Here is a 50739-nt window from a genome sequence, read left to right on the forward strand (position 1 = left end):
CCTCCCGCCCGAGCGGGTCGACGAGGTCGCCATCGCCGCCACCACCCAGACCGGGGACCAGGGCCTCACCATCGGGCGGTCCGCCGCCGTGCTGGCCGGGCTGCCGAAAAGCGTCCCCGGCTACGCCATCGACCGCATGTGCGCGGGCGCGATGACCGCCGTGACCACGTCCGGCGCCGGGATCTCGTTCGGCTCCTACGACGTCGTCATCGCGGGCGGCGTCGAGCACATGGGGCGGCACCCGATGGGCGAGGGCGTCGACCCGAACCCCCGGTTCCTCGCCGACCGGCTCGTCGACCCGTCCGCCCTCGTCATGGGCTCGACCGCCGAGAACCTGCACGACCGGTTCCCCGGCATCACCAAGGGCCGCGCGGACGCCTACGCCGTCCGCAGCCAGGAGAAGGTCGCCGCCGCCTACGCCGCCGGCAAGATCCAGCCCGACCTCGCACCGACCGCGATCCGGTCCGGGGAGAACGGTTGGGGGCTCGCGACCGAGGACGAGCCACCGCGTCCCGGCACGACGCTGGACGACCTGGCCGAGCTGAAGACCCCGTTCCGCGTGCACGGCAACGTCACGCCGGGAAATGCCGCCGGGCTCAACGACGGCGCCACCGCCTGCCTCCTGGCCGCCGAGGACGTGGCCCGCGACCTGGGCCTCACCCCGAGGATGCGGCTCGTCGACTTCGCCTTCGCCGGGGTGGAGCCGGAGGTGATGGGCGTCGGGCCCGTCCCGGCCACCGAGAAGCTCCTGGCCCGCAACGCGCTGACCATGGACGACATCGGGCTCATCGAGATCAACGAGGCGTTCGCGGTGCAGGTGCTGGCGTTCCTGGAGCACTTCAAGATCGCCGACGATGACGCGCGGGTGAACCCGTGGGGCGGCGCGATCGCCCTCGGCCACCCGCTCGCCTCGTCCGGCGTCCGGCTGATGAACCAGCTCTCCCGCCTGTTCGAGGAGCGTACGGACGTCCGGTACGGACTGACCACGATGTGCGTGGGCATGGGCATGGGCGGAACCGTCCTCTGGGAGAACGCCGACTGGGAGGGGCCGAAGTGAGCAACCTCGCTGAACTCTTCGAGGACGAGGTCGTCACGCACGCGTACGTCAGGGACGTGACACTCCCGCACGGTGCGGGCACCCTCGCCCTCATCACGCTCGACAACGGACACGACCATACGAAACCCAATACATTCGGCCCGAACGGCCTTTCCGACCTGAACGCCGCCCTCGACGCGATCGCCGGGCGCGGCGACATCGTGGCCGTCGGCGTCACCGGCAAGCCGTTCATCTTCGCCGTCGGCGCCGACCTCAACGGCGTCCCGCTGATCGGGAGCCGCGCGGACGCGCACGCCATCGCCAGGCTCGGACACGACGTGTTCCGGCGGCTCGGCGAGCTGGACGTCCCGTCGTTCGCCTACTACAACGGCGCGGCGATGGGCGGCGGCGTCGAGATCGGGCTGCACTGCACGTACCGGACGATCTCGTCCGGGGTCCCGGCGCTCGCGCTGCCCGAGACGTTCCTCGGGCTGGTGCCCGGCTGGGGCGGGACGTACCTGCTGCCGAACCTGATCGGCGCGGAGAAGGCGCTCAAGGTCGTCATCGACAACCCGCTCGCGCAGAACCGCACGCTGAAGGGCCCGCAGGCGTACGAGCTGGGCATCGCCGACGCGATCTTCGACTCGGCCGACTTCCCGGAGGAGTCGCTCTCCTGGACGGCCCGCGTCCTGAACGGCGACATCGTCGTCCGGCGGTCCGAGGTCGACAAGGGCAAGGCGTGGGACGACGCCGTCGCCTTGGCGCGCTGGAACGTCGACGGCAAGCTTCACGGTGCCGCGCCGTCCTACACCCGCGCGCTCGATCTGATCGCCGCGGCCAAGGACCGCACCCGCGACGAGGGCTTCGAGGCAGAAGACGAAGCACTGGCCGACCTCATCATGAGCGACGAGCTGCGCGCCGGCCTGTACGCGTTCGACCTCACCCAGAAGCGCGCGAAGAGGCCCGCCGGAGCGCCCGACACGTCCCTGGCCCGCAAGATCACCAAGGTCGGCGTCGTCGGCGCCGGGCTGATGGCCTCGCAGCTCGCGCTGCTGTTCGCGCGCCGCCTGGAGGTACCGGTCGTGCTGACCGATCTCGACCAGGAGCGCCTGGACAAGGGCGTCGGCCACGCGCACGGCGAGATCGACAAGCTGCTCGGCAAGGGACGGGTCTCCCCCGACAAGGCCAACCGGCTCAAGTCCCTGATCACCGGCTCGCTCGGCAAGGACGCGTTCGCCGACGCCGACTTCGTCATCGAGGCCGTCTTCGAGGAGATGTCGGTCAAGAAGAAGGTGTTCGCCGAGGTCGAGGAGTACGTCTCGGCCGAGTGCGTCCTCGCGACCAACACCTCGTCGCTGTCGGTCAGCGAGATGGCGTCCGGGCTGATGCACCCCGAGCGGGTGGTCGGCTTCCACTTCTTCAACCCTGTCGCGGTGCTGCCGCTGCTGGAGATCGTCCGGGGCGAGCGGACCGACGACGCGACGCTGGCCACCGCGTTCGCGGCGGGCAGGCAGCTGAAGAAGTCGTGCGTGCTGGTGAAGGACGCCCCCGCGTTCGTCGTCAACCGCGTCCTGCTGCGGCTGCTCGCCGAGATCGTCGAGACGGTGGACGAGGGCACGCCGATCGAGGCGGCCGAGCGTTCCGCCGCGCCGCTGGGCCTGCCGATGCCGCCGTTCGTGCTGATGGGCCTCGTCGGGCCGGCGATCGCGCTGCACGTGAACGAGACCCTGCACGAGGCGTTCCCGGACCGGTTCCCGCTGTCGGACAACCTGGCGAAGCTGGTCGCGTCCGGCAAGTCCGGTGTGTACCTGCCCGACTTCTCCCTCGACCCGGGAGTGGCGGAGATCTTCGCCGGCGGGACGGATCCGTCCACCGAGGAGCAGGTCCTCGACCGGGCGCTCGGCGCGCTCGCCGACGAGATCCGCATCATGCTGGACGAGGGCGTCGTCGCGGCCCCGCAGGACATCGACCTGTGCATGATCCTCGGTGCCGGGTGGCCGTTCCACCTCGGCGGCATCACCCCGTACCTCGACCGGTCGGGCGTGGCCGAAAGGGTCACCGGCCGCCGCTTCCTGGAGCCGGGGGTCGCCTCCCTGCCGGCCTGACCCACCTCGCTTTCCCCGGGAAAAGAGGTGTTTCGGACCGATGTCCGGGACGCCTCTTCCCGGTGTTCTCGCACTTCACGGATGCGGACGCGGTCCAACGGCCATAAGTCGTTCACATATGGGCATACGGATGGCAGCCGAGTTGATCACCGGGAGGCGAAAGGGCGCCGAGGATGAACCTGCTGCGCACGAAGTCGGTCGAGCAGTCGATCCGCGACACGGAGGAACCCGGGCACCGGCTCCGGAGGGCGCTGTCGGCGCTCGACCTGACCGTGTTCGGGGTCGGCGTCATCGTCGGCACCGGCATCTTCGTGCTGACCGGCCAGGTCGCCCGGGACAACGCGGGACCCGCGGTCGCGCTGTCGTTCATCTTCGCCGCCGTGGTGTGCGGGCTGGCGGCACTGTGCTACGCCGAGTTCGCCTCCACCGTCCCGGTCGCCGGGTCGGCCTACACCTTCTCCTACGCGACGCTCGGCGAGTTCCCGGCGTGGATCATCGGCTGGGACCTCATCCTGGAGATGGCGCTCGGCGCGGCGGTCGTCGCGGTCGGCTGGTCCGGGTACTTCGCCTCGCTGCTGGACGGCGTCGGCATCACGCTGCCGACCGAGATCGCCGGCCCGCCGGGCGAGGGCGGGACGGTCAACGTCCCGGCGATCGTGCTCGTGCTGCTGGTGACCGCGCTGCTCGTGTTCGGCATCAAGATCTCCTCACGGGTCAACGCCGTGGTCGTGGCGATCAAGGTGTCGGTGGTGCTGCTGGTGATCGTCGCGGGGCTGTTCTTCGTCAAGGGCACGAACTACGACCCGTTCATCCCGCCCTCGCAGTCGACCCCGGAGGTCGGCGGCCTGGACGCGCCGCTGATGCAGGTGCTGTTCGGCGTCACGCCGGTCGCCTTCGGCTGGCTCGGCATCTTCTCCGCCGTCGCGATCGTGTTCTTCGCCTACATCGGGTTCGACATCGTCGCCACCGCGTCCGAGGAGGCCCGGAACCCGCAGCGGGACCTGCCGATCGGCCTCATCGGCTCCCTCGTCATCACCGCCATCCTGTACGCGGCGGTGTCGACCGTGGTCGTCGGCATGCAGCACTACACGGAGCTGAGCACCGGCGCGCCCCTCGCGGACGCGTTCGAACACGCTGGGCATCCCGCGTTCGCCACCATCATCGACGTCGGCGCCGTCGTCGGCCTCATCACGGTCGTGATGATCCTGCTGCTCGGGATGAGCCGCATCTTCTTCGCGCTGAGCCGGGACGGCCTCATGCCCGCCTGGCTCTCGGCCGTCCACCCGCGCTTCCGGACCCCGTACCGCTCGACGATCATCATGGGCGTCATCGTCGCCGTCCTCGCCGGGTTCATCCCGCTGGCCGAACTCGCCACGCTGGTCAACATCGGCACGCTGTTCGCGTTCGTCGTCGTCTCGGCCGCCGTGGTGGTCCTGCGCCGCAAGCGCCCGGACCTGCCGCGCGCGTTCCGCACGCCGCTGGTCCCGCTCGTCCCCGTCCTGTCCGTGCTCGCCTGCCTGTTCGTGATGATCAACCTGCCGGTGGAGACCTGGATCCGGTTCCTGGTGTGGATGGCCATCGGCGTCGTCGTGTACGCCGCGTACGGGTACCGGAACAGCCGCCTGCAGCGCGCCGGCGAGCCGTCCGGCAAGCAGTGACCGCGCGAGGCGCCGATGCGGGCGGCGGCCGCCCGCACCGCCCCGAGGCCTCGGCCCTGACGGCTCGTGATGGGGGTCACTGTGTCCTTTTGCTCGCCGGGTGGGCACAATGGCCCGCATGGCTTCTCCAGCACTTGTCGCGGTGATCGGCTCCGGACCAGCGGGAATCTACGCCGCCGAGGCCCTCGTCAAGCAGACCGACGGCAACGTCCGGGTGGACGTGTTCGACCGGCTGCCGACGCCGTACGGGCTGGTTCGCTACGGAGTCGCGCCCGACCACAAGTCGATCAAGGCGATCGCCAAATACCTGCAGAAGGTACTGGAGAATCCCGCCGTCCGGTTCTTCGGCTGCGTCGAGCTGGGACGTGACGTCAGCCGCGCCGACCTGCTGGACTGCTACGACGCCGTCATCTACTCCACCGGCGCGATGGTCGACCGGCAGATGCGCATTCCCGGCGAGGAGCTGCCCGGCAGCATCGCCGCGACCGACTTCGTCAACTGGTACTGCGGGCATCCCGACGCCGCCGACCACACCTTCGACCTGTCGGTCGAGGAGGTCGCGGTGATCGGCGTGGGGAACGTGGCCGTCGACGTCGTCCGGATCCTCGCCAAAACCGCGGAGGAGCTGCGCGAGACCGACGTCCCCGAGCAGGTCATCGAGGCGCTGTCGGCCAGCCGCGTCAAGCGCGTCCACATGATCGGGCGGCGCGGCCCGGCGCAGGCGAAGTTCACCACCAAGGAGGCCCGCGAGCTGGGCGAACTGCCGAGCGCGAGCATCAGCGTTAGCCCCGAGGACATGGCCCTCGACCCCGCGAGCGCCGAGCTGGCCGAAAGCGACCGCAAGGTCGGCGGCAACATCAAGGCGCTGAACGCCTGGACCGGCGAGCCGGCCGCCGGGCGTCCCCGCCACATCGACGTGCGGTTCTGGCGCGCCCCCGCCGAGATCATCGGCACCGGCCGCGTCGAGGGCCTGAAGCTGGAGAAGACCCGGCTGGACGAGACGGGCCGCGTCACCGGGACCGGCGAGTTCGAGACGCTCCCCGTCGGCCTGGTCATGCGGTCCGTGGGGTACCAGAGCGTCCCCCTGGAGGGCGTCCCGTTCGACGAGCGCTCCTACACCGTGCCGAACGAGGGCGGCCGCATCACCGGCCCGGACGGCGACCCCGTGCCCCGCGAGTACGTCGCCGGCTGGATCAAGCGCGGCCCGTCCGGTGTCGTCGGGACCAACAAGTCCGACGCCGCCGAGACCGTCCGCAACCTCCTGGAGGACCTCGAAGGGTCGGAGACCGACCCCAAGCGCACCATCGAGGAGCTGCTGGAGTCGCGCGGCCTCCCCGTCGTCACCTACGAGGACTGGCTCAAGCTGGACGCCGCCGAGATCGCCCTCGCCGAGTCCCTCGACCGCGGCGAGCGCGTCAAGCTCGCCCGCTGGGAAGCGATGACGTCCGCCTGCCGCGGCCGGGAGTAACACCCTCCGCGCGAAGAACCCGGCCGCAAGGTAGTGACGGACATGTGACCCGGACGCTACGGTGCCGCGTGTGACCGGCGGTCCAGAACTGTACGGGTTCCCCCCACCCGAGTCGGTCCCCGACCTCAGGTGGCTGGGCCCCGACTACGTGTCCGTACTCGTGTACGACCTGACCCAGGGACTCCTGCGCCAGGACCCGCGCACGTCCGTGATGGGCGTGCGGTGCGAAGGCGAGCCGCGGCTCGACCCCTCGGTCGACCCGTCCGGGGTCATCCGCGCGCATGACGCCTGCTTCCCCCTCCAGGTCTTCGTCCAGGACGGCGCCGGACGCCCCTGGCGGCTGCGCGGGCGATGGACGTACTCGGGCCGCGGTCTCGGCACCGCCGCCGCGTCCATCACCCACTTCTGGCAACTGCTGTCGGCCGAAGGGGTCTAGTCCCGGTGGTCCAGTCCCGGTGGTCTGGTCCTGGTCGTCTAGTCCTGGTCCGACGTCTCCCGGTCGGATGCCTCGTGGGTCTCCGGTGAGGTGATTCGGGCGATGTACTCGGTGATGTCGCGGGCGAGGGCCTGGGGCGTCAGGCCGATGTCGGTGAGGATCTCGGCGCGGGCGGCGTGGTCGAGGAACTCCTGCGGGATGCCGAACGTGCGCACCGGGGCGTCGACCTCGGCGTCGCGCAGCAGGCGGGCGACGGCGTCGCCGACGGCACCGGTGCGGCCGTTGTCCTCGGCGACGGCGACGAGCGCGTGCTCGCGGGCGAGGTCCGGCAGCGCCGGGTCGAGCGGCTTGACCCACCTCGGGTCGAGGACGGTGACGCCGATGCCCTGCGCGGCGATCAGCTCGGCCGCCTCGACCGCGGGCGGCGCCATCGACCCGGCCGCGACCAGCAGGACGCGGGTGCCGTTGGAGCCGTCGTGGCGGGCCAGGACGTCCATCTCGCCGACCTTGCCGACGGCCTCGATGTCGGCGGCGGCGGGCCCCTTCGGGTAGCGGATCGCGGTCGGGCCGTCGTCGACGGCCACGCACTCGCGCAGCAGCTCCCGGAGCCGGGCGCCGTCGCGCGGGACGGCGACGCGCATGCCCGGCACGAGCTGCAGGATCGACATGTCCCACATGCCGTTGTGGCTGGCGCCGTCGTCACCGGTCACGCCGGAGCGGTCCAACGCGAACGTCACGGGCTGGCGGTGCAGCGCCACGTCCATCAGGACCTGGTCGAACGCGCGGTTGAGGAACGTCGCGTACACGGCCACGACCGGGTGCAGGCCGCCCATCGCGAGCCCGGTGGCGGAGGTGACGGCGTGCTGCTCGGCGATGCCGACGTCGAAGATGCGTTCGGGGAACTCCTCGGCGAACGGGGCGAGCCCGGTCGGGTGCAGCATCGCGGCGGTGATGCCGACCACGTCGCCGCGGTCCCGCCCGATCTCGACCATCTCCTCGCCGAAGATCTTCGTCCAGGCGGGGCCGCCCTTCTTGCGGACGAAGGCGCCGGTGGCGGGGTCGAACGCGCCGCCGCCGTGCATGCAGTCCTCGTCGTCGTTCTCCGCCGGGGCGTAGCCGCGTCCCTTGGTGGTGATGCAGTGCACGATGACCGGCTGGCCGAACCCGCGGGCCCGGCGCAGGGCGCGCTCGACGGCGTCCTCGTCGTGCCCGTCGATGGGGCCGACGTACTTCATGCCGAGGTCCTCGAACATGGCCTGCGGCTGCAGGACGTCCTTCAGGCCCTTCTTGATGCCGTGCAGGGCCTCGTAGGCGACGCTCCCGACCACCGGGGCGCGCGGCACCGTCTTCTTGATCAGGTCGAGCGCGTGCTCGTAGCCCTGGGTGACGCGCAGGTTCGCGAGGTGGGACGCCAGGCCGCCGATCGTCGGCGAGTAGGAGCGGCCGTTGTCGTTGACCACGATGATGACGGGACGGTCGGCGCCGCCCGCGATGTTGTTGAGCGCCTCCCAGCACATCCCGCCGGTGAGCGCGCCGTCGCCGACGACGGCCACCACCGCGCGGTCGGTCTCGCCGCGGATCTGGAACGCCTTGGCGAACCCGTCGGCGTACGACAGGGCCGTGGAGGCGTGCGAGTTCTCGATGACGTCGTGCTCGGACTCGGCGCGGCTCGGGTAGCCGGACAGGCCGCCGCGCTTGCGCAGCAGCTCGAAGTCGTGCCGTCCGGTCAGCATCTTGTGGACGTAGGCCTGGTGCCCCGTGTCGAACAGGATCTTGTCGTGCGGCGAGTCGAAGACCCGGTGCAGCGCGATCGTCAGCTCGACCGCGCCGAGGTTGGGCCCCAGATGCCCGCCGGTTCTGGAGACCGCCTGGACGAGGAACTCGCGGATCTCCTCCGCGAGCCGAGACAGTTGAGCGGCGTCCAGTCGCTTGAGGTCTTCGGGACCTGTGATCGACTCCAGCAAGCTCACTCGTTTCAACTCCTCCGTCGGGGATCGGGTCTCCCCTGGCTCGGGCCGTTCCGAGTTTAATCCCGGTTGGCCCGCGACGCGCCGCAGGCCACCTGCCTCACGGGTGTGAAAAGACTGACCCCCGGTGAAACGGCTGCCCGTACGGCCGGTGATGGGGTAGGAACAGTGCATGGTCGTCGAAGAGATCGTGCTGCTCAACGCGGAAGACGAGGCCGTCGGGACCGCGCCCAAGAGCACCAGCCACCACAGTGACACGCCATACCACCTGGCTTTTTCATGTTATGTGGTGAATACGGAGGGTCGCGTTCTGATCACCCAGCGCGCCCTGGACAAGCGGACGTTCCCCGGCGTCTGGACGGGGAGCTGCTGCGGCCACCCCGGTCCGGGCGAGGGACTGCGCGACGCCGTCCTGCGGCGCCTGCGGGACGAGCTGGGCATACCAGACGCGTCGCTCACCTCCGTCCTGCCCGGGTTCCAGTACCGGGCCGTCGCCGAGGACGGGACCGTCGAGAACGAGCGCTGCCCCGTCGTGCGCGCCACCGTCCCCGCGGACGGCTCCGTGCACCCCAACCCGGACGAGGTGGAACGCGCGCAGTGGTGGACGTGGGACCGCTGCCTGGAGCTGGCCGGCGAGCCCGAGTCGTCGCCGTGGTACCGGCTCCAGCTCGCCGAGCTCGCACCGCTGGGCGCCCCGCTGGACTGGCCCGACGCAGGCCGGGGAGACCTGCCGCCCGCGCTCGGCTGGTGACCGCGCGGGCGGCGTCCGCCGTCCGTCCCGTTCGTCCCCGATGACGCAGCATCACCGCTTGATCACTTTTCCGTCCCCGGTGTTGACCGGTGCGCGTTCCGAACGGACGCTTGCTTTTCCCGGGGCAATCGAAGGGACGGACGATGCGAGTACGTACTCCAAGGCGCCGCCTGACGGTGTTCGCGGCCGTTGCGATGACCGGAGCACTGGCCATTTCGGGCTGCGGCGCGAACGAGGACGAGGGCTCGAACAACGACAAGTCCGAAGTCGAGGTCTTCTCCTGGTGGACCGGTCCAGGAGAGGCCGACGGGCTGAAGGCGATGCAGGCCGACTTCGAGAAGAAGAATCCCGGCACGAAGTTCACCAACGCGGCGATCGCCGGCGGGTCCGGCACGCAGGCCAAGGCGGTACTCGCGAGCCGGCTGCAGAACAAGAAGCCGCCGGACTCGTTCCAGGGCCACGCGGGCGCCGAACTGCTCGACTACATCAAGGCCGGGCAGATCGAGCCGCTGGACGACTTCTTCAAGCAGAACAACCTGAACTCGGTCTACCCGAAGCAGCTCCTCGACCAGATCACCTACAAGGGGCACATCTACTCGGTCCCGGTGAACATCCACCGGTCGAACGTGCTCTGGTACAACCCCGAGATCCTTGAGGACGCCGGGGTCGACGGCCCGCCCAAGTCGATCGCCGAGTTCATCACCGCGCTCAAGGCCGTCGAGGACGAGACCGGCAAGGTCCCGCTGTCGCTCGGCGCGCAGTGGACGGCCGACCACCTGCTGGAGAACGTCCTGCTGGGCAGCCTCGGCACCGACGCCTACAACGCGCTGTGGGAGCCGGGCGCGGACTGGGGCGGCGCTGCCGTCACCAAGGCGTTGAACGAATTCGCCCAGATCATGGAGTACACGACGATGGAGGCCGCGTCCACCGACTGGCAGGGCGCCGCGAAGGCCGTCGTGGACGACAAGGCCGCGTTCAACATCATGGGCGACTGGGCGTACGGCTACTTCACCGGCGAGGCGCCCAACGGACTCGGCAAGAAGCTCGACACCGACTTCAAGTACGCGCCGGCCCCCGGCACCGAGGGCACCTACATGTGGCTGTCGGACAGCTTCACCCTGCCCAAGGGCGCGCCGCACCGCGGCGGGGCGATCGCATGGCTGAAGGAGGTGTCCAGCAAGGAGGGGCAGGACCTGTTCAACCCCAAGAAGGGCTCCATCCCCGCCCGCACGGACGCCGACAAGAGCCTCTACACCGGCTACCTGCAGTACGCGTTCGAACGCTGGAACAGCCCTGACATCAAGCTCGCGGGTTCGTTCTGGCACGGCGTGACCGCCAACAACAAGTGGCACACCGACATCGACACCGCGGTGGGCCTGTTCCTGCAGAGCAAGGACGTGGGCAAGCTCCAGCAGGCGCTGGTGACCGCGGCCCAGAACAGCGGACAGTGAGGCTTCGCCGTATCCGGAAGTGGCTGCCGGGGCTGCTGCTGGTCTCGCCGTCCATCGTCGCGATCGGCGTGTTCGTCTACGGGCTCATCTTCTGGAACACGCGGGTCGCGCTGAGCGGCAAGCACGACGAGGTCTCCGAGTACGGGTTCGACGGTGGAAAGAACTTCGTCGACCTGTGGTCCCAGCCGAGCTGGCCGGGCGCCGTACGCAACGCGCTGGTGTTCACCGTCGTGTTCGTCATCGGCGCCCTGCTGCTCGGCGCGTTCCTCGCGTTCCTGATGGACAAGGGCGTCCGCGGTGAGGCGTCCTTCCGGATGATCTACCTGTTCCCCATGGCGGTGTCGTTCATCGCCACGGGCGTGGTGTGGCGCTGGCTGATGAACCCGGCGCCGCCGGAGCGCGCGGTCGGCCTCAACCAGCTGTTCGACAAGCTCCATCTCGGGGCGCTGGCGAACGACTGGTGGCAGAACCCGGACTGGGGCATGGCGGCGATGGCGCTGCCCGCGATCTGGCAGATGTCCGGATACGTCATGGCGTTGTATCTGGCCGGGTTCCGCAGCGTCCCCGAGGACCTGCGCGAGGCGGCACGCGTGGACGGCGCGTCCGAGTGGAAGGTGTACCGGTACGTGGTGTTCCCGCAGCTCCGCCCGGTGACGCTGTCCGCGCTGATCATCCTCGGGCACATCTCGCTGAAGGTGTTCGACCTGATCATGGCGATCGCGGGCAAGCAGATCATCACCTACGTCCCGGCCATCGCCACCTACGTCGAGATCTTCGACCGGCACGATCCCGCCAACGGCGCCACCATCGCCACGTACATGCTGGTCGCGGTGGCCGTCCTGGTGATCCCGTACCTGGTCTGGTCGGTCCGTTCGGAGCGGGACCGATGACGGCCGTCAAGGCACCGGCGGCGCGCGGCACCTCCGGCGCCGGGCAGATCGTGAAGCTGGCCGTCCTGCTGGCGTTCGTCCTGCTGTTCCTCATCCCCGTGTACGTGCTGGTCGTCACCAGCTTCAAGCCGCTGGACGAGGCCGACCCGAGCAGCGCGTGGAGCCTGCCGGACCAGTGGAGCACGTCCGGCTGGAGCGCCGCGTGGAACGAACTGAAGGGCGGGCTGGCCAACAGCGTCAAGATCGCCGTCACCGGCTCGATCATCTCGGCGGTGCTCGGCTCGCTGAACGGCTACGTGCTGTCCAAATGGCGGTTCCCCGGCGCGGACGTCGTGTTCACCCTGTTCCTGTTCGGCATGTTCATCCCGTACCAGGCGGTGATGATCCCGCTGGCCGGGGTGCTGACGGACATCGAGCTGTCCGGGACGATCCGCGGCCTCATCCTCGCGCACGTCGTGTACGGCATCCCGATCTGCACGCTGATCTTCCGTAACTACTACGTGACGATCCCGGACGAGCTGATCGAGGCGTCCCGCGTCGACGGCGCCGGGATGCTGCGCACGTACTGGTCCGTCGTCCTGCCCGTCTCGGGCCCGGCGTTCGCCGTGACGATCATCTGGCAGTTCACCTCGATGTGGAACGACTTCCTGTTCGCGGTGTTCCTCGGCGCCCCCGACAGCTGGCCCGTCACGGTGATGCTGAACAACACCGCCGGGTCGGGCGCGGTCGCCGTCCAGTACAACCAGCAGATGGCCTCGGCGCTCCTGGCGTCCCTGCCGACACTCCTCGTCTACCTCCTGCTCGGACGCTTCTTCATGCGGGGCCTCATGGCGGGCGCCCTGAAGGGCTGACCGGAACGGGCTCAATCACACGGACACGTCAACCTGACGGCACCCTCAAGCGTCACATGGGTGATCAAAGGAGATCCGCATGGGAATCGGACGGCCGGGCGATGGTCCCATGCCGGACCACGACGCGCTCACCCCGCTTGTTGGCATATCCACCGAGATGCGCCTAGCCTCTCGGTCATCGTCATGCGGCACACCGGCTTTCCGCCGGGGCCCCGGCGATCCCGGAACGACGGAGACGGGGGAAGAACCGGAGGTGACCGCGTGCAGGCGATGAGTGTTCAGCAGCCCTGGGCGTTCACGATCGCGCGCGGCGGCAAGACCGTCTCCAACCAGGACATGCCGACCGCCTACCGCGGCCCGCTCCTCATCCACGCCTCCATGCGCGTCGACCTGAAGGCGTGCGACTCCCCGCTCGTCCAGGCCGCCGGCTGGGACCCGCGCGACCCCCTCGCCACCATCGGCGCCGTCATCGCCGTCGCCGAACTCGCCCACGTCTGCTCCGCGGGCGACGGCTCCTGCGACTGCGGCCCCTGGGCGAACCCGGGCTCACACCACTGGCACCTCACAGACGTGCAGGCACTCCCCCGCCCCATCGTGGCCGTCGGCCACCCCGGCCTCTGGCAGCCGAAGACCTCCCTGACCAGCGCGGTAACCACCATGTTCACCACAACCGCCGCCCTCAACAACGCCACCTGAGAGTAAACGGGTCACTACGCTGAGCCTCTGAATCCGGTCGGGGAACGGGGGCAGCAGTGAGAGTCGTCCATGATCACGGTGGTTTCGGGCGGTACACGATGGAGGACCTGCATGCCCTGGAGGCAGAGGGCAGCGGCTTCGAACTCGAGGACGGCTGGCTGATCGAGTTGCGGAACAGCGCGCTGCACAACGTGGTTGCAGGGCGGATCCGGAAAGTGGTCAGCGAAGCCGGGGCCGATTCCAAGGTCTTCGTCAACGGTGGCGGGGCGTGGGAGATCAGCACACCGGCGGGCATTCGCAAACCCGATGTGTTCGTCATACCCGGCGAGGTCCTGCAGGCCGGGATCGTCGACCGGTTTCCGGCGGGCATTTCCGGACGGGACGTTCTCCTGATGGCAGAGGTCATCTCGCCTTGTACCAACAGCGAACGCACGGACCGGGTGACCAAGCTCAAGGAGTACGCGGCTCTCGGCATCCCGCAGTACTGGATGGTCGAGTTCAGTCCTCGCCCGAAGGTGCAGGTCCACATCCTGGACAACGAGGCGCGTGCGTATCGCCCGGACCGTACGGTCCACGGCGGGGAAACGCTGGAGGTCGTCATCCCGGCGGACAAGCGGTTCACCGTGCGGTTCGACCCGAAGATCCTTACGGAACGCCCCGAGCGCCTTACCGATCTCTGAGGGTGTCGGCGGCCTCACGGAGGCGGGTGAACTCGGCGACCATGCGGTCGAGGCTCCAGCTCGCGTTGAGGCCGCTCGGGTTCGGGAGGACCCATACGCGTGCCCGGCCGAACGTGTCGTCCTGTGCGCCTATCTGGGCGCGGGGGCGGCCGAACGCCGTGCGGTAGGCGGTGACGCCGGCGACGGCGAGGTAGGACGGACGGTGCCGTTCGACGAGGGCGGCGAGGCGGCGGCCGCCTTCGCGGAGTTCTTCGGCGGTCAGTTCGTCGGCGCGGGCGGTGGTGCGGTGGGCCAGGTTGGTGATGCCGAGGCCGTAGGAGGGCAGGAGGTCCTGCTCGGACGGGTCCAGCAGGCGGTCGGTGAAGCCGGAGCGGTGCAGGGCGGGCCAGAAGCGGTTGCCGGGGCGCGCGAAGTGGCGGCCGGTCGCTCCCGAGTAGAGGCCGGGATTGATGCCGCTGAACAGGACGCGGAGCGTCCCGCCGTCCTCGGGCAGGACGTCGGGGATGACGCGGTCGCGGGCGGCCTCCAGTTCGGCCTTGGTCGGGCGCATCAGATCAGGTTACGGACGATGAGCACCACCGCGGACGTTCCGACGACGATGAGCAACGCCAGGCGGAGGCGGCCCGCGTCCAGGTAGCGGCGTAGCGGGCCGGCGGCGAGGAACCCGGCGAAGACGAACGGGAGGAGGACCAGGCCCGCGGTGACCTGCCGGGCGGGGAGCTGCCCGGCGAGGGCGAGGATGGCGAGGGACAGCAGCGCGCCGACGATGAAGAAGACCGCCAGGGTGGCGCGGACGCGGGGGCCGCTCTCCCGCTGGTAGAGCAGCGCGATCGGCGGGCCGCCGATGCCGGACGCGGTGCCGGTGGTGCCGGAGACGAGCCCGGCGGCGGCGAGCGTCCGCCGGTTCCGGGGCACCTCGCGCGCCCAGGTCGTCGCGGCGAGCGCGGCGAGGACGACGAAGCCGATCACGATGCTGAGCGCGCGGGCCGGGACGGCGGCCACCAGCCAGACGCCGAGCGGCGTCCCGGCGAGGCGGCCGCCGAACGCCCAGCCGAGGCCCCGGAAGTCGACGTGCCTGTACTCCTGGGCGAGGGTCGCGAGGGGCAGGACGAGCGCCATGACCAGGATCGACCCCGGCATCAGCGACGGGAAGAGCATCGTCACGATCGGGGTCGCGACGAGCCCCACGCCGAGGCCGACGCTGCCCTGCACGATCGCACCGATCAGCGCGGCCAGGCCGCCGAACAGCAGAAACTCGAAATGCGGCACGCCAGGACGCTACATCCCGACATCTCCGGTCTGTGGCAGTGCCATCAGGCGGACGCCTCGGTGAGCCGTTCGAGCTGCGCACCGGACAGGTTCGTCCGGGTGACCTCGATGAGCGGCGGGAGCTGGTCGAGGGTCCGGGCGCTGGCGATGGGCGCGGCGACGGTCGGCTGCGCGGCGAGCCAGGCCAGCGCCACGGTCGCGACCGCGACGCCCTGCTCCTCGGCGACGATGTCGAGCGCGGCGAGGACGTTGCGGCCGCGTTCGGTCTCCAGATGCCGCGCCGCCTTCCCCGCCCGCACGCTGTCGACGTCCGACCCGGGACGGTACTTGCCGGTCAGGAAGCCCGACGCGAGGGCGTAGTAGGGCAGGGCGGCGAGCCCGTGCCGTTCGGCGATGTCGCGGCGCGGCCCCTCGTAGGTGTCGCGCGAGACCAGGTTGTAGTGCGGCTGGATCGCCACGTAGCGGGCCGTGCCCTCGCGCTCGCTGAACTCCAGGGACGCCTCGAGCCGGTCGAGTTCGATGTTGGACACCGCGATCTGCCGGACCTTCCCGGCGGTCACCAGCTCGTCCATGGCCGTCATGATCTCTCCGACCGGGACGGAGGGGTCGTCGAAGTGGGTGTAGTAAAGGTCGATGCGGTCGGTGCGGAGCCGCCGGAGCGAGTCGTCCGCGGCGGCCTTGATGTTGCCCGGGGCCAGACCCGTGCGCTCGGGGTGCTTGCCGACCTTGGTCGCGATGACGATGTCGTCGCGGTTGCCGCGCGCCTCCGTCCACTCACCGATGATCGTCTCGGACTCGCCGCCGCGGTTGCCCGGCGCGGCCGCCATGTACGAGTCGGAGGTGTCGATGAAGTTGCCGCCGGCTCCGGCGTAGGCGTCCAGGATCTCGAACGAGCGCTCCTTGCCCGCGGTCCAGCCGAACACGTTGCCGCCCAGGCAGAGCGGGAAAACGTCCAGGTCACCGATCTTGTTCATATGAGCCTTCTTGTCGTGGTCGCGGTTACCAGGTGATCATTACCCAATGCTGACCGCATGTCTCACCTTCGCCGCCATGGCGGCGCTGCTGACGATCACGCCCGGTGTGGACACGATGCTCGTCCTGCGCAGCACCGTGGCCGGCGGGCGCCGGACCGGCGTGCTTGCCTCGGCAGGCGTGATCACCGGCCTGATGTGCTGGGCGCTGACGAGCGCTGTGGGGCTGACCGCGCTGCTGGCCGCGTCCCGGATCGCGTTCGACGCGCTGCGCATCGCGGGCGCCTGCTACCTGCTGTGGCTCGGCGGCCGGGCCCTGTGGAACGCCCGCCGCAGGTCGCAGGACATCTCCGAATCCGCGGAGACGCAGACGTCCAGCGTCGCCGCCTTCCGCACCGGCCTCACCTCGAACCTGCTCAACCCCAAGGTCGGCGTCTTCTACATGAGCCTGCTGCCGCAGTTCATCCCGGACGGCGCCTCGGTGTTCTGGACGAGCATGCTGTTCGCCGCCATCCACGCCGCCGAGGGCCTGCTGTGGCTGGCGCTCGTCGTCGGCGCCGCCACGGCCGCACGCCGCGCCCTGACGCGTCCCGCCGTCAAACGCCGCCTCCAGCAGCTCACCGGCGTGGCGTTCATAGGCTTCGGCCTCCGCCTGGCCATCGACCACTGATCGAACGCACCTCCATCAGGAGGCGGCCGGAGACTGTTCCCTGAGAAGGCGGACGGCCCGCCCTGTGGCGTCAGGATCGGCGACGGCGAGCTCTTCGAGCAGGCCGTGCAGACGCTTGATCGCCCCGTCGGGAGTCCGGACGTCATGGTCGAGCAACTCGAACACCTCGCTACGAAGTTCGGGGAGGGAATGCGGATCCAGATCGTTTCCACGGATGGGACGCATCTGGGGAACACACACCCGTTCACGATCGCCACGCTGGAGGACATGCAGCAGGTGGCGTACGTCGAGACCCTGGCACGTGGTTTCACGATGGCCGTTACTTGCGGATGAGGTTGCGGAGGACGTACTGGAGGATGCCGCCGTTGCGGTAGTAGCGGGACCGAACTTTTGCCCCTCCGTCCTGGAATGACGGGCACCACCCCGCGCGGCCGCGATACGGGGTGCTCCACGGCGGGCGCAGCGGCGTTGACTACAAGCCCCCTCACATGGCGGCTCGTGCGCCCTACTCACAGGCCAAGCTGCGGCCTGGTCACTCCGATTACCTCCAGCAGTCCCTCAAGCCCCTTGAAGTCGCCGGGATTGGTTGTGTACAGCGGAAGATCATTCGCCTGCGCAATCGCTGCGATCATCAGATCTTGAACCCCCCCCCGGGGCTTCCGTCCGATCGCAAGGACCCCCGCGACCACGCGGGCATAGCTGCGGGCCGCATCGTCATCAAACGGCAACGGGTCCCAAATGGCCTCGGCCTTGGTCAGCATGGCGATCCGCTCCGCTCGTTCCACCGGGTCGTCAGTGAAGTGGGGCGCCTGCGCAAGCTCGGCAATCGTGATCGCGCTGACCAACATCCTCTCGGGAAGCTCCTCCGCATCGAGGTGCCGGGAAGGATCACGATGTTCGTATCAACGAGCCCTTCCGGGTGTTGCGAGCCGGTCACCCGCGCGCTCGCTTGTAGGGGTCGTCGGGCTCGGTGTCGAAGCCGTCGTCGATATCTGCTCGGAACCTTTCCGGGTCCAGTGGCCGCAAACCCTTGAACTCCGCCATGAACTCCGACGTTGGAACCGCTCGTCTGCGGCGTCTTGTTGCTGGCCGCCCTGCGGACGAAACGCTCAGCAGAAGATCACCTGAAGGCAGCTTCGAGGCCAGATCATCCAACATGGCACGGACCTGGAGCGCCTGCCCCCTCGCCTCATGAGATTGCGACCGAGGCTTCACCTGAATAGCGAAACGTTCCCCGGACCAATCCAGCACCACGAGGTCAACACCATGATCGTGCTCACCTGCAACGGCCAGGCGGCCGGCATCGATCAGCTGCCTCAATGAGGTGGCGACCCACTCTGTGAAGACTTCAGCCCCGTGCACGCTTGCCAGAACCGTCTCTGCGTCCGACCTCGTACCGAGCCTGTCGGCGACAGCGTCGAGTTCCTCGCGTTTGACGGTGACGGTGACGGTGACGTCGTCGTCGGCAGGCATGCGCCCTCCACAGTGGTGTCTGTCGGTGTCCAGTCTAGGTGACAGGCAGGTGACCCACCTGCTCGTTGGAGCGGCGTGAGCAGGGAAAGCGAGAGTGCCCCGCCCCTTTGGGGACGAGGCACTCTCGGCGACCGACTCGGACTACTTGCGGATCAGGTTGCGGAGGACGTACTGGAGGATTCCGCCGTTGCGGTAGTAGTCCGCCTCGCCCGGGGTGTCGATGCGGACGGTGGCGGTGAACTCCTTGCCGTCCGCCTTCACCGTGACCTCGTCGGGGACGCCGCCCTGGTTCATGGCGGTGACGCCGGTGATGTCGAACGTCTCGGTGCCGGTGAGGCCGAGGGACTCGGCGGAGTCGCCGTCCTTGAACTGCAGCGGCAGCACGCCGAGACCGATCAGGTTCGAGCGGTGGATGCGCTCGTAGGACTCGGCGATGACCGCGCGGACGCCGAGGAGCGCGGTGCCCTTGGCGGCCCAGTCGCGGGACGAGCCGGAACCGTACTCCTTGCCGGCGATGACCACGAGCGGGGTGCCCTGCTCGATGTAGTTCCGCGAGGCGTCGTAGATGAACGACTGCGGCGCCCCCTGCTGGGTGAAGTCGCGGGTGTAGCCGCCCTCGACGTCGTCCAGGAGCTGGTTGCGGAGCCGGATGTTGGCGAACGTCCCGCGGATCATGACCTCGTGGTTGCCGCGGCGCGAGCCGTAGGAGTTGAAGTCCTTGATCGCGACGCCGTTGTCCTGGAGGTACTGGGCGGCGGGCGTGCCGACCTTGATCGCCCCGGCCGGGGAGATGTGGTCGGTGGTGACCGAGTCGCCCAGCTTCGCCAGGACGCGGGCGCCGTGGACGTCGGTGACCGGCTCCGGCTCGGCGCCCATGCCGTCGAAGTACGGGGCCTTGCGCACGTAGGTGGAGTCGGGGTCCCACTCGAACAGGTCGCCGGTCGGGATGTCGAGGCCGGTCCAGCGCTCGTCGCCCTTGAACACGTCGGCGTAGCTCTGCGTGAACATGTCCTGGCCGATGGACGACTCGACGATGGAGGCCACCTCGTCCGGCTCGGGCCAGATGTCGCGCAGGTAGACCGGGCCGTCGGTGCCCTCGGCGATGGGGTCGTTGAGGATGTCGATGTCCATCGTCCCGGCGAGTGCGTAGGCGATGACCAGCGGCGGTGACGCCAGGTAGTTCATCTTCACGTCGGGGCTGATGCGGCCCTCGAAGTTGCGGTTGCCGGACAGCACCGCGGTGACCGCGAGGTCGTTGTCGTTGACGGCCTTGGAGATCTCCGGCTGCAGCGGCCCGGTGTTGCCGATGCAGGTGGTGCAGCCGTAGCCGACCAGGTTGAAGCCGATCTTGTCGAGGTACGGGGTGAGGCCGGCGCGCTCGTAGTAGTCGGTGACGACCTGCGACCCGGGCGCGAGGGAGGTCTTGACCCACGGCTTGCGGGTGAGGCCCTTCTCCACGGCGTTCCTGGCCAGCAGCGCCGCGCCGATCATCACGTACGGGTTGGACGTGTTGGTGCAGGAGGTGATGGCGGCCACGGCGACGTGCCCGTGGTCGAGCTCGAAGCTCGTCCCGTCGTCGAGGGTGACCGGGACGCGGTGGTGCGGGCGGCCGGAGCCGTTGGCGTCGACGTGCCGGGGCTTGTCGCCCTCGGTCTCCTGGTGGATCGCCGGGCTGTCGGAGGCCGGGAAGCTCTCGTTGGACGCCTCGTCCAGCGCGCCTAGGACGCTTTCGACGTAGTTCTGCACGTCCCGCCGCCAGGTCGTCTTGGCGTTGGACAGGGAGATGCGGTCCTGCGGGCGCTTCGGGCCGGCCAGCGACGGGACGACCGCCGAGAGGTCGAGCTCCAGGTACTCGGAGAACTCGGGCTCGACGGACGGGTCGAGCCACATGCCCTGCGCCTTGGCGTACGCCTCGACGAGCGCGATCTGCTCCTCGTCGCGCCCGGTCAGCCGCAGGTACTTCAGCGTCTCGCCGTCGACCGGGAAGATCGCGCAGGTCGAGCCGAACTCGGGGCTCATGTTGCCGATCGTGGCGCGGTTGGCCAGCGGCAGCGCCTGCACGCCCTCGCCGTAGAACTCGACGAACTTGCCGACGACGCCGTGCTCGCGCAGCATCTCGGTGATGGTCAGCACCAGGTCGGTCGCCGTGGTGCCGGCGGGCAGCTCACCGGTCAGCTTGAAGCCGACGACGCGCGGGATGAGCATCGAGATCGGCTGGCCGAGCATCGCGGCCTCGGCCTCGATGCCGCCCACGCCCCAGCCGAGGACGCCGATGCCGTTCTGCATGGTGGTGTGCGAGTCGGTGCCGACGCACGTGTCGGGGTAGGCGGCGCCGTTGCGGTCGAACACCACGCGCGCCAGGTGCTCGATGTTGACCTGGTGGACGATGCCGGTGCCGGGCGGGACGACCTTGAACTCGTCGAACGCGGTCTGCCCCCAGCGCAGGAACTGGTAGCGCTCCCGGTTTCGCTCGTACTCCCGCTCCACGTTGCGCTCGAACGCCTGCGCGGTGCCAAAGTAATCGACGATGACGGAGTGGTCGATGACCATCTCGGCCGGGGCGAGGGGGTTGATGTTGCTCGCGTCCCCGCCCAGTTCACGGACGGCCTCGCGCATCGTGGCGAGGTCCACCACGCACGGCACGCCGGTGAAGTCCTGCATGATCACGCGGGCCGGGGTGAACTGGATCTCCTTGCTCGGCTCGGCCTTCGAGTCCCAGCCCGCCAGCGCGCGGATGTGGTCGGCCGTGACGTTCGCGCCGTCCTCGGTGCGCAGCAGGTTCTCCAGGAGCACCTTCAGGCTGTACGGAAGACGGGCCGAGCCCTCGACGGCGTCCAGCCGGTAGATGTCATACGACTTGTCGCCTACTTGCAGCTTGTCACGGCTGCCGAAGCTGTTCGCGGACACGGACTCCTCCTCCGTCACCACCGCGCGTCCGGTCCGGGACATGAGCGCGGCGCTTTCGTCTTCGATCTTCAGTGTGCCCGCCGCCGTGGCCGGCGCGCGGCGCGCGGCGCGGCGCGGCGGGTGCTCGCCTACTCGATCCTGCCTTAGTCGGGCTTCTGACCGGGAATCAGGCTCCCCTAACTTCGGCGGCTTTTCTCTTGACGTCAAGCTATCTCCAATTTATCTCGATATCAAGCTACTTGCACCCCGTACGGCCGCCGACCACCGTCCGACCACCCGCCTTGCCGAATGATCATCTATTGCCTACTATTTTGGTCTTATTAGTCACTTGGTAGGAAAGGTGTGGTTCAAGTGAGCGGTATCAGCCGGAGAGGCGCCGTCGCGGCAGCCGCCGCCGCGGCGGCGGCGCCCGCCCTGGGCGGGGCGAGCGCGCAGGCGCGGGAGCGCGCGTTCACGTCCGTCCCGGACGGCCGGGGCGACCGGAGGGACCGGCCGAACGTGCTGGTCATCCTGGGGGACGACCTGGGCTGGGCCGACCTCGGCTGCTTCGGTTCAACGCACATCCGCACGCCGAGCCTGGACCGGCTGGCGTCCGGCGGGGTGCGGTTCACCGACGGGTACTCGGCGGCGGCCGTGTGCTCGCCGACCAGGTTCGGGCTCTACACCGGCCGCTACCCCGGACGCCTCCGCGGCGGCCTCGAGGAGCCGATCGGCACGCCCGCCGAGCAGATCGGCATCCCGCCCGAGCACCCCACGCTCGCCTCTCTCCTCAAGGGCGCGGGCTACGAGACCGCGATGTTCGGCAAGTGGCACTGCGGCTTCCTGCCGTGGTTCAGCCCGCTGAAGTCGGGCTGGGACACCTTCTTCGGCAACATGTCGGGCGCCGTCGACTACTACTCCAAGCTCAGCTCTCGCGGGCTCGACCTGTACGAGGGCGAGGTGCCCACTGAGTCGCTCGGGTACTACACCGAGACGATCGCCGACCGCGCCGCCGCGTTCGTCCGGGACCGGCACGACGGGCCGTGGCTGCTGAACCTCAACTTCACCGCCCCGCACTGGCCGTGGGAGGCGCCGGGCGACCGGGCGGTCAGCAAGGAGATCACCGCCCGGATCGAAGCGGGCGACCGGCGGGCCCTGCGGCACGACGACGGCGGGTCACTCGACACCTACCGCCGGATGGTCGAGGCGCTCGACACCGGGATCGGCCGGGTGCTGAAGGCGCTGCGCGACACCGGTCAGGAACGCGGCACGCTCGTGCTGTTCGCCAGCGACAACGGCGGCGAGCGCTGGTCGTACACGTGGCCGCTGACCGGGGCGAAGGCGAGCCTGAACGAGGGCGGCATCCGGGTGCCCACCATCCTGCGCTGGCCCGCGCGCATCCGGCCCCGCCAGGTCAGCGGGGTGCCGGTCAGCACCCAGGACTGGACCGCCACCATCTTCGGCGCCGCCCGGGTGGAGCCCGCTGCGAGCCACCCGCTGGACGGCCGCAGCCTCGCCCCGTACCTGCTGGACGGCGCCCGGCCCCCGGGCCACGACCTCTTCTGGCGGACGCGGAGTTCGCGGGCGCTGCGCAGGGGGCGGTGGAAGTACCTGCGCGCGTCCGGCAGCGACGCCCTGTACGACCTGCGGTCCGATCCCCGCGAGCAGGCGAACCTCGCCGCACGCAACCCCGGCGTCCTCAAGGACCTGGCGGCGCGCTGGGAGGAGATCGACGCGGATCTCCTCCCGTACCCGTCCCCCTGAGGGCTCAGGCATCGGCCCGCATGTGCTTGCGCGCCCATGCGTCGAAGGACGTGAGCGGAATGCCGAGTGCCCTCGCGTACTCCGGGCGTCCCGGCTGGGGGGCGACGTTCAGCCACTCGTGCCCGGCGCCCATCGCCGGCATCCCGGCGGCGAAGGCCTCCTCCTCGGTCATGTCCGGCGCGGGCAGATGCCTGCCCAGAACCCGGGAGAGGACCTCGGCGATCTCCGTCATCGACAGGTGCTCACTCGCCAGTTCCAGCTCGACCCCGTCGAATCGTCCGGGCTCGGCGACCGCCGCGGCGGCCGCGGCGCCGATGTCGTCCACCGCGACGAGGGACAGCCGGGTCCCAGGGTTCAGGACGCTCACAAGGCCGCCGTGGAGGCCGCGCGGGAACAGGAACGCCATGGACGGCAGGAAGTTCTCCATGAAGAAGCCCGGCTTGAGAAGCGTCCAGTGGGCGAACCCGGCCGTGCGGACCCGGTCCTGGATCGCGCTCTTGGCGCTCAGGGTCGGCTCCATGGAGGCCCAGCGCCCTTCGGCCCAGCCGGGGGTCTGCGTGTGCTGGCCGGCGCCGGTGACGGACGTGTGCACGAACTGCGGCACTCCGGCGGCCTTCGCCCCCTCGATGAGGTTGACGCCCTGGGCCACCTCCCCGTCGAAATCGAAGCCATCGGCGGTCCCGGCGGGCATCTGCACGGAGAAGACGGCACGGGCGCCCTCGGCGGCCCGGACGACGGAATCGCGGTCGTTAAGGTCGCCGCCGACGAGTTCGGCTCCGAGCGCCTCGACGGCCCCGGCCCGCTCCCCGGCCGGATCGCGGACCAGGGCCCGGACGGGCACGCCCGCCGCGAGCAGGGCGCGCGCGGTGGCGCCGCCCTGCCTGCCGGTGGCACCGGTGACCAGAACGGGCGCGAAGGCTGTGGACATGCTGCTCCTCCGATAGTCGTTCACACTAAGTGGCGGGGGCCGCCACTTACGCTCGGGTACGATACGGCGGGCCCCGCCATTTAGCCAAATCCATGAGCCAAGTCCGGAGGAGACGCCATGCCCGAGCGCCAGCGCGCCGACGCCCGGCGCAACTACGCGCGGATTCTCGCCGTGGCCGAGGAGGAGGTCGCCGCCCACGGCGCCGCGGCCTCCCTGGAGCAGATCGCCCGCACCGCCGGGGTCGGCTCGGCGACCGTGCGCCGGCATTTCCCCTCGCGCCGCGCGCTGCTCGAAGCGGTTTCCCGGGAGCGCATCGAGGCCCTGTGCGTTCGCGCCCGCGACCTGACCGGCCGGGGCGACGGCCGCGACGCGCTCCTGGAATGGCTGGACGACGTCGTCGCCTACTGCGTTTCCGTCCGGGGACTGGCCGCCGCGCTGGCCTACGACGGCGAGGAGACCGAGCCGGTGCAGGAGAACGGCTGCTCGGCGGCACTGGAGGAGGCGGCCGCCCCGCTGCTGCACCATGCCGTGCGGGACGGCGCGATGGCGGCGGACGTCACCGTCACGGACCTGATCACGCTGATCGTCGGCATCGTCCTGGCCACGGAGCACCATCCCGACCCCGCCGCCCGAGCGGACCGGCTGTTCCGGCTGGCCGTGGCGGGGCTCAGCCCGCGGCCTCCCCGGTCACCGAGCCCAGAGGATTGACGAGTGCTTCCCTGGTCGTTAAGGCGGTCTTAGGAGAGTCGAAGCTAATGTCCTGACACCAATCAAGGCCGCCTCGGATTTCGGCGGCCGAACCGTCAGGACAATGGAGGACGGCCTGTATGCGCAGGACCATCGCCTACCCACTCGCCATTCTCGCCGCCACCGGCGGAACAGTGTTCACCGCCGGGTCCGCCGCTGCGCACGGCTACATTTCATCGCCGCCGAGCCGGCAGGCTCTGTGCGCCGCGGGTGCCGTGCCCGACTGCGGTCCCATTCAATTCGAACCGCAAAGCGTCGAAGGCCCGAAGGGGCAGAAGAACTGCCATGGAGGCCTCAGCCAGTTCGCGGTGCTGTCCGACGAGAGCCGCAACTGGCCGGCGAAGTCGGTCGGCAGCACGGTGACGTTCAGCTGGACCCTCACCGCACGCCACCGCACCAGCACCTGGGAGTACTTCGTCGGCGGCACGCGCGTGGCCGTCTTCGACGACGGCAACCAGATCCCGGACTCGGTCGTGACGCACCAGGTCGACCTCGGCGACTTCCCCGGCAGGCAGAAGGTCCTCGCGGTGTGGAACATCGGCGACACCCCGATGGCGTTCTACAACTGCGTCGACCTGAACGTCGGCGGCGGCTCCGGGACGCAGCCGCCGGACTCGGCCTCCCCCGAGCCCACGGCGGAGCCCACGTCCGGCCCGACGGCCACGCCGTCCGCACCCGAGCCGACGCGGCCCGAGCCGACCGGCGCCCCGGCCGACGGTGAAGCCTGGAAGGCGGGCGCCACGTACGCGATCGGCGACGAGGTCACCTACAACGGCACCCGGTACCGCTGCCGCCAGGCCCACACGACGATCCGCAGCTGGGAGCCCGAGTTCACCCCGGCCCTGTGGCTCCCGCTGTGAGCACCCGCGCCCGCCGCCGCGCCGTGCTGCCGGCCGTGCTCCTCGTTCCCCTGCTGCTGACGGCGTGCGGCGGCGGCCACGAAGGGCACGGGTCGTCCGAGCCGGTGGGCGCCGCCTCGGACGCGCCGGCCTCGGCCGGGTACAACGACCACGACGTGATGTTCCTGCAGATGATGATCGCGCACCACAAGCAGGGCGTGGAGATGGCCCGGGTGGCCGCCGAGCGCGCCCAGGGCACCAAGGTGCGCAATCTCGCCGCGGCCGTCGCTGCGACGCAGTCCGAAGAGGTCAAGACGATGAGCTCCTGGCTCCGCACGTGGTCGAAGCCCCTCACGAGCGATCATCCGGCGGGCGCGCACGCCGCCCATGGCGGCATGCCGGCCACCGGCGCCAAGGAGATCAGGACCCTGAAGCAGACCACCGGCGCGGGATTCGAACCGGCGTTCCTCAACCTGTTCGTCGGGCATCAGCACGGCGCGGTGGAGATGGCCGACACGGAACTGAGCAAGGGCGGCAACGCCGACGCCAAGGCGTTCGCCAAGCGCGTCAAGGAGTCCCGGACCGACCAGATCCGGCAGATGCTCGGCCTGCTCAACGGCTGAGGCCGGACGGGCTTTCCGGGGACTTCCCACCGCCGGGCGGAACGGGCACGACGGCCCCGCTCCGCCCGGCGAAACCCATGCCCGGCGATCCGGTCATGGCGCCGCGACCGCCTTGTCGAAGCCATCGGCGAACCTTTCGAACCGCTCTTTAGGTCCGCACTTAATGGGATATTGTCCGACCGTGGCTACCGTGTTGCTGGTGGAAGACGACGACCATGTCCGGCAGGCGTTTCTGCGGGAACTCCGGGATTTGGGACATGCGGTGCGCAGCGCCGGCCGGGCCCTGGACGCGCTGCGGGACGCGGCCGCGCACGCACCCGACGTCGTCGTCCTTGACCTGGGGCTGCCCGACCTCGACGGCGGTGAGGCACTGAAGATGCTGCGCGCGGTCTCGGACGTCCCGGTGATCGTGGCGACGGCCCGGGACGGCGAACCGGAGATCATCCGGCTGCTGGAATCGGGGGCCGACGATTATCTGGTCAAGCCTTTCTCCGCCGGTCATCTGCATGCCCGGATCGAGGCGGTGCTCCGGCGGACGCGGACGGAACACCGGCAGAAATCCCTGGTGGTCGGAGAATTGAATATCGACCCCGACCGGCGGCAGGCGAGACTGGGCGAGGCCGTCCTTCAGCTGTCGCGCCTGGAATTCGACATGCTGGCTTTCCTGGCGCGCAACGCCGGGCGGGTGGTGACGCGGCGCGAACTGCTGAGCGAGGTGTGGCGGCAGCCCTACGGAGACGACCAGACCATCGACGTCCACCTGTCCTGGCTGCGCCGCAAGATGGGGGAACGCGCCGCGACGCCGCGCTATCTGCACACCGTGCGCGGCGTCGGCGTCATGCTGGCGGCGCCCGACTGACCGGCGGATCTGCCGACGTGTCCGGCCCGGAGGGCAGGGCGTGGCGCACCACACCGCCACGCCGACAGGTGCCCCCCTGCACCGCGGCCGGGCGTCTCACTTCTTGGGGACGTAGAGGCGGATGTCGTCGATCTTCGCCGAGCCCTCGTAGTAGTTGAGGTGCGGGTCGCCGATGATGAAGGAGTCGGGGTAGGCCGAGCCCGCGGGCCAGGTGTGCTCGGTGGTGTAGGTCCCGGCCGGGCCCTTGTGCGTGATCTGCTGGTCGAACCGGCCGTCGTACTCACCGGGGGTCTGGTTGTAGTGCCAGAGCGGCCGGCCGTCCTCGACGAAGGCGTGGTGGTACCGGAGTGTGGCCTGCCCGATGTGGCGGAACGGGCCGCTCATCTCGACGGTGTAGCCGGTGGCGCCGCGTTCGACCGCGAACCGGTAGGACGCCTGCGGCATCAGCTCCGGCTGGAGCTCGGCGCTGGTGAGCAGGTCCCGGTACTTGCCGTCGGGGCCGAACGTCCCGTCGCCCGAGTAGTTTCCGCAGGCGGTCTTGTAGTAGTACTCGGTGCCCACGTTGTTGTTGCGGGTGATCTTGTCGCCGCGCGGGAAGATCGCGTTGACCCCGTTGAACGTCCCCTCCGGCGCCCCGTAGATCTCGCCGGTCTTCGGATTGCAGACACCGTTGTTCTGGGACCAGCGGGCGTTGCTGAAGTACCCGTCCATGATGACCTTGCGCCGGTAGTGGATGCCCGGGTTGCTGTGCGGCGCCGGGGTGGCGTAGTCGAGGATCGTCATGTAGTAGAAGCCGTTCTCCTGGCGGACGTCGCCGTACTCGCAGCGCGTCTTGCCAGGCAGCGCGCCCTGGAATGTCCAGGGATAGCCGGTCTTGCACGGTTCCTGCGTGTAGCCGTTGTACTTGCCGTCGTATTCGAAACTGCCGTCGCGCTTGCCGCCGAAGTCGATCCCGCGCAGCGTCATCTCCACCCGGTAGCGCGGGGGCAGCGGCCTGGTGGGCCGGATCAGCACCCCGGCGTCCCAGCTCGGCTCGGACAGCTGCGCGACCTTCTCCCCGCCCGGCAGCCGCGCGGTCGACAGGCCCGGCTGGGAGTCGGGACGGCCGTCCTTGTCCTTGTCGACGGCGGCGATCTCAGCGGTCAGCCAGCCCCGCTTCCCGAACTCCACGCGCTTGCGGAACACGTTCAGTGAGTTGAGCCCCTCCTCGAAGGCGGGCCCGCTGATGTTCTTCCACACCTCGCCGTCGTCGTCGAACTGGTCGACGTGCCACGGGCTGCCGGCTCCCTGCGGATCCAGACGCCATGGAGCGTCGTCCACGGTCAGCGGCCGGCTGAACCCCTCCTGCGCCACCAGGACCCAGCCCTCGCGCGGCACAGGCGACGACTGCGCGACCGCGACGGCCTGCGCCGCTGGGGAGGCGCTCACCGCGGCCACCGCCGCGACCGCCACCGGAACCTTCCAACGTCCGTTCACGACGTTCCCTCCCGTTTCTGAACGGCATGGCGACGGATCGGCCGCCGATTCACCGAGCCACGCTCCGTAAATTGGTAAGGACCAATTAGTGGCTCCCGTGGGGAGCGCCGGGCTTCCGTACCAGTAGACGACGCCTGCACCGCCCCCAGGCGGACGGGACGTGCCGCCGATTGGTATGTGCGCGAGCCCTCGTCGCGCCCTCCATCCGGAAGAACTTCGCGAGCGAATCGAACGCTGAACGCCTCTCGCCTGCCCGTTCTCATGGTGGGCAACAGTAATTGAGTCCTGATCAACTGGTCAATACCACTTGCCCCCGCATCGGCTCAGTACTCGTAGACCTGGATGAGCGGCGGGTGGCCGTTCCATTTCGCGAACACGGCCGAGCCGTGGACGTCATCGGTCAGGTCGACGCGCAGCCATTTGGACTGCTTCCACACCTTGGCCTGGAAGCCGTCGTCGGGCGTGGCGGACACCAGCCGCGCCGCGTCGCCGGACAGGGCGAGCACCACGCGTCCGGACTTGACCGTGTACGTGCGCACCTTCTCACCGGGCTTCCGCGACGCCTCGGGGGCCGCCGGCCGCTCGCCCTCGGGCGTGGGGGTGGGCGCGGCGTCGGCCCCGGAGCGGCCCGGGGACGCGGACGGCGACGCGGAGGGAGAGGCTTCAGCGGACGACCCGGCGGAGGGGCCGGCAGGCGGCCGGCCTTGCAGGACGGGGACCTCCGCCGCCACGTCGGGCGTTCCCAGGGCGGTCCCGCGGACCGCGCCGCCCACGCCGGTCCAGCTGATCGCGATGCCGGCGGCCGTGGTGGCGACCCACACCGCCGTGAAACCGATTCGAGCTCGCATGGGCCTCATTCCTGTCATAGGGCATATCTTTCGCTTCTCACACGGTCAGTCCGTGGCCGGGCCAGACGGGAGGGTGTGCGGGATGAGAACGGCACTGGCGCGCATCGCGACGGCGGTGACGGCGATGGTGGCGCTGTCGTTCGTCGTCCCGCTGGGGCTGCTGAACGGCCAGATGGCGCACGACCGGGCGCTGAACGCGGCCGAACGGCAGGCGGCCTCGCTGGTCCCGGTGCTGTCGGTGACCGCCGACCCTGCCGCGCTGAACGACGCGGTCGGCTCGGTTCCCGCCGGGACGGCGGGACGGCTCGCGCTCCACCTGCCCACCGGCGAGGTGCTCGGGTCCCCCCACGCCCCGCCCGGGGACCTGGACGCGGCACGGCGGCTGCGGCGCACCTCCACCGTCGGGGCGCCGGGCGGGAAGGTGCTGCTGCGCCCGGTGCTGCTGGAGGCCGCCGAACCGGCGGTCATCGAGGTGTTCGTGCCGCAGGGCGAGCTGAGCCGGGGCGTCGCGAGGTCCTGGGCGATCCTCGCCCTGGTCGCGCTCGCGCTGGTGCTGGTGTCGGTGGCGATGGCCGACCGGCTGGCCAAGCGGATGGTGGGGGCCACCGACCGGCTCGTCCGCGCGGTCACCCACGTCGCCAAAGGCGACCTCGCGGCGCGCGTCGATCCGCAGGGACCGGCGGAGCTGCGCGCGGCGGGCGAGGCGTTCAACGACATGGCCGACCGGCTGGCCCGGCTGCTGGCGGCCGAACGGGAGGCCGGCGCCGACCTGTCGCACCGGCTGCGGACCCCGCTGACGGCCCTGCGGGTCGACCTCGACGGGCTCGCCGCCAACCCCGGCGACCCGGCCCGCCTGGCGCAGAGCCGCAGCGCGCTGGAACGGCTGGAGACGGCGGTGGACGACATCATCGCCACCGCGCGGCGGCCCGCCGGACCGTCCGGCGGGAAGGCGACCCGGCCGGCGGCGGGCTGCGACGCGGCCGAGGTGACCCGCCGGCGGCTGGAGTTCTGGTCGGCGCTCGCCGAGGACCAGGACCGCGGCTGGGATCTGGTGGGCGCCGGCGAGCCGGCGCCGGTCCCGGTCGCCGAGGCCGACCTGGCCGCCGCGCTGGACGCGCTGATGGGCAACATCTTCCGGCACACGCCGCACGGCACCGCCTTCCGTCTCACCGTCCATCGCGGCCGCAACTCCACCGGCCTGCTGTTCGGCGACGCCGGTCCCGGCATCGCCGACGTCGAGGCGGCGCTGCGGCGCGGCGCCAGCGGCGCCGGGTCCACGGGGCTGGGCCTGGACATCGCCCGGCGCCTGGCCGAGTCCACCGGCGGTTCGCTGCGCGCGGGCGACTCCCCGCTGGGCGGCGCCCAGATCGAGATGTGGCTGCGCACCGCTCCCAAGCCGGCCTCGCGGCGGACGGCCCGCCGCGGGGGACGCCGGGCCGGGCGCCGCTGACCGGTCGCCGGCCATCGGTCATCACGACACACTAATCTCGTCCGCCGCCCGGAGAGGTCCACCGGGACACCGCGTTCGCCCGCTTATCCGAGGCTTAAGGGAACGCTGAAAGGACGTTAAGAGGCCCGGCCCGGCGTCGCCGCCCACCTGGAGGAACACCTCGGGTGGGCCATCCAGTAAGTACCCCTTGTACCGTTCCCTCCTGTGACGAGCGATAAGGCCGTTCCGCTGGGGCGGCGGGTCTGGACGATGCTGATCGTGCTCGGTTTCGTCGGGCAGCTCGCCTGGACGGTCGAGAACATGTACCTCAACGTGTTCGTCCACGAGGAGATCAGCGGGAACCCCGACGTGATCGCGGCGATGGTCGCGGCGAGCGCGGCCGCGGCCACGGTGGCGACGCTGACGATCGGGGCGCTGTCGGACCGGCTGGGACGCCGCCGCGCCTTCATCGCCGGCGGATACGTCGTCTGGGGGCTGTGCACGGCGGCGTTCGGGCTGGTCAGCGTCGATTCCATGGCGGCGGTCGCGCCCGTGGCCGACGCCGTCGCGGTCGCCGTGATCACCATCATCCTGCTCGACTGCGTGATGTCGTTCCTCGGCTCGGGCGCGAACGACGCGGCGTTCCAGGCGTGGACGACGGACGTGACGCGGACGCGGAACCGCGGGCGGGTCGAGGCGGTGCTGGCGATCATGCCGCTGATGTCGATGCTGGTGGTGTTCGGCGGCTTCGACTGGCTGACGCGGGACGGCCGGTGGTCGCTGTTCTTCCTCGTCATCGGGCTGATCATCGCGGCGGCCGGGGTCGTGGCGTGGTTGTTCGTCCAGGACCAGCCGGTGAAGCGGCAGAGCGAGGGATACCTGAACGCCCTCGTGCACGGCCTGCGTCCCAGCGCCATGCGGGCCAACCCCGGTCTGTACTTCGCGCTGTCCGCGTGGTGCGTGTGGGGCATCTCCACGCAGGTCTTCCTGCCGTACCTGATCATCTACCTGGAGCGGTACCTCGACATCGCCGGCTACGCGCTGGTGCTGGCGGTCGTGCTGACCGGCGCGTCCGCCGTCAGCGTCGCGTTCGGGCGGGTCATCGACCGGGTCGGGAAGGTACGGTTCCTCGCACCGGCGATCGCGGTGTACGGGGCAGGGCTGCTGCTGATGCCGCTCGCCCGCGACATGATCGCGGTGATGGGCGCCGGGCTGGTGCTGATGTCGGGGTTCATGCTCGTGCTGGCCCCCGTCGGCGCGCTCGTCCGGGACTACACGCCGCCCGGGCGGGCCGGGCACGTCCAGGGACTGCGGATGGTGTTCGCCATCCTCATCCCTATGATCATCGGACCGTATCTCGGTGCCGCGGTCATCAAGGGGGCCGACGAGCGCTACGAGGACCTGGGCGTCCTCAAGCACGTGCCGACCCCGGCGATCTTCCTGGCCGCGGCGGCGGTGCTGGTGCTGATCGTCCCGCCGGTGCTCGCGCTGCGGCGGGACGCGGCCAAGAAGGAGAGGGAGGCCGTCGCATGACGCTGCTGACGCGGTGGGGCTCCGCGCTCGACCCGGACGCGGTGCTTCCCGAGTACCCGCGGCCACAACTCGTCCGCGCCGGCCACCTCAACCTGAACGGACGCTGGGAGTACGCGTTCGCAGGCCAGGACGGGCGGGAGCCGGCGGAGTACGACGGCCAGATCATCGTGCCGTTCTCGCCCGAGTCGCCGCTGTCGGGCGTCGGGCGGCAGCTCCTCCCGGACGAGACGCTCTGGTACCGGCGCACCGTCGGCATCCCGGACGGGTTCCGTCCCGAAGGGCACCGCGTCCTGCTGCATTTCGGCGCGGTCGACCAGACCTGCCGGGTTCTCGTCAACGACAGCGAGGTGGGCCGCCACGAGGGCGGCTACCTGCCGTTCTGCTTCGACATCACCGACGCCCTGCGGGACGGGTCCGGCGTGCTCGTCGTCGAGGTGCGCGACCCGTCCGACACCGGCGACCGCGGGTGGGGGAAGCAGAAGCTCAAGCGCGGCGGCATCTGGTACACCGCGCAGTCCGGCATCTGGCAGACGGTGTGGATCGAGTGCGTGCCGGAGATCCACGTCGAGCGGCTGACGCTCGTCCCACACCTGGACGAGTCATCGGTCGAAGTGACGGTCCACGCCGATGCGGACCGGCAGGCCCGCATCGAGGTCCACGCGGGCGGCGAGGTCGTCGCCCGCGCCGGCGCGATCCCGAACGAGGCGGTCCGGATCCCGATACCGGACGTCCGCCCGTGGAGCCCCGAAGACCCCTTCCTCTACGACATCACGGTCCGGCTCGGCGACGACCGCGTCGACGGCTACGTCGGCATGCGGTCGTTCGGCGTCGGCCCCGACGAGCACGGCGTGCCGCGGCTGCTGCTCAACGGCCGCCCGTACTTCCACGCCGGGATCCTCGACCAGGGCTACTGGCCGGACGGCATGTACACCCCGCCGTCCGACGAGGCGATGGTGCACGACATCGCCACGATGAAGCGGCTCGGCTTCACCATGCTGCGCAAGCACATCAAGGTGGAGCCGCTGCGCTGGTACCACCACTGCGACCGCCTCGGCATCCTCGTTTGGCAGGACATGGTCAACGGCGGTGGCCCGTACCGCCCGGAGGTCATCACCGCACCGGCCGTCTCGCCGCTGCGGCTGAGCGACGGCAGGCACGCCCGGTTCGGCCGCGACGACGCCGGCGGCCGCCAACGGTTCCGCGAGGAGACGCGGGAGACCGTCGAGCATCTCCGCAACGTCGTGAGCATCGCCGTCTGGGTGCCGTTCAACGAAGGCTGGGGCCAGTTCGACGCGGCCGAGATCGCCGCCGAGGTCAAGGCGCTCGACCCCACCCGGACCGTGGACCACGCGAGCGGCTGGCACGACCAGGGCGCGGGCGACCTGCGCAGCCTGCACGTCTACTTCCGGCGTTTCCGCGTGCCCCGCCGGACCGACCCGCGCGTGCTCGTCCTGTCCGAATACGGCGGATACAACCTGCGGACGGACGGCCACGCCTTCAACGACAAGGACTTCGGCTACAAGCGCTACGACTCCCCCGAACGCCTCGGGGCCGCGTTCACCCGGCTGCACGCGCAGCAGATCGTCCCGGCGATCCCGCGAGGTCTCAGCGCGACCGTCTACACCCAGCTCTCCGACGTCGAGGACGAGCTGAACGGCCTGCTCACCTACGACCGCGAGGTGTGCAAGCTCCCCGTGGACCTGGTGCGCTCGGTCAACGCCCGGCTCCGCCTCACCAGCGCTGGCGGGCCTCCTCCGCCCACCCGGTGAGGCCGTCGACGTCGATCCACGTCCCGTCGTCGGCCTGCACGCGCCCGCTGAAGTGCCCGAAGCACTGGTGGGTGTCGGTGCCGACGATGCCCAGCTCGGTGCGCGCGACCTTCTCGTGGAACGGGCGGAACTCGACCTCGACCCGGCTGCCGCTGATCGTCCAGGGACGCATCCAGTCGGTACGGTCGTAGTTCCAGTCGAGCTCTTCGCCGATCTTGTGCAGGCGCCCGTCGACGAACACCGCGTTCTCCGTCATGCCGGTGCCGTCCGTCCACTTGCCGCCGAACTGCAGCGCCAGCCCCGGCCCGCTCGCCGCCGCCCAGTTCCACGTCATCCGGTACGGCCATTTGCCGCGCCCGTGGTCAAGGACCGCGAACGCGCCCTCCCCGATCTCGTGCTCGCCGGACGGGAGCCGCAGCGACCCGGTCACCGGCCGCCCGACGTCCTTCAGCGTGTACTGGAACCGCCGGCGCCCCCACGGGATCACCACTCCCAGCGACTCGTGACCGTCCGGCAGCGAGATCTCGGCGTCGAGACCGAAGCCCACGCCGGGCGCGAGGGCCCGCAGCCGGGACCCGCCGGGACGCTGCCGCACGCCGACCGCCACTCCCCCGCCGCGCACTGACGCCTCCCCCGCACCGCTGCGGTCGGGGAAGACGGCGCCCCGCGCGAGCGGCACGACCGCGTCCTTGGCGACCTCCTCGCCGGTCTCGCGATCCAGCACCCACACGCCGTGCACCCCGGCGTAGTCCAGCGACGAGGCCACGAGCCCGATGATGTGCCGGGGCGTGACGATGCCCCAGTACTCCCAGCGCTTGGCCCGCCCCCAGCCGCGCAGGTTGGCCCGGTGCAGCGGCCGCCGCGTCCAGCCCACCGCCTCCGGGTTCAGCCGCCCGTTCGGCAGGCACAGATCCACGGCCTCGGTGATCTCACGCTCATGGGTCGGCATCCCCCGATGCTAACGACCCGCGGCAAAGTGGACGCCGTCGCCCGCGACTGGCGGCCGCCCTCTCGACGTGGCGTTCCGGCTTCTCCCCCGCGTGCCCTGAGGCTCAGCCGAGGTCGGGGGCCCAGGAGCCGTGGAAGCCCAGGGGGACGCGGACCGGGAGGTGGACGGTGGCGACGGGTTCGCCGGTGAAGTCCTGCGAAGCGATGATGACCAGGTCGGTGGCCTGCCGGGCGGGATCGAACGCCAGGGTCATCAGGTAGCCGTCGTCCTCGGCGGAGTCGGGCGCGGACGGGATGAAGACGGCCTCCCCGACACCGGCGCCGGCCGGGAACAGCCGCGTCTCGGCCGATCCGCGCTCGTAGTCGTGCTTCATCAGGCCCCCGCCGCCCTCGTTCCCGACGACGTTCTCGGCCACGTTCTCGGCCACGGTGTAGCCGTACCGGTGGCGGCGCGTGACGAGCCGCTCGTCCATGCGCGGGAACTCCTGGGCACGGTCGTCGATGGTCTCCTGGACGGCCTTCCCCGCGGCGGGGTCGATCGTCCAGCGGTCCAGCGCCGGAGGCGGGTTGCCCTCCAGCTTGCCGCCGTGCATGAAGCTCGGGAAGCGGACCAGGTCCACGACCACGCGGTCACCGTCGTCGTAGGCGTTGAGGGTGTGGAAGACCCAGCAGGGCGGGATGTCGATCCAGCGCACGTCGTCGGCGCCGCCGGCACGCGGCATCACGCCGACGCGTGCGGGATGGGCGTCGTTCCACGTGTACGGGAGGCCCGCCCCGGCTTCGGCCATCTCCATGGAGAACGTGATGGGCAGGTCGTAGATGACGACGTACTTCTCCGTGAGCGCGAAGTCGTGGACCATCGGGCCGTCCGGCACCGGGATCTCCACCGAGCGGACGATCTCGCCGGCCGCGCTCCGGACCGTGTACTCCAGGTGCTCCCAGCCGAAGAAGTACCCGATGGCGTGCAGTTCGCCCGTGGCGGGATCCTCCTTGGGGTGGGCCGTGTAGCCGCCCTTGAGGGTTCCGCCGAAGTCGCATGGGCCCAGCGTGTTCAGTTCGTGGTCGAGCCGGTACGGCCTGGCCCCGGCCTCGACGAGCGCGAGGGTGTCTCCGGCGTGCTGGATCACGTGGGTGTTGGGGGCGAAGTCGAAGTCCTCGACCACGGGACCGGCGGGCCATCGCTCGCCGAGATTCTCCGCCACCTTCTGCGAGCGGACCCAGCGGTTGCGGTACCACTCCGCGCGGCCGTCGCGGAGGCGGATGCCGTGCACCATGCCGTCGCCGAGGAACCAGTGGTAGGACGAATCGTCTCCGATCTCGAGCGGGTTCGGCCCGATGCGCAGGTAGCGGCCGCGCAGCCCGGACGGGATCCGCCCGGTGACGGGCAGGTCATGGACGGTGACCTCCTCGGTGACGGGCGCGAGAAGCCCTTCCAGGTACGGGTTGGCCATGGTGACCTCACTTCCGGGGGGTGACGAAGAAGCCGGACGATATGCCCAGCATGAGGGTGTCGAGGATCGCGTCCGCGTCGGGCAGGTGGCCGTTGAGTTCGAGGCTGACGAATCCGTGGACGCTCGCCCAGAACGACACGGCGACGTGCCGCGGGTCGGCGTCGGTGAGCAGGCCCGCGGCGGCGCAGGCGGCCACCGCGTCCTCCAGGATCGTGTAGGCGGACAGCGCGGTGAGCAGGGCCTTCTCGCCTGGCTGGAACCCGGGGACCGGCTCGCCGAACATCAGCCCGTAGTAGTTGCGTTCGGCGAGCGCGTTGTCCCGGTAGGCGAGCCCGAGTTCGCGGAGGTGGACGCGTGGGTCGGGGTCGTGGGGGACGGCGGCGAGGCACCTGCGGAACCGCTGGAAGCCCTCGATGTAGAGGGCCTCGGTGAGCCCGGCCTTGCCGCCGAACATGCGGTACAGGACGGTGGTGGAGCAGCCGACTTCGGCGGCGATCCGGCGCAGCGCGAGCGCCTGCGGGCCCTCGGCGGCCAGGAGGCGGCTGGCGGCGTCCAGCAGCGTGGTGCGGATCGCCTCGTCGCCCTGCCGCTGCGCCAGCTCGAACGCGCTCGGAGCCGCGGTGCCGGTTGTGGCGTTGCCCGCCATCGACCCTCCCTGCAGTAACGGCGTTTTCTAGACGTAACATTGTTATCGCACGTCGGCGGGGTCAAGGTCAACCCTCGGGGCGACTCCGGCTCGGGAACGGTCCGGGTCCGGCACGCCGCGTTTCAAGAAGTCCATACCTTGGCCAGAGTTTCTCTAGTGCCGGTCCGGTCGATCCCATGAAGGTGATCATTGAATCGCCCTGGAGCGCCGACGAGCACGACCGCGCGCTGGACCGGCTCGCCGCGCGGGAGAACTTCCCCGTCGCGGCGCGGCTGCTGCCCGTCCGGCACCGCACCGGGCTGCGGGCCGTCTACGGCTTCGCGCGCCTCGTCGACGACATCGGCGACGAAGCGCCGCGGGAGCAGCGCGCCAAGCTCCTCGGCCTCGTGGACGACGACCTGGACCGCGTGTTCACCGGACGGACCCCGAACCTGCCGCAGTTACGGAGGCTGGCCGGGACCGTGCACGCCCACCGGCTCCCGGAGGAGCCGTTCCGCGACCTGGTCAGGGCTAACCGGCAGGACCAGGCCGTCCACCGGTACGAGACGTTCGCGGACGTCACCGAGTACTGCGCCCTGTCGGCCGCGCCCGTAGGGCGCATCGTCCTCCACCTGTTCCGCGTCCACCGGCCCGCGCTGGTGGCGGCGTCCGACGACGTCTGCACCGCGCTGCAGCTCATCGAGCACTGCCAGGACGCCGGGGAGGACTACCGGAACGGGCGGGTCTACCTGCCCGGCGAGGATCTGCGGCGGTTCGGCTGCGGCGAGGACGACCTGGCCCGGCCGGTGACGCCGACACGGCTGCGGGGCGTCCTGGCGCTGGAGGCCGGCCGCGCCGCCGAACTGCTGGAACGTGGGGCCGCGCCGCTGATGGCGGGCCTGACCGGATGGGCGCGGTTCGCCGTGGCGGGCTACGTGGCCGGGGGGCGCGAGGCGCTGTCGGCCCTGGCGCGCGGCCGCTACGACGTACTCGCGCGCCCGCTGCGACCGCGGCGGGCCGGGGTCCTGGCCCGATGGGTGCACGCGGCCGGAAAGTGGGGAGCGAAGTGATGACGGTTTCGGAGACCTGCGAGCGTTCCGAACGGGTTTGTGAGGCGTACCGGCACTGCGAGCGGGTGGTGCGCGAGGAGGCCCGCAACTTCTCCTACGGGATCCGGCTGATGCCCGTCCCGAAGCGGCGGGCGATGAGCGCGATCTACGCGTTCGCCCGCGGCGTCGACGACGTCGGGGACGGCCCGGAGCCCGCGTGCGTGCGGCTCGACCTGCTCGACCGGTCGCGGCGGCGGCTGGCGACCGTGCAGGACGTGCTGCGGCGGCGCGCCGACGTCGCCGCGCTGGAGGGGCACCCGGTGCTGACCGCGCTGGCGGACGCGTCGGGCCGCTACCCGATCCCGCTGGACGCGTTCGACGAGCTGATCGACGGGTGCGAGGACGACGTGCGGGGCGCCGACTACGACACGTTCGACGACCTGCTGCGCTACTGCCAGCGGGTCGCCGGGACGGTCGGGCGGCTGTCGCTCTCGGTGTTCGGGTCGGACGGGCGGCAGCGGGCGGAGGGCCTGGCGGACTCGCTCGGCGTCGCGCTCCAGCTCACCAACATCCTGCGGGACCTGCGTGAGGACCGGCTCGCCGGGCGGATCTACATCCCCGCGGAGGACCTGAAACGGTTCCGCTGCACGCTGGAGCTGGACGAGTCCGGCACGTTCGTCGACCCGCCGTGGCGGCTGAACGAGCTGATCGGCTTCCAGGCCGAGCGGGCACGTGCCTGGTACGCCGAGGGACTGCGGCTGCTGCCGCTGCTGGACCGGCGCAGCGCCGCCTGCACGGCGGCGATGGCGGGCATCTACCGGCGGCTGCTGGAGAACATCGCGGCGCAGCCGTCGGTCGCGCTGAACACGCGGATGTCGCTGCCGACGTGGCAGAAGGCGGTCGTGGCGGCGCGCTCGCTGTCGGGGGTGGAGCGGTGAGCGTCGTGATCGTGGGCGGCGGGCTCGCGGGCATCAGCTCGGCGCTCGCGCTTCGGGAGGCGGGGGTGCCGGTCACCCTCGTGGAGTCACGCCCCTGGCTGGGCGGCGCCACGCACTCGTTCCTGCGCGGGGAGCTGTGCGTCGACAACGGGCAGCACGTCTTCCTGCGGTGCTGCTCGGCGTACCAGGGGCTCCTGCGCAGGCTGCGCGCCGACCACCTGGTGGAGGTACAGGACCGGTTCGACGTCCCCGTCCTGCTGCCCGGCAGCGAGCCGGCGCGGCTGAGACGGTCGAGGCTGCCGAGCCCGCTGCACCTGCTGCCCGCGCTGGCCGGGTACGCGCCGCTGTCGCCGGCCGACCGGATCCGGGCGGTGCGCGCGTCGGTCGGGCTGCGGAGGCTCGACCCGTCCGATCCGGCGCTTGACGCCGTCCCGGCGGGCGCGTGGCTGGCCGACCGCGGGCAGCGGCCCTGGGCGCGGCAGGCGCTGTGGGGGCTGTTCCTCACCTCCGCCCTGAACGCCGAGGTGGACGAGGCGGCGCTCGGCCTGTCGGCGATGGTGTGCCGCCGCGCCCTGTTCGGGCGCGCCGACGCCGCCGACATCGGGCTCCCGCTCGTCCCGCTGGAGGAACTGCACGGCGGCCCGGCGCTGCGGCGGATCGCGGAGATGGGCGGGACCGTCCGGCTCAAGGCGAAGGTCGAGGCGGTCACCACCGACCCGAAGGTCGTCGTGGACGGCGTCCCGGTGGCCGCCGACGCGGTGATCATGGCGGTGCCGCACGAGGCGGCGGCGCGGCTGCTGCCCGCGCAGGCGCTGCCCGACCCGCTGCGCTGGCCCGAGCTGGACGCCAGCCCGATCGTGAACGTGCACGTCGTCTACGACCGGAAGGTCATGGACGAGCCGTTCGCCGCCGCCGTCGGCTCGCCCGCGCAGTGGATGTTCGACCGCACGGCGGTCAGCGGGCTGCGACGCGGCCAGTACCTCGCGATCTCGCTGTCGGCGGCGGACCGCTGGATCGACATGCCGACCGCCGAGATACGCGCCCGGTTCGTCCCCGAGCTGCGCCGGCTGCTGCCCGCCGCGCGGGACGCGCGGGTCCGCGACCTGTTCGTCACGCGCGAGCGGCGGGCGACGTTCCGGCAGGGTCCCGGCAGCGCGGGCGCCCGCCCCGGCGCCGCGACGCGGGCGCCGGGCCTGTTCCTGGCCGGCGCGTGGACCGACACGGGCTGGCCCGACACCATGGAGGGAGCAGTGCGCAGCGGCCTCACCGCCGCCCGCCTGGTCCGCCGCCACCTGGAGGGGGTGAGGGACCGGTGACTGCCGAACCGGTTTCGATGACCGATGTCCGCGAGCTGGTCGACGGGGCGCTGCGCGCCGCGGTCGGCCGGCTCGATCCGCGCACCTACCGTGTCGCGGCCTACCACTTCGGCTGGACGGACAAGGAGGGCCGTCCGCACAAGGCGCCCGCCGGCAAGGCGCTGCGCCCGGCGCTGGCGCTGCTGTCGGCCCGTGCCGCCGTGGCGCCGCAGGAGAGCGCGCTGCCCGGCGCGGTCGCGGTCGAGCTGACCCACGCGTTCTCGCTCCTGCACGACGACATCATGGACGGCGACCGGACACGCCGGCATCGCCCGGCGGCCTGGACGGTCTTCGGCGAGGCGCCGGCGATCCTGGCCGGGGACGCGCTGCTCGCCCTCGCCGGCGAGGTCCTGCTGGAGGCGCCCGGCCAGGGCTCGGCGCGGGCGGCGCGCGCGCTGGCCGCCGCCACGCGCCGGCTCATCGCGGGCCAGGCGCTCGACATGGACTTCGAGACGCAGAGGCGGATCAGCCTGGACGAGTGCGTGTCGATGGCGTCCGACAAGACCGCGGCGCTGCTGGCGTGCTCGTGCTCGATCGGAGCCGTCCTGGACGGGGCGTCCGAGGCCCTGTCCGGCGCGCTGGAGGCGTTCGGAGCCGACCTCGGGATCGCCTTCCAGCTCGCCGACGACCTGCTCGGCATCTGGGGCGATCCCGCGGCGACCGGCAAGCCCGCGCTGTCGGACCTGCGTTCCCGCAAGATGTCGCTGCCGGTCGTGGCCGCGCTGAACTCCGACACGCCCGAGGCCTCGCAGCTCGCCGACCTGTACGGGCGTCCCGCCCGGTCCGGGGAGGAGCTGTCCGAGGCCGAGCTGGCCGAGACCGCCGCGCTGGTGGAGGCGGCCGGTGGGCGCGCCTGGGCCGAGATGGAGGCCGAGAGCCGCATCCAGCGCGCCGCCGAGCATCTGATCACGGCCAAGCTGCCCGAGCCGGTCCGCACCGGCTTCCTGCACATCGCCGACTTCGTCACAAGCAGGGACCACTGATGACAGCGGTAGAGACGGGCACCGTGTCCCGGACGGCGGCCGAGGCGCTGGAGGCCGCGCGCGAGCACCTCCTGCTCCTCCAGTCGCCGGAGGGCTGGTGGAAGGGCGAACTGCAGACCAACGTGACGATGGACGCCGAGGACCTGCTGCTGCGCGAGTTCCTCGGCATCCGCGACAGCGGCGACACGGGCGGCGACACGGGCGAGACGGCACGCTGGATCCGGTCGCGGCAGGCCCCGGACGGCACCTGGGCCACGTTCCACGACGGCCCGCCCGACCTGTCCACGACCGTCGAGGCGTACGTGGCGCTGCGGCTCGCCGGGGACCGGCCCGACGCGGGCCACATGATCCGCGCCGCCGCCTACATCCGCAGCGAGGGCGGCATCCCGGCGACCCGCGTGTTCACGCGGTTCTGGCTCGCGATGTTCGGCGAGTGGTCCTGGGCCGACCTGCCGGTGCTGCCGCCGGAGATGATGTTCCTGCCGCGCTGGTTCCCGCTGAACGTCTACGACTGGGCGTGCTGGGCGCGGCAGACGATCGTCCCGCTGGCGGTAGTCGGCGCGTTCCGTCCCGTCCGGCCGCTGCCGTTCGGGCTGGACGAGCTGACGCCCGACTACCACGTCCCGAGGCGCCGGGAGCCGGGCCTGCCCGGGTGGGACGAGGCGTTCAAGGGGCTCGACAAGGCCCTGCACGTGTACGAGCGGCGGCCCGTGAAGCCGCTGCGGCGGGCCGCGCTGCGCCGCGCGGCCGACTGGATCATCGCGCGGCAGGAGCGGGACGGGTCGTGGGGCGGGATCCAGCCGCCCTGGGTGTACTCGCTGCTCGCGCTGCACCTCATGGGCTACGGCCTCGACCATCCCGTCATGCGGCGCGGCCTGGAGGGGCTCGAACGCTTCACGATCCGGGACGAGAAGGGGCGGCGCCTTGAAGCGTGCCAGTCCCCCGTCTGGGACACCGTCCTCGCCATGAACGCGCTCGCCGACGCCGGCCTGCCGGCCGGGCACCCGGCGCTGGAGCGGGCCGCGGACTGGGTGATCGGCGAGGAGGTCAAGGGCCCCGGGGACTGGTCGGTGCGGCGCCCCGACCTGCCGCCGGGCGGCTGGGCGTTCGAGTTCGACAACGACTGCTACCCCGACACCGACGACACCGCCGAGGCGGTCATCGCGCTGAACCGCGTCCGGCACCCGGAGGCGGAGCCGGCGATCGAGCGGGGCGTCCGCTGGATGGCCGGGATGGCGTCCGGGGACGGCGGGTTCGGCGCGTTCGACGCCGACAACACCCGCGCCCTGTGCCGCAAGCTGCCGTTCTGCGACTTCGGCGAGGTGATCGACCCGCCGTCCGCCGACGTCACCGCGCACGTCGTGGAGGCGATGTCGCACCGCGGCATGGCCGACTCGCTGACGGTGAAGCGGGCCGTGGTGTGGCTGCTGAAGGCGCAGGAGGCGGACGGGTCGTGGTTCGGCCGGTGGGGCGCCAACCACGTGTACGGGACGGGAGCCGTCGTGCCCGCGCTGATCGCGGCGGGCGTCCGGCCCGGCAAGCCCGCGATCCGGGACGCGGTGGGGTGGCTGGAACGCCACCAGCGCGACGACGGCGGCTGGGGCGAGGACCTGCGCTCCTACCGCGACCGGTCGTGGATCGGGCACGGCCTGTCGACGCCGTCGCAGACCGCGTGGGCGCTGATGGCGCTGCTCGCCGCGGGCGAGCGCGGCCGGGCCGTCGAACGCGGGATCCGCTGGCTGGCCGAGCACCAGCGCCCGGACGGGACGTGGGACGAGGACCACTTCACCGGCACCGGATTCCCCGGCGACTTCTACATCAACTACCACCTGTACCGGCTGGTGTTCCCGCTTTCGGCGCTCGGCCGGTACCTGGAAGGTGCGTGAGACATGGCGATGCCATTGCGCCAGAGCCTGCGGGTCGGCGGATACGTCCTGCGCAACAAGCTGGCGGGACGGTCGAAGTTCCCGCTGATCGTGGAGCTGGAGCCGCTGTACGCGTGCAACCTGGCGTGCGCGGGCTGCGGGAAGATCCAGCATCCGGCGGACGTGCTGAAGCAGCGGATGCCGGTCGAGCAGGCCGTCGCGGCGATCCGCGAGTGCGGCGCGCCGATGGTCTCGATCGCGGGCGGCGAGCCGCTGATGCATCCGCGGATCGGCGAGCTGGTCGCCGAGCTGATCAGGATGAAGCGGTACGTGTTCCTGTGCACGAACGCGGCGCTGATCCCGAAGAAGATCGACGAGTTCGAGCCGTCCCGCTACTTCGCGTGGGCCGTGCACATCGACGGGCTGCGCGAGCGGCACGACGCGTCCGTCTGCAAGGAGGGCGTGTTCGACCAGGCGGTGGACGCGGTCAGGATGTGCCAGGAGCGCGGGTTCCGGGTCACGACGAACACGACCGTGTTCAACACCGACACCCCGCAGACCGTCATCGACGTCCTCGACTACCTCAACGACGACCTGCGCGTCGACCAGATGATGATCTCGCCCGCGTACGCCTACGAGAAGGCACCCGACCAGGACCACTTCCTCGGCGTGCAGGAGACCCGGAACCTGTTCCGCAAGGCCTTCGCGGACGGGCGGCGCAAACGCTGGCGGTTCAACCACTCGCCGCTGTTCCTGGACTTCCTCGAAGGGAAGACCGACTTCCCGTGCACGGCGTGGGCGATCCCGTCGTACTCGCTGAAGGGCTGGCAGCGTCCCTGCTACCTGATGGACGACGGCTACGTCGACACCTACCGGGAGCTCGTCGAGACGACCGACTGGGACGCCTACGGGCGCGGGCGCGACGACCGGTGCGCGAACTGCATGGCGCACTGCGGCTACGAGCCCACCGCGGTGTTCGCGACGATGGGTTCGCTGAAGGAGTCCGTGCGAGCCGTGCGCAGCGTGTAGGTCACGCCGGCCCGTTGCGCAGTTCCTCGATCACGTCGTCGACGGCCGCCATCAGCGCGTCGGCGTCGTCGGTCAGCCCGGGGTCGAGGGAGAGGCCGAAGCACAGCTCGCCGTCGATGCCCAGCCCGGCGATCGCGAACGGCGCGCCGGGCGCGAGCGGGACGATCGGGTACACGGCGGTGAGGGGCGCGCCGGCCAGGCTCTGCGGCCGGTCTGTGGCGGGCAGGCTCGACACGGTTCCCTGGAGGAAGCGGCCGCTGTAGGACATGCGGGCGAAGCGGGCGTGCAGCGGCGGCGGCATCAGCCGTCCCGCCTGCCACATGACGAACCACGCGGCCTGCGCCCGGGTACCGGACCGCAGGACGCGGCCGCGCTCGGCGATCACGGCGAGGCGGTCGGTCTCGGCCATCTTCCCCGTGGGCAGGTCCACCATGACGGCGGTGGTGTGGTTGCCGACCATGGCGCTGCCCGGCGGCCGCATCATCAGCGGCACCGCGACGCGGCACGTGCCGGGCCGCCCGTCCTCCTCGCTGACGGCCCGGTTCAGGGCGCCCGCGACCGCGCACAGGACGACGTCGGTGACGCGGGCGCCGTAGCGGCGTCCGATGTCCCGGACCTCCGCCAGCGGGAGGCGCATGGTGCTGAACCGGCGCTCGGACGTGCCCCCGGCGGGCAGCCGCTCCGGGCGCGTGACGGCGGTGGCGAGCTGGCCGAGCCCGACCACGGTCGCGACGGCCTTGCGCAGCGGCCTGCGCGGCAGCGGGGGGACGGGCTCGGGCGGCGGCTCCATCAGGTACACCGCCTGCGCGACGATGCCGACGCCGTCGGCGACCACGTGGTGCATCAGGTAGACCACGGCGGTGCGGCCGGGCTCGGCGCCCTTCATGACGACCATGCGCCACGGCGGCCGGTCCAGCGGCAGGGCCTCGGACTGGAGTTCGGCGACGGCGGCGCGCAGGCCGGCCATGCCGTCGACGTGCCGTTCGGCGACGTGCCACTCCCAGTCGACCGGGTCGTGGTCGCGCCAGGCGGGCCGGCGCCAGCGCCCGCGTCCGGCGAGCCGCTGCCGGAACCGGGGCAGCCCGTCGATCCGCGCGCGGATCTCCCGGACGAGGTCGGCGCGGCCGACCTCGCGGCGCGAGGTGTCCAGCATGATGACGCCGCCCGCCTGCTGGGGCGCCGCGGGCGTCTCCACGGCCATGAAGAACGCGTCCGGTCCCTCGACCTTCGGGACCGGCGGGCCGGAGATGCGCTCGGCGATGTACACGGGGATGACGACGAACGGCACGGCGGCGAACGCGTCCAGCAGGAAGTGGTTCGCGGTGGCCATGATGACGTAGAGGGTCACGAGGATGTGCACGACGTTGAGCACCTGCACCCAGCGCTTGGCGTTCACGCGGGCGAGTTCGACGCCGACCCACATCGTCCAGGCCATGTGCAGCGACGGCACCGCCGCCAGCTGGTCGGCGTGCTCGACCAGCGGCGACCCCCACGACCCCCAGGTGCCGCCGAGGTAGACGGTGTCGATGAACCCGAGCTCGGGCATGAGCCGCGGCGGCATGACGGGATAGAGCACGAAGCAGGTCAGGCCGGCGAGGTTCATCAGGATGAACGCGTTGCGGGCCGTCCGGTACCGCTCGGGGTGGCGTAAGAACAGCCAGAACAGCAGGGCGAGCGCGCTGGCGATGTAGGTGATCGCGTACTCGTAGTTCGCGAGCACCCGCACGATGCCCTGCTGGGCGAGCCATCCGTTGAGCGACAGCTCGATGTCGATGTGCAGGGCCTTCTCAAGGTCGTAGATCGCGAGGCCGTGCTCGCGCGCGGGCCCGGCCCTGGCGTGCTCGGGGAGCCTGGCGACCAGGACGTACACGCCGAACAGCAGGAGCCCGAGCAGCAGTTCCTTACGGGCGCTGGGCCGCGTCCGGCCCGCCGCCTCCGCCTTGAGCACCGTGTCCGGCACGGTCACCGCTTCCTGTGCGCCCATCGTCCTCCCCATACGGCTGTTACCCAAGTTTTCTGCGATCAGACCGTGATGCAGCTATCCGGGGACCTTGTCCGGTTCGGCCGTCGCGGGGACGTACTTCTACCGGGAACAATCTGGCCAACTCGCACGTCTACGATATATCGTTGGCGTATCGCGAGAGATCATAGAGAGATCTCAGAAGGTGGTGCAGAACATGGGACACAGGCACGGACACGGCGGTCCCTGGGGACGCGGCGACATCCCGAACCTCGGCTGGCTGTTCGGCGGCGGGCCCGGTCCGGGGCCGTGGGGCCCGCCCGGCGGCTTCGGACCCGGCCCCCGCCCGCCCTGGGCGCGCGGACGGGGCGCCCCGTGGGGACGTGGACCCAAGGCGCGCAAGGGGAACGTCCGCGCGGCGATCCTCGTCCTGCTCGCCGAGGAGCCGCGCAACGGATACCAGATCATCCAGGAGATCAACGAGCGCAGCGACGGCGCGTGGAAGCCGAGTCCGGGCGCGGTCTACCCGGCGCTCCAGCAGCTCGCGGACGAGGGCCTGATCGCGGGCGAGGAGGCCGCCGGCCGCCGGTCCTTCCACCTCACCGGCGAGGGCCGCGCCTACGTCGAGGAGAACGCCGCGCGGCTGTCCGAACCGTGGGCGGAGATGACGCCCGAGTACGGCGAGGGCGTCCCCGAGCTGTTCAAGCAGGCCGCGCAGACCGGGGCCGCGGTGATGCAGATCGTCCACTCCGGGTCGGCGGAGCAGGTCACCCAGGCCAGGGACGTCCTGTCGGACACGCGGCGCAGCCTCTACCGCATCCTGGCCGACGACCTGCACTACGACAGCTCGGACGGCCCCGACGACACCGACGACGCGGGCCCGACGGCCCACGACACCGAGGAGTGACCGTGGCACGCCAGGATGAGATCCGCATCGGCGACGCCGAACGCGACGCGGTCATGGTCGCCATGCACGACCACTTCGCCGCGGGCCGCCTGGACCGCGGGGAGCTGGACGAGCGCATGGAGGCCGTGCTGTCCGCCAAGACGCGCGGTGACCTGCGCACCCTCGTCCGCGACCTGCCCGACCCCACGGGCATGCCGGCCCTCGGAGAGCAGGCGCGGGCGCCCGTCCCGTGGGGGCCGGGCGGGGCGGTGATGTTCGGCGGCCCGGGGCATCCGGCCTGGCGGCACCACCACCGGCATGGGCACATGGCGCGGGGCCACCGGCACGGGCCGCCGTTCCCGGCGTTCCCGCTGCTGCTCACGGTGTTCCTCGTGCTGACCCTCACGGTCGGCGCCGGCGCGGGGTTCCTGGCCGTCCTGCAGATCGCGCTGGTCATCTGGATGATCCGCGCGATCACCCTGGCCTTCGGCGCACGCCGCTCCCGCACCTGAACCGGGTCAGCGCAAGCCGGCCTCTCGAGCCAAGAGGCCGGCCTGGGTCCGGTTGGCGCAGCCGAGCTTGTCGAGAAGGCGGGAGACGTACCCCTTGACGGTGGCCTCGCTGATGTGGAGGCGTCCGGCGATCCGCGCGTTGGGCAGTCCCTCGCCGAGGCAGGCCAGCACCTGCGTCTCCCGCTCGGTAAGGCCGCCTACGAGGGCGCGGACACTGTCGCGGCCGGACGTGCGGGAGTCGGCCGAACCGAGCAGCCGCATGGTCGCGGCCGCCGACATCACGGTGTGCCCGTCGGCGGCGACCCGGACGAGCTTCACCAGGTCCTGCGGCGGCGTCGACTTCAGCAGGAATCCCGCCGCGCCCGCGCGCAGCGCGCGGATGACGTACTCGTCGGCGTCGAACGTGGTCAGCGCGACGACGGCGGGCGGGGCGCGCAGCGCGGCGATCCGCTCGGTCGCGGCGAGGCCGTCCACGCCCGGCATCCGCAGGTCCATGAGCACCACGTGCGGCCGGTACCGGACGACGGCCTCGACGCCGGCGGCCCCGTCGTGCGCCTCCCCGACCACCTCGATGTCGTCGGCCGCGCCGAGGATGGTGCGCAGGTGCGCGCACACCATCGGCTCGTCGTCCACGAGCAGGACCGTGATCACGGGGACGGCTCGGCGGCGGGCAGGTAGGCGGGCAGTGACGCCTCGACGTGGAAGCCGCCCGCGTGCGGGCCGGCCGTGAACGTCCCGCCGATCAGCTCGACGCGTTCGCGGAGGCCCGCCAGGCCCATTCCGGACCCGCTGGCCGCCAGTTCGGTGTCGGGCTCGCGGGACGCGGCGGCGTTGCGCACGATCAGCGTCACGCCGTCGGTGCGGTAGCGGACCTCCACGTGGACGGCGGCGCCCGGCGCGTGCTTGCGCGCGTTGGTCAGCGCCTCCTGGACGATCCGGTACGCGGTGCGGCCGACGGCGGGCGAGGCCGCCGGCGGCTCGCCCCGCTCGGCCAGCTCGACCGGGACGCCGACCGCGACGGACTCCGCGACCAGCACGGACAGGTCGGGCAGCGGCTCCGCGGGGGCCGTGGCCGCCCCCTCGGGGTCGCGGCGCAGGAGCCCGATGACGTCGCGGAGCTCTTCGAGAGCCCGGCAGCCGGTGCCGCGCAGCTCTTCGGCGGCGGAGCGGGTCGGCTCGTCCGGCGCCCGCACGCGCAGCGCCCCCGCCTGCAGCACCATCAGCGTCACGCGGTGCGCCACGACGTCGTGCATCTCGGCGGCGAGCCGGGCGCGCTCCTCCGCGCGGGCCTGCTCGGCCAGCAGGTGCCGCTCACGCTCGGCGCGTTCCGCCCGCTCGGTGAGGCCCTGCAGAACGCGGCGGCGGGCGGCGACGTACATGCCGATCAGCGCCCCGCCGATCACGACGGCCACGCTGCGGAAGACGATCCCGTCGACGCTTCCGGTCTCCTGCACGCTCATGCGCCGCAGGGCGGACTCGGGGAGGACGTCGTCCAGGACCCCGATCGGGACGAGCAGCGCGGCGACCGGCAGCCAGCGGACCCAGACGGGCCGGGCGCCCTCGCGGGGGAACGCCATCACCGCGTACGCGGCCAGCGGCGCGGTCGGCGGCCACCAGATCGCCGGTTCGAGGGACTGGTCGGCGTCCACGCGCAGCAGCGTCCCCGGCGCGGCCAGCTCCATCAGCCACACGAGCGCGGCGAGCCCGGCGGTGATCCACGCGACCGTCATGGGAGCGCGGCGCCGGAACACCAGCGCGAGGGCGGGCACCAGGAACAGCACCAGCGACGCACCTCCGTGGGGGCTGACCATCGCGTCCGGGCTCGCGACCGTCCACCAGGTCTGGGCCGAGGCCATCAGCACGACGCCGGCGTCGGCCACCCGGTCCCGGGACCGTCCAGGCGGGAGGAGCCGTGTGAGGAGGGGATGCGGCGAAGGCAGGCGCACAACCACACCGTACGCATCCGGACCCTGCCTGCCACCCTACGAAAGTTGCGTCCTGCGGCCCGTCCGTAGGGGGCGGACGCGACCATTCGCGCTGCCGCGGGACCGCCCCGCCCGGCTGGAATCGGCGGCATGGTCAAGCTCGTACTCCGGGGCCTGCTCGCGCACCGCGCCCGCCTGCTGCTGTCGATGGTCGTGGTCGTGGCGGGTGTCGCGTTCGTCGCCGGGACCCTGATCTTCTCCGCCACGCTGGACCGCTCGTTCGACCGCGCCTTCGAGGATCTGGGACGCGGCACGGACGTGGTCGTCCGGGCCGATCGCGCGTTCGAGCCGGGGCTGGGTGAGCGGGCGCCCGAGCGTCCCGTCCCCGCCCCGGTGCTGGAGACCGTCCTGGGCGTGGACGGCGTCGCCAAGGCGCACGGCGTGGTCGAGGGCTTCGCCGCCGTCGTGGATCGGCAGGGCGGGATCGCCGGCGCGGAGCCGCAGACCGGCGTGGCGTGGAACGACGATCCGGACCTGTCGCTCCCCCGCCTCACCGCCGGCAGGCCGCCCGACCGACCTGACGAGATCGCGACCGACGTGACGACCGCCCGCGACGCCGGGTACCGCATCGGCGACCGGGTCACGGTGGCGCTGCGGGCGGGCACCCGCGCCTTCCGGCTCACGGGCCTGTTCAAGGTGGGTGACTCGGCGCTGGGCGACCAGCTCTCGATGACCGCGTTCGCGCCCGGCGCCGCGGCCCGGCTGCTGGCCGACGGTTCGGGGACGGGCGATCCGGGCGCCTACGCGCGGATCGTCGTGCACGCGGACGACGGCGTCTCGCAGGAGCGGCTGCGGGACGCGGTGGCCGCGGCGCTTCCGCCGGGCGTCGAGGCGGTCACCGGGCGCGCGGCCGTCGGCGAGCAGGCCGGGCCGCTGAAGACGGTCCTCACCGCGATGCGGACGTTCCTCCTGGTCTTCGCCGTGATCGCGGTGTTCGTCGGCTCGTTCATCGTCTTCAACACGTTCGCCATGCTGGTGAGCGGGCGGGTCAGGGAGCTGGCGCTGCTGCGGGCGGTCGGGGCGTCGCGCGGGCAGGTGACGCGGTCGGTGCTCGGCGAGGCGGTCGGGGTGGGGCTGGCG

General features: G+C 71.2%; 46 protein-coding genes. 29 read left to right on the top strand and 17 right to left on the bottom strand.

Annotated features, from left to right (window positions below; translation table 11 throughout):
* From E1285_RS08860 to E1285_RS08880, 5 genes are all read left to right on the top strand, one after another.
* On the top strand, nucleotides 1-1057 hold a 1057-nt coding region (locus E1285_RS08860; protein ID WP_132149986.1), incomplete at its 5' end, for an acetyl-CoA C-acyltransferase.
* The gene (locus E1285_RS08865; RefSeq protein ID WP_132149988.1) at nucleotides 1054-3141 is read left to right on the top strand and encodes a 3-hydroxyacyl-CoA dehydrogenase NAD-binding domain-containing protein; all 2088 of its coding nucleotides are present in this window, start codon (nucleotides 1054-1056) and stop codon (nucleotides 3139-3141) included. The genes E1285_RS08860 and E1285_RS08865, both read left to right, overlap by 4 nt.
* Before the next feature lie 173 nt (nucleotides 3142-3314).
* The gene (locus E1285_RS08870; RefSeq protein ID WP_132149990.1) at nucleotides 3315-4799 is read left to right on the top strand and encodes an amino acid permease; all 1485 of its coding nucleotides are present in this window, start codon (nucleotides 3315-3317) and stop codon (nucleotides 4797-4799) included.
* Nucleotides 4800-4917: 118 nt separating this feature from the next.
* The gene (locus E1285_RS08875; protein WP_132149992.1) at nucleotides 4918-6267 is read left to right on the top strand and encodes an FAD-dependent oxidoreductase; all 1350 of its coding nucleotides are present in this window, start codon (nucleotides 4918-4920) and stop codon (nucleotides 6265-6267) included.
* Between the two features lie 70 nt (nucleotides 6268-6337).
* Nucleotides 6338-6703 carry a hypothetical protein gene (locus E1285_RS08880; RefSeq protein WP_132149994.1) on the top strand — a complete coding sequence of 122 codons (366 nt, stop codon included), beginning with the start codon at nucleotides 6338-6340 and terminating at the stop codon, nucleotides 6701-6703.
* 38 nt (nucleotides 6704-6741) lie between these two features.
* On the opposite strand, the gene dxs is transcribed toward E1285_RS08880, so the two are convergent.
* Nucleotides 6742-8673, bottom strand: coding sequence for a 1-deoxy-D-xylulose-5-phosphate synthase (gene dxs, locus E1285_RS08885; protein ID WP_132149996.1), 1932 nt, complete (start codon nucleotides 8671-8673; stop codon nucleotides 6742-6744).
* Nucleotides 8674-8842: 169 nt separating this feature from the next.
* Between dxs and idi the strand changes: the two genes are divergently transcribed.
* The 6 genes from idi to E1285_RS08915 all read left to right on the top strand — a co-directional run bounded on the left by idi (nucleotide 8843) and on the right by E1285_RS08915 (nucleotide 13989).
* Entirely contained in the window at nucleotides 8843-9421 is a 579-nt protein-coding gene (gene idi, locus E1285_RS08890; RefSeq protein ID WP_132149998.1) for an isopentenyl-diphosphate Delta-isomerase, read from the top strand.
* Nucleotides 9422-9564: 143 nt separating this feature from the next.
* Nucleotides 9565-10872, top strand: a complete 1308-nt coding sequence (locus E1285_RS08895; protein WP_243722650.1) for an ABC transporter substrate-binding protein — start codon at nucleotides 9565-9567, stop codon at nucleotides 10870-10872.
* Nucleotides 10869-11762, top strand: a complete 894-nt coding sequence (locus E1285_RS08900; protein ID WP_243722651.1) for a sugar ABC transporter permease — start codon at nucleotides 10869-10871, stop codon at nucleotides 11760-11762. Before E1285_RS08895 ends, E1285_RS08900 begins: the two co-directional genes overlap by 4 nt.
* Nucleotides 11759-12613: a carbohydrate ABC transporter permease gene (locus tag E1285_RS08905; protein ID WP_132150002.1), complete on the top strand. Its 855-nt coding sequence runs from the start codon at nucleotides 11759-11761 to the stop codon at nucleotides 12611-12613. The genes E1285_RS08900 and E1285_RS08905 overlap by 4 nt, the downstream gene beginning before the upstream one ends.
* A gap of 270 nt (nucleotides 12614-12883) precedes the next feature.
* The gene (locus tag E1285_RS08910; RefSeq protein WP_243722653.1) at nucleotides 12884-13309 is read left to right on the top strand and encodes a hypothetical protein; all 426 of its coding nucleotides are present in this window, start codon (nucleotides 12884-12886) and stop codon (nucleotides 13307-13309) included.
* A 98-nt stretch (nucleotides 13310-13407) separates the two neighbouring features.
* Nucleotides 13408-13989 (top strand): Uma2 family endonuclease, encoded by a 582-nt coding sequence (locus E1285_RS08915; RefSeq protein WP_132150006.1) that lies wholly within the window; start codon nucleotides 13408-13410, stop codon nucleotides 13987-13989.
* On the opposite strand, the gene mug is transcribed toward E1285_RS08915, so the two are convergent.
* The 3 genes from mug to E1285_RS08930 are packed head-to-tail and all read right to left on the bottom strand — an operon-like array spanning nucleotide 13976 to nucleotide 16232.
* Entirely contained in the window at nucleotides 13976-14539 is a 564-nt protein-coding gene (gene mug / locus E1285_RS08920; RefSeq protein WP_207946485.1) for a G/U mismatch-specific DNA glycosylase, read from the bottom strand. The genes E1285_RS08915 and mug overlap by 14 nt on opposite strands.
* Nucleotides 14539-15258 carry a sulfite exporter TauE/SafE family protein gene (locus tag E1285_RS08925; RefSeq protein WP_132150010.1) on the bottom strand — a complete coding sequence of 240 codons (720 nt, stop codon included), beginning with the start codon at nucleotides 15256-15258 and terminating at the stop codon, nucleotides 14539-14541. Before E1285_RS08925 ends, mug begins: the two co-directional genes overlap by 1 nt.
* Before the next feature lie 44 nt (nucleotides 15259-15302).
* Complete coding sequence (locus E1285_RS08930) at nucleotides 15303-16232, bottom strand: aldo/keto reductase (RefSeq protein ID WP_132150012.1); 930 nt, start codon at nucleotides 16230-16232, stop codon at nucleotides 15303-15305.
* Nucleotides 16233-16278: 46 nt separating this feature from the next.
* Between E1285_RS08930 and E1285_RS08935 the strand changes: the two genes are divergently transcribed.
* Nucleotides 16279-16899 carry a LysE family translocator gene (locus E1285_RS08935; RefSeq protein WP_132150014.1) on the top strand — a complete coding sequence of 207 codons (621 nt, stop codon included), beginning with the start codon at nucleotides 16279-16281 and terminating at the stop codon, nucleotides 16897-16899.
* A 15-nt stretch (nucleotides 16900-16914) separates the two neighbouring features.
* Here the strand turns inward: E1285_RS08935 and E1285_RS08940 are convergent, their stop codons facing one another.
* From E1285_RS08940 to acnA, 4 genes are all read right to left on the bottom strand, one after another.
* On the bottom strand, nucleotides 16915-17124 hold the full coding sequence (locus E1285_RS08940) for a hypothetical protein (protein WP_132150016.1): 210 nt from the start codon (nucleotides 17122-17124) through the stop codon (nucleotides 16915-16917).
* A 284-nt stretch (nucleotides 17125-17408) separates the two neighbouring features.
* The gene (locus E1285_RS08945) at nucleotides 17409-17747 is read right to left on the bottom strand and encodes a type II toxin-antitoxin system VapC family toxin (RefSeq protein WP_243722654.1); all 339 of its coding nucleotides are present in this window, start codon (nucleotides 17745-17747) and stop codon (nucleotides 17409-17411) included.
* An 85-nt stretch (nucleotides 17748-17832) separates the two neighbouring features.
* Entirely contained in the window at nucleotides 17833-18372 is a 540-nt protein-coding gene (locus E1285_RS08950; RefSeq protein ID WP_132150018.1) for a hypothetical protein, read from the bottom strand.
* Nucleotides 18373-18513: 141 nt separating this feature from the next.
* On the bottom strand, nucleotides 18514-21279 hold the full coding sequence (gene acnA, locus E1285_RS08955; protein WP_132150020.1) for an aconitate hydratase AcnA: 2766 nt from the start codon (nucleotides 21277-21279) through the stop codon (nucleotides 18514-18516).
* A gap of 351 nt (nucleotides 21280-21630) precedes the next feature.
* Between acnA and E1285_RS08960 the strand changes: the two genes are divergently transcribed.
* Nucleotides 21631-23022, top strand: a complete 1392-nt coding sequence (locus E1285_RS08960) for a sulfatase-like hydrolase/transferase (RefSeq protein WP_207946487.1) — start codon at nucleotides 21631-21633, stop codon at nucleotides 23020-23022.
* A 4-nt stretch (nucleotides 23023-23026) separates the two neighbouring features.
* Here E1285_RS08960 and E1285_RS08965 read toward each other — a convergent pair whose 3' ends face one another.
* Complete coding sequence (locus E1285_RS08965; protein WP_132150022.1) at nucleotides 23027-23950, bottom strand: NmrA family NAD(P)-binding protein; 924 nt, start codon at nucleotides 23948-23950, stop codon at nucleotides 23027-23029.
* Between the two features lie 117 nt (nucleotides 23951-24067).
* Here E1285_RS08965 and E1285_RS08970 point away from each other — a divergent pair, with 117 nt between their 5' ends.
* From E1285_RS08970 to E1285_RS08985, 4 genes are all read left to right on the top strand, one after another.
* Nucleotides 24068-24658, top strand: coding sequence for a TetR/AcrR family transcriptional regulator (locus E1285_RS08970; protein ID WP_132150024.1), 591 nt, complete (start codon nucleotides 24068-24070; stop codon nucleotides 24656-24658).
* 119 nt (nucleotides 24659-24777) lie between these two features.
* The gene (locus E1285_RS08975) at nucleotides 24778-25557 is read left to right on the top strand and encodes a lytic polysaccharide monooxygenase (RefSeq protein ID WP_132150026.1); all 780 of its coding nucleotides are present in this window, start codon (nucleotides 24778-24780) and stop codon (nucleotides 25555-25557) included.
* On the top strand, nucleotides 25542-26159 hold the full coding sequence (locus tag E1285_RS08980) for a DUF305 domain-containing protein (protein WP_132150028.1): 618 nt from the start codon (nucleotides 25542-25544) through the stop codon (nucleotides 26157-26159). The genes E1285_RS08975 and E1285_RS08980 overlap by 16 nt, the downstream gene beginning before the upstream one ends.
* Nucleotides 26160-26340: 181 nt before the next feature.
* Entirely contained in the window at nucleotides 26341-27018 is a 678-nt protein-coding gene (locus tag E1285_RS08985; RefSeq protein ID WP_207946488.1) for a response regulator transcription factor, read from the top strand.
* 96 nt (nucleotides 27019-27114) lie between these two features.
* Here E1285_RS08985 and E1285_RS08990 read toward each other — a convergent pair whose 3' ends face one another.
* Nucleotides 27115-28494 carry a hypothetical protein gene (locus tag E1285_RS08990; protein WP_132150030.1) on the bottom strand — a complete coding sequence of 460 codons (1380 nt, stop codon included), beginning with the start codon at nucleotides 28492-28494 and terminating at the stop codon, nucleotides 27115-27117.
* A gap of 323 nt (nucleotides 28495-28817) precedes the next feature.
* Nucleotides 28818-29342: a hypothetical protein gene (locus tag E1285_RS08995; protein ID WP_132150032.1), complete on the bottom strand. Its 525-nt coding sequence runs from the start codon at nucleotides 29340-29342 to the stop codon at nucleotides 28818-28820.
* Nucleotides 29343-29424: 82 nt separating this feature from the next.
* Between E1285_RS08995 and E1285_RS09000 the strand changes: the two genes are divergently transcribed.
* The 3 genes from E1285_RS09000 (at nucleotide 29425) to E1285_RS09010 (ending at nucleotide 34073) form a co-directional block, all read left to right on the top strand.
* Entirely contained in the window at nucleotides 29425-30792 is a 1368-nt protein-coding gene (locus E1285_RS09000) for a HAMP domain-containing sensor histidine kinase (protein ID WP_132150034.1), read from the top strand.
* Nucleotides 30793-30996: 204 nt separating this feature from the next.
* The gene (locus E1285_RS09005; protein ID WP_207946489.1) at nucleotides 30997-32304 is read left to right on the top strand and encodes an MFS transporter; all 1308 of its coding nucleotides are present in this window, start codon (nucleotides 30997-30999) and stop codon (nucleotides 32302-32304) included.
* The gene (locus E1285_RS09010; protein WP_132150036.1) at nucleotides 32301-34073 is read left to right on the top strand and encodes a sugar-binding domain-containing protein; all 1773 of its coding nucleotides are present in this window, start codon (nucleotides 32301-32303) and stop codon (nucleotides 34071-34073) included. The genes E1285_RS09005 and E1285_RS09010 overlap by 4 nt, the downstream gene beginning before the upstream one ends.
* Here E1285_RS09010 and E1285_RS09015 read toward each other — a convergent pair.
* From E1285_RS09015 to E1285_RS09025, 3 genes are all read right to left on the bottom strand, one after another.
* Nucleotides 34036-35022 (bottom strand): DUF2804 domain-containing protein, encoded by a 987-nt coding sequence (locus E1285_RS09015; protein WP_132150038.1) that lies wholly within the window; start codon nucleotides 35020-35022, stop codon nucleotides 34036-34038. The two genes, E1285_RS09010 and E1285_RS09015, sit on opposite strands and share 38 nt — an antisense overlap.
* Before the next feature lie 103 nt (nucleotides 35023-35125).
* Entirely contained in the window at nucleotides 35126-36472 is a 1347-nt protein-coding gene (locus E1285_RS09020; RefSeq protein ID WP_132150040.1) for a carotenoid oxygenase family protein, read from the bottom strand.
* A gap of 7 nt (nucleotides 36473-36479) precedes the next feature.
* Nucleotides 36480-37118: a TetR/AcrR family transcriptional regulator gene (locus E1285_RS09025; protein ID WP_132150042.1), complete on the bottom strand. Its 639-nt coding sequence runs from the start codon at nucleotides 37116-37118 to the stop codon at nucleotides 36480-36482.
* A 176-nt stretch (nucleotides 37119-37294) separates the two neighbouring features.
* Between E1285_RS09025 and hpnC the strand changes: the two genes are divergently transcribed.
* Genes hpnC through hpnH form a run of 6 tightly spaced genes read left to right on the top strand, consistent with a single transcriptional unit; the run spans nucleotide 37295 to nucleotide 44316 of the window.
* Entirely contained in the window at nucleotides 37295-38167 is an 873-nt protein-coding gene (gene hpnC / locus E1285_RS09030; RefSeq protein ID WP_132150044.1) for a squalene synthase HpnC, read from the top strand.
* Complete coding sequence (locus tag E1285_RS09035; protein ID WP_132150046.1) at nucleotides 38167-39084, top strand: squalene/phytoene synthase family protein; 918 nt, start codon at nucleotides 38167-38169, stop codon at nucleotides 39082-39084. Before hpnC ends, E1285_RS09035 begins: the two co-directional genes overlap by 1 nt.
* On the top strand, nucleotides 39081-40400 hold the full coding sequence (gene hpnE / locus E1285_RS09040) for a hydroxysqualene dehydroxylase HpnE (protein ID WP_243722655.1): 1320 nt from the start codon (nucleotides 39081-39083) through the stop codon (nucleotides 40398-40400). The genes E1285_RS09035 and hpnE overlap by 4 nt, the downstream gene beginning before the upstream one ends.
* A complete protein-coding gene (locus E1285_RS09045) occupies nucleotides 40397-41422 on the top strand; it encodes a polyprenyl synthetase family protein (RefSeq protein ID WP_132150048.1) in 1026 nt (341 codons plus the stop codon). Before hpnE ends, E1285_RS09045 begins: the two co-directional genes overlap by 4 nt.
* Nucleotides 41422-43308, top strand: a complete 1887-nt coding sequence (gene shc / locus E1285_RS09050) for a squalene--hopene cyclase (protein WP_132150050.1) — start codon at nucleotides 41422-41424, stop codon at nucleotides 43306-43308. The genes E1285_RS09045 and shc overlap by 1 nt, the downstream gene beginning before the upstream one ends.
* Nucleotides 43309-43311: 3 nt before the next feature.
* A complete protein-coding gene (gene hpnH, locus E1285_RS09055) occupies nucleotides 43312-44316 on the top strand; it encodes an adenosyl-hopene transferase HpnH (protein WP_132150052.1) in 1005 nt (334 codons plus the stop codon).
* A gap of 1 nt (nucleotide 44317) precedes the next feature.
* Here the strand turns inward: hpnH and E1285_RS09060 are convergent, their stop codons facing one another.
* Nucleotides 44318-46300 (bottom strand): phosphatase PAP2 family protein, encoded by a 1983-nt coding sequence (locus tag E1285_RS09060; protein WP_165966524.1) that lies wholly within the window; start codon nucleotides 46298-46300, stop codon nucleotides 44318-44320.
* A 193-nt stretch (nucleotides 46301-46493) separates the two neighbouring features.
* Between E1285_RS09060 and E1285_RS09065 the strand changes: the two genes are divergently transcribed.
* Both E1285_RS09065 and E1285_RS09070 read left to right on the top strand, forming a co-directional pair.
* Nucleotides 46494-47183: a PadR family transcriptional regulator gene (locus E1285_RS09065; protein ID WP_132150056.1), complete on the top strand. Its 690-nt coding sequence runs from the start codon at nucleotides 46494-46496 to the stop codon at nucleotides 47181-47183.
* A 2-nt stretch (nucleotides 47184-47185) separates the two neighbouring features.
* On the top strand, nucleotides 47186-47674 hold the full coding sequence (locus E1285_RS09070; RefSeq protein ID WP_132150058.1) for a DUF1707 domain-containing protein: 489 nt from the start codon (nucleotides 47186-47188) through the stop codon (nucleotides 47672-47674).
* A gap of 6 nt (nucleotides 47675-47680) precedes the next feature.
* On the opposite strand, the gene E1285_RS09075 is transcribed toward E1285_RS09070, so the two are convergent.
* Together E1285_RS09075 and E1285_RS09080 are read right to left on the bottom strand one after the other, a co-directional pair.
* Nucleotides 47681-48325: a response regulator transcription factor gene (locus E1285_RS09075; RefSeq protein WP_132150060.1), complete on the bottom strand. Its 645-nt coding sequence runs from the start codon at nucleotides 48323-48325 to the stop codon at nucleotides 47681-47683.
* Nucleotides 48322-49620: a histidine kinase gene (locus E1285_RS09080; protein WP_207946490.1), complete on the bottom strand. Its 1299-nt coding sequence runs from the start codon at nucleotides 49618-49620 to the stop codon at nucleotides 48322-48324. The genes E1285_RS09075 and E1285_RS09080 overlap by 4 nt, the downstream gene beginning before the upstream one ends.
* A 129-nt stretch (nucleotides 49621-49749) precedes the next feature.
* On the opposite strand from E1285_RS09080, the gene E1285_RS09085 reads away from it, so the two are divergent.
* On the top strand, nucleotides 49750-50739 hold a 990-nt coding region (locus tag E1285_RS09085), incomplete at its 3' end, for an ABC transporter permease (protein ID WP_132150062.1).

The organism is Actinomadura sp. 7K507 (assembly GCF_004348425.1).
Classification (GTDB): domain Bacteria; phylum Actinomycetota; class Actinomycetes; order Streptosporangiales; family Streptosporangiaceae; genus Spirillospora.

Bases quoted from the DNA above. Each gene is read 5' to 3' on its own strand.
- E1285_RS08870 (WP_132149990.1), top strand. From the start codon at position 3,315: ATGAACCTGCTGCGCACGAAGTCGGTCGAGCAGTCGATCCGCGACACG.
- E1285_RS08875 (WP_132149992.1), top strand. From the start codon at position 4,918: ATGGCTTCTCCAGCACTTGTCGCGGTGATCGGCTCCGGACCAGCGGGA.
- idi (WP_132149998.1), top strand. From the start codon at position 8,843: ATGGTCGTCGAAGAGATCGTGCTGCTCAACGCGGAAGACGAGGCCGTC.
- E1285_RS08895 (WP_243722650.1), top strand. From the start codon at position 9,565: ATGCGAGTACGTACTCCAAGGCGCCGCCTGACGGTGTTCGCGGCCGTT.
- E1285_RS08905 (WP_132150002.1), top strand. From the start codon at position 11,759: ATGACGGCCGTCAAGGCACCGGCGGCGCGCGGCACCTCCGGCGCCGGG.
- E1285_RS08910 (WP_243722653.1), top strand. From the start codon at position 12,884: ATGAGTGTTCAGCAGCCCTGGGCGTTCACGATCGCGCGCGGCGGCAAG.
- E1285_RS08915 (WP_132150006.1), top strand. From the start codon at position 13,408: ATGGAGGACCTGCATGCCCTGGAGGCAGAGGGCAGCGGCTTCGAACTC.
- mug (WP_207946485.1), bottom strand. From the start codon at position 14,539: ATGCGCCCGACCAAGGCCGAACTGGAGGCCGCCCGCGACCGCGTCATC.
- E1285_RS08930 (WP_132150012.1), bottom strand. From the start codon at position 16,232: ATGAACAAGATCGGTGACCTGGACGTTTTCCCGCTCTGCCTGGGCGGC.
- E1285_RS08935 (WP_132150014.1), top strand. From the start codon at position 16,279: ATGCTGACCGCATGTCTCACCTTCGCCGCCATGGCGGCGCTGCTGACG.
- E1285_RS08940 (WP_132150016.1), bottom strand. From the start codon at position 17,124: ATGCGTCCCATCCGTGGAAACGATCTGGATCCGCATTCCCTCCCCGAA.
- E1285_RS08945 (WP_243722654.1), bottom strand. From the start codon at position 17,747: ATGTTGGTCAGCGCGATCACGATTGCCGAGCTTGCGCAGGCGCCCCAC.
- E1285_RS08950 (WP_132150018.1), bottom strand. From the start codon at position 18,372: ATGCCTGCCGACGACGACGTCACCGTCACCGTCACCGTCAAACGCGAG.
- E1285_RS08965 (WP_132150022.1), bottom strand. From the start codon at position 23,950: ATGTCCACAGCCTTCGCGCCCGTTCTGGTCACCGGTGCCACCGGCAGG.
- E1285_RS08970 (WP_132150024.1), top strand. From the start codon at position 24,068: ATGCCCGAGCGCCAGCGCGCCGACGCCCGGCGCAACTACGCGCGGATT.
- E1285_RS08975 (WP_132150026.1), top strand. From the start codon at position 24,778: ATGCGCAGGACCATCGCCTACCCACTCGCCATTCTCGCCGCCACCGGC.
- E1285_RS08995 (WP_132150032.1), bottom strand. From the start codon at position 29,342: ATGCGAGCTCGAATCGGTTTCACGGCGGTGTGGGTCGCCACCACGGCC.
- E1285_RS09000 (WP_132150034.1), top strand. From the start codon at position 29,425: ATGAGAACGGCACTGGCGCGCATCGCGACGGCGGTGACGGCGATGGTG.
- E1285_RS09010 (WP_132150036.1), top strand. From the start codon at position 32,301: ATGACGCTGCTGACGCGGTGGGGCTCCGCGCTCGACCCGGACGCGGTG.
- E1285_RS09015 (WP_132150038.1), bottom strand. From the start codon at position 35,022: ATGCCGACCCATGAGCGTGAGATCACCGAGGCCGTGGATCTGTGCCTG.
- E1285_RS09020 (WP_132150040.1), bottom strand. From the start codon at position 36,472: ATGGCCAACCCGTACCTGGAAGGGCTTCTCGCGCCCGTCACCGAGGAG.
- E1285_RS09025 (WP_132150042.1), bottom strand. From the start codon at position 37,118: ATGGCGGGCAACGCCACAACCGGCACCGCGGCTCCGAGCGCGTTCGAG.
- hpnC (WP_132150044.1), top strand. From the start codon at position 37,295: ATGAAGGTGATCATTGAATCGCCCTGGAGCGCCGACGAGCACGACCGC.
- E1285_RS09035 (WP_132150046.1), top strand. From the start codon at position 38,167: ATGACGGTTTCGGAGACCTGCGAGCGTTCCGAACGGGTTTGTGAGGCG.
- shc (WP_132150050.1), top strand. From the start codon at position 41,422: ATGACAGCGGTAGAGACGGGCACCGTGTCCCGGACGGCGGCCGAGGCG.
- hpnH (WP_132150052.1), top strand. From the start codon at position 43,312: ATGGCGATGCCATTGCGCCAGAGCCTGCGGGTCGGCGGATACGTCCTG.
- E1285_RS09060 (WP_165966524.1), bottom strand. From the start codon at position 46,300: ATGGGCGCACAGGAAGCGGTGACCGTGCCGGACACGGTGCTCAAGGCG.
- E1285_RS09065 (WP_132150056.1), top strand. From the start codon at position 46,494: ATGGGACACAGGCACGGACACGGCGGTCCCTGGGGACGCGGCGACATC.